Source organism: Nocardiopsis sp. NPDC050513 (genome assembly GCF_044457925.1).
In the GTDB taxonomy this organism is placed as follows: Bacteria; Actinomycetota; Actinomycetes; order Streptosporangiales; family Streptosporangiaceae; genus Nocardiopsis.
Map to the genome: position 1 here is coordinate 115343 of NZ_JBITHK010000006.1, position 57671 is coordinate 173013.

General features: G+C 72.8%; 45 protein-coding genes and 1 riboswitch (2 of these 46 running past the window's edge). Of the genes, 21 read left to right on the plus strand and 24 right to left on the minus strand.

The window, feature by feature from the left end:
* On the minus strand, positions 1-1494 hold the 5' portion of the coding sequence (locus ACIBFB_RS12810; protein ID WP_397229452.1) for a LuxR C-terminal-related transcriptional regulator. Its footprint begins 1350 nt before the window's first position; 1494 of the gene's 2844 nt are visible here — the first part of the coding sequence; the start codon lies at positions 1492-1494; the stop codon falls past the left edge of the window.
* Between the two features lie 383 nt (positions 1495-1877).
* On the opposite strand from ACIBFB_RS12810, the gene ACIBFB_RS12815 reads away from it, so the two are divergent.
* Positions 1878-3050: a glutamate--cysteine ligase gene (locus ACIBFB_RS12815; RefSeq protein WP_397229454.1), complete on the plus strand. Its 1173-nt coding sequence runs from the start codon at positions 1878-1880 to the stop codon at positions 3048-3050.
* Between the two features lie 96 nt (positions 3051-3146).
* Here ACIBFB_RS12815 and ACIBFB_RS12820 read toward each other — a convergent pair whose 3' ends face one another.
* Both ACIBFB_RS12820 and ACIBFB_RS12825 read right to left on the minus strand, forming a co-directional pair.
* Positions 3147-4139 (minus strand): carbohydrate kinase, encoded by a 993-nt coding sequence (locus tag ACIBFB_RS12820; RefSeq protein WP_397229456.1) that lies wholly within the window; start codon positions 4137-4139, stop codon positions 3147-3149.
* On the minus strand, positions 4136-5416 hold the full coding sequence (locus tag ACIBFB_RS12825) for an AGE family epimerase/isomerase (protein ID WP_397229458.1): 1281 nt from the start codon (positions 5414-5416) through the stop codon (positions 4136-4138). The genes ACIBFB_RS12820 and ACIBFB_RS12825 overlap by 4 nt, the downstream gene beginning before the upstream one ends.
* Positions 5417-5687: 271 nt before the next feature.
* Between ACIBFB_RS12825 and ACIBFB_RS12830 the strand changes: the two genes are divergently transcribed.
* Positions 5688-7682, plus strand: coding sequence for a cation:proton antiporter (locus ACIBFB_RS12830; RefSeq protein WP_397229460.1), 1995 nt, complete (start codon positions 5688-5690; stop codon positions 7680-7682).
* A 30-nt stretch (positions 7683-7712) separates the two neighbouring features.
* On the opposite strand, the gene ACIBFB_RS12835 is transcribed toward ACIBFB_RS12830, so the two are convergent.
* The 5 genes from ACIBFB_RS12835 to putP all read right to left on the minus strand — a co-directional run bounded on the left by ACIBFB_RS12835 (position 7713) and on the right by putP (position 13485).
* Positions 7713-8528 carry an alpha/beta fold hydrolase gene (locus tag ACIBFB_RS12835; RefSeq protein ID WP_397229462.1) on the minus strand — a complete coding sequence of 272 codons (816 nt, stop codon included), beginning with the start codon at positions 8526-8528 and terminating at the stop codon, positions 7713-7715.
* An 81-nt stretch (positions 8529-8609) separates the two neighbouring features.
* Positions 8610-9956: an acyltransferase family protein gene (locus tag ACIBFB_RS12840; protein ID WP_397229464.1), complete on the minus strand. Its 1347-nt coding sequence runs from the start codon at positions 9954-9956 to the stop codon at positions 8610-8612.
* Between the two features lie 303 nt (positions 9957-10259).
* Positions 10260-11099 carry an ammonia-dependent NAD(+) synthetase gene (gene nadE / locus ACIBFB_RS12845; protein WP_397229467.1) on the minus strand — a complete coding sequence of 280 codons (840 nt, stop codon included), beginning with the start codon at positions 11097-11099 and terminating at the stop codon, positions 10260-10262.
* A 105-nt stretch (positions 11100-11204) separates the two neighbouring features.
* A complete protein-coding gene (locus ACIBFB_RS12850) occupies positions 11205-11789 on the minus strand; it encodes a putative glycolipid-binding domain-containing protein (protein WP_397229469.1) in 585 nt (194 codons plus the stop codon).
* Between the two features lie 124 nt (positions 11790-11913).
* Complete coding sequence (gene putP / locus ACIBFB_RS12855; protein ID WP_397229471.1) at positions 11914-13485, minus strand: sodium/proline symporter PutP; 1572 nt, start codon at positions 13483-13485, stop codon at positions 11914-11916.
* Positions 13486-13873: 388 nt separating this feature from the next.
* Here putP and ACIBFB_RS12860 point away from each other — a divergent pair, with 388 nt between their 5' ends.
* Both ACIBFB_RS12860 and fxsT read left to right on the plus strand, forming a co-directional pair.
* A complete protein-coding gene (locus ACIBFB_RS12860; protein ID WP_397229473.1) occupies positions 13874-15760 on the plus strand; it encodes a serine protease in 1887 nt (628 codons plus the stop codon).
* Between the two features lie 274 nt (positions 15761-16034).
* Complete coding sequence (gene fxsT, locus ACIBFB_RS12865; protein ID WP_397229952.1) at positions 16035-19778, plus strand: FxSxx-COOH system tetratricopeptide repeat protein; 3744 nt, start codon at positions 16035-16037, stop codon at positions 19776-19778.
* 49 nt (positions 19779-19827) lie between these two features.
* Here the strand turns inward: fxsT and ACIBFB_RS12870 are convergent, their stop codons facing one another.
* A complete protein-coding gene (locus tag ACIBFB_RS12870) occupies positions 19828-20046 on the minus strand; it encodes a DUF397 domain-containing protein (RefSeq protein ID WP_397229475.1) in 219 nt (72 codons plus the stop codon).
* A 117-nt stretch (positions 20047-20163) separates the two neighbouring features.
* On the opposite strand from ACIBFB_RS12870, the gene ACIBFB_RS12875 reads away from it, so the two are divergent.
* Positions 20164-20508: a CU044_2847 family protein gene (locus ACIBFB_RS12875; RefSeq protein ID WP_397229477.1), complete on the plus strand. Its 345-nt coding sequence runs from the start codon at positions 20164-20166 to the stop codon at positions 20506-20508.
* Between the two features lie 186 nt (positions 20509-20694).
* On the opposite strand, the gene ACIBFB_RS12880 is transcribed toward ACIBFB_RS12875, so the two are convergent.
* From ACIBFB_RS12880 to ACIBFB_RS12900, 5 genes are all read right to left on the minus strand, one after another.
* Positions 20695-21777, minus strand: coding sequence for a ribonucleotide-diphosphate reductase subunit beta (locus ACIBFB_RS12880; protein ID WP_397229479.1), 1083 nt, complete (start codon positions 21775-21777; stop codon positions 20695-20697).
* A gap of 135 nt (positions 21778-21912) precedes the next feature.
* On the minus strand, positions 21913-24465 hold the full coding sequence (locus tag ACIBFB_RS12885) for a ribonucleoside-diphosphate reductase subunit alpha (protein WP_397229481.1): 2553 nt from the start codon (positions 24463-24465) through the stop codon (positions 21913-21915).
* Positions 24466-24618: 153 nt separating this feature from the next.
* Positions 24619-24812: riboswitch (cobalamin riboswitch) on the minus strand.
* A 303-nt stretch (positions 24813-25115) separates the two neighbouring features.
* Positions 25116-25688, minus strand: coding sequence for a hypothetical protein (locus tag ACIBFB_RS12890; protein ID WP_397229483.1), 573 nt, complete (start codon positions 25686-25688; stop codon positions 25116-25118).
* A gap of 27 nt (positions 25689-25715) precedes the next feature.
* Positions 25716-27452 carry an NYN domain-containing protein gene (locus tag ACIBFB_RS12895; protein ID WP_397229485.1) on the minus strand — a complete coding sequence of 579 codons (1737 nt, stop codon included), beginning with the start codon at positions 27450-27452 and terminating at the stop codon, positions 25716-25718.
* A gap of 198 nt (positions 27453-27650) precedes the next feature.
* The gene (locus tag ACIBFB_RS12900; RefSeq protein ID WP_397229487.1) at positions 27651-30548 is read right to left on the minus strand and encodes a sigma-70 family RNA polymerase sigma factor; all 2898 of its coding nucleotides are present in this window, start codon (positions 30546-30548) and stop codon (positions 27651-27653) included.
* A 202-nt stretch (positions 30549-30750) separates the two neighbouring features.
* On the opposite strand from ACIBFB_RS12900, the gene ACIBFB_RS12905 reads away from it, so the two are divergent.
* Entirely contained in the window at positions 30751-31494 is a 744-nt protein-coding gene (locus ACIBFB_RS12905) for a hypothetical protein (RefSeq protein ID WP_397229489.1), read from the plus strand.
* 258 nt (positions 31495-31752) lie between these two features.
* Here the strand turns inward: ACIBFB_RS12905 and ACIBFB_RS12910 are convergent, their stop codons facing one another.
* Complete coding sequence (locus ACIBFB_RS12910; protein ID WP_397229491.1) at positions 31753-32358, minus strand: hypothetical protein; 606 nt, start codon at positions 32356-32358, stop codon at positions 31753-31755.
* A 673-nt stretch (positions 32359-33031) separates the two neighbouring features.
* On the opposite strand from ACIBFB_RS12910, the gene ACIBFB_RS12915 reads away from it, so the two are divergent.
* The gene (locus tag ACIBFB_RS12915) at positions 33032-33292 is read left to right on the plus strand and encodes a hypothetical protein (RefSeq protein WP_397229492.1); all 261 of its coding nucleotides are present in this window, start codon (positions 33032-33034) and stop codon (positions 33290-33292) included.
* A 79-nt stretch (positions 33293-33371) separates the two neighbouring features.
* Here ACIBFB_RS12915 and ACIBFB_RS12920 read toward each other — a convergent pair whose 3' ends face one another.
* The 5 genes from ACIBFB_RS12920 to ACIBFB_RS12940 all read right to left on the minus strand — a co-directional run bounded on the left by ACIBFB_RS12920 (position 33372) and on the right by ACIBFB_RS12940 (position 37399).
* On the minus strand, positions 33372-34274 hold the full coding sequence (locus ACIBFB_RS12920; RefSeq protein WP_397229494.1) for an ATPase: 903 nt from the start codon (positions 34272-34274) through the stop codon (positions 33372-33374).
* A gap of 12 nt (positions 34275-34286) precedes the next feature.
* A complete protein-coding gene (eccD, locus tag ACIBFB_RS12925) occupies positions 34287-35612 on the minus strand; it encodes a type VII secretion integral membrane protein EccD (RefSeq protein WP_397229496.1) in 1326 nt (441 codons plus the stop codon).
* Between the two features lie 67 nt (positions 35613-35679).
* Positions 35680-36657 carry a TNT domain-containing protein gene (locus ACIBFB_RS12930; RefSeq protein ID WP_397229498.1) on the minus strand — a complete coding sequence of 326 codons (978 nt, stop codon included), beginning with the start codon at positions 36655-36657 and terminating at the stop codon, positions 35680-35682.
* 78 nt (positions 36658-36735) lie between these two features.
* Entirely contained in the window at positions 36736-37035 is a 300-nt protein-coding gene (locus tag ACIBFB_RS12935) for a pore-forming ESAT-6 family protein (RefSeq protein ID WP_397229500.1), read from the minus strand.
* A 34-nt stretch (positions 37036-37069) separates the two neighbouring features.
* Positions 37070-37399, minus strand: a complete 330-nt coding sequence (locus ACIBFB_RS12940) for a hypothetical protein (RefSeq protein WP_397229502.1) — start codon at positions 37397-37399, stop codon at positions 37070-37072.
* 545 nt (positions 37400-37944) lie between these two features.
* Here ACIBFB_RS12940 and ACIBFB_RS12945 point away from each other — a divergent pair.
* Positions 37945-39381, plus strand: a complete 1437-nt coding sequence (locus ACIBFB_RS12945) for a DUF6177 family protein (RefSeq protein ID WP_397229504.1) — start codon at positions 37945-37947, stop codon at positions 39379-39381.
* Between the two features lie 142 nt (positions 39382-39523).
* A complete protein-coding gene (eccCa, locus tag ACIBFB_RS12950; protein WP_397229506.1) occupies positions 39524-43525 on the plus strand; it encodes a type VII secretion protein EccCa in 4002 nt (1333 codons plus the stop codon).
* Between the two features lie 19 nt (positions 43526-43544).
* Here the strand turns inward: eccCa and ACIBFB_RS12955 are convergent, their stop codons facing one another.
* The 3 genes from ACIBFB_RS12955 to cutA form a co-directional block, all read right to left on the minus strand.
* Positions 43545-44198 (minus strand): GNAT family N-acetyltransferase, encoded by a 654-nt coding sequence (locus ACIBFB_RS12955; protein ID WP_397229508.1) that lies wholly within the window; start codon positions 44196-44198, stop codon positions 43545-43547.
* Between the two features lie 104 nt (positions 44199-44302).
* Positions 44303-44896: a hypothetical protein gene (locus tag ACIBFB_RS12960; RefSeq protein WP_397229510.1), complete on the minus strand. Its 594-nt coding sequence runs from the start codon at positions 44894-44896 to the stop codon at positions 44303-44305.
* On the minus strand, positions 44893-45240 hold the full coding sequence (gene cutA / locus ACIBFB_RS12965; protein WP_397229954.1) for a divalent-cation tolerance protein CutA: 348 nt from the start codon (positions 45238-45240) through the stop codon (positions 44893-44895). Before cutA ends, ACIBFB_RS12960 begins: the two co-directional genes overlap by 4 nt.
* 61 nt (positions 45241-45301) lie before the next feature.
* On the opposite strand from cutA, the gene pyrE reads away from it, so the two are divergent.
* On the plus strand, positions 45302-45835 hold the full coding sequence (gene pyrE / locus ACIBFB_RS12970) for an orotate phosphoribosyltransferase (RefSeq protein WP_397229512.1): 534 nt from the start codon (positions 45302-45304) through the stop codon (positions 45833-45835).
* An 84-nt stretch (positions 45836-45919) separates the two neighbouring features.
* Here the strand turns inward: pyrE and ACIBFB_RS12975 are convergent, their stop codons facing one another.
* Complete coding sequence (locus ACIBFB_RS12975) at positions 45920-46297, minus strand: RodZ domain-containing protein (RefSeq protein ID WP_397229956.1); 378 nt, start codon at positions 46295-46297, stop codon at positions 45920-45922.
* 421 nt (positions 46298-46718) lie between these two features.
* Between ACIBFB_RS12975 and fbaA the strand changes: the two genes are divergently transcribed.
* From fbaA to ACIBFB_RS13030, 11 genes are all read left to right on the plus strand, one after another.
* Positions 46719-47741, plus strand: a complete 1023-nt coding sequence (gene fbaA, locus ACIBFB_RS12980; RefSeq protein ID WP_397229514.1) for a class II fructose-bisphosphate aldolase — start codon at positions 46719-46721, stop codon at positions 47739-47741.
* 262 nt (positions 47742-48003) lie between these two features.
* Positions 48004-48402, plus strand: a complete 399-nt coding sequence (locus tag ACIBFB_RS12985) for a hypothetical protein (protein WP_397229516.1) — start codon at positions 48004-48006, stop codon at positions 48400-48402.
* A 64-nt stretch (positions 48403-48466) separates the two neighbouring features.
* Positions 48467-49228, plus strand: a complete 762-nt coding sequence (locus tag ACIBFB_RS12990) for an ABC transporter ATP-binding protein (RefSeq protein ID WP_397229518.1) — start codon at positions 48467-48469, stop codon at positions 49226-49228.
* Positions 49225-50532, plus strand: a complete 1308-nt coding sequence (locus ACIBFB_RS12995; protein ID WP_397229520.1) for an ABC transporter permease — start codon at positions 49225-49227, stop codon at positions 50530-50532. The genes ACIBFB_RS12990 and ACIBFB_RS12995 overlap by 4 nt, the downstream gene beginning before the upstream one ends.
* Positions 50520-51179: a hypothetical protein gene (locus ACIBFB_RS13000; protein WP_397229522.1), complete on the plus strand. Its 660-nt coding sequence runs from the start codon at positions 50520-50522 to the stop codon at positions 51177-51179. Before ACIBFB_RS12995 ends, ACIBFB_RS13000 begins: the two co-directional genes overlap by 13 nt.
* Before the next feature lie 73 nt (positions 51180-51252).
* A complete protein-coding gene (locus ACIBFB_RS13005) occupies positions 51253-51669 on the plus strand; it encodes a DUF3151 domain-containing protein (protein ID WP_397229524.1) in 417 nt (138 codons plus the stop codon).
* Between the two features lie 195 nt (positions 51670-51864).
* Entirely contained in the window at positions 51865-53148 is a 1284-nt protein-coding gene (locus ACIBFB_RS13010) for an adenylosuccinate synthase (RefSeq protein WP_397229526.1), read from the plus strand.
* Between the two features lie 48 nt (positions 53149-53196).
* Positions 53197-54447, plus strand: coding sequence for a phosphoribosylamine--glycine ligase (gene purD / locus ACIBFB_RS13015; protein WP_397229528.1), 1251 nt, complete (start codon positions 53197-53199; stop codon positions 54445-54447).
* 11 nt (positions 54448-54458) lie between these two features.
* Positions 54459-55364, plus strand: coding sequence for a phosphoribosylaminoimidazolesuccinocarboxamide synthase (locus ACIBFB_RS13020; protein WP_397229530.1), 906 nt, complete (start codon positions 54459-54461; stop codon positions 55362-55364).
* 373 nt (positions 55365-55737) lie between these two features.
* Positions 55738-57033: a UDP-N-acetylglucosamine 1-carboxyvinyltransferase gene (murA, locus tag ACIBFB_RS13025; RefSeq protein ID WP_397229532.1), complete on the plus strand. Its 1296-nt coding sequence runs from the start codon at positions 55738-55740 to the stop codon at positions 57031-57033.
* A gap of 266 nt (positions 57034-57299) precedes the next feature.
* Positions 57300-57671, plus strand: partial view of a transcriptional regulator gene (locus tag ACIBFB_RS13030; RefSeq protein WP_262391751.1) — the 5' portion only. It continues 879 nt past the right edge of the window; only the first 372 of its 1251 coding nucleotides appear in the window; its start codon is at positions 57300-57302; the stop codon falls past the right edge of the window.

Consider the following 57671-nt stretch of genomic DNA (forward strand, 5'->3'; position numbering starts at 1 on the left):
GCGCTCGGCGACCTCGATGGCGTTGCCGCCGCGCATGGACAGCTGCGCCTCGACGAGGCCGATGACCGCGCGGCGCCGGTCGGAGACGGCGAGCGGACGGGCCCGGTCGAGCAGGCGCGCCGCCCGTTCGGTGCCGCCGCACGCGTAGGCCTGGTAGGCGGCGGTGGCCAGTCGGCAGGCGCGGACGTCGGGGTCCGGGGAGAGGTCGGCGGCGTGCTCGTGGGCGAGGGAGGCGGCGTGCGGTCCCTCCAGTCGGCGGGCCCGGCGCGCCGCGGCCTCGACGGCGTCGGCGAGAGCGGCGTCGGGGGCGCTGGCGCCGGCGGCGGTGTGGCGGGCGAACTCGGCCGGAGCGTGCTCGGGGTCCACGGCCCCGGCGAGGGCCGCGTGGACCGCGCGCAGGCGTCCGGCGGGGGCGTCCTGGGCGATCGCCTCGCGGAGGAGCGGGTCGGGGAAGACGACGATTCCGCCGTCCACACGGACCAGGCCGAGTTCCTCGGCGGGTTCGAGGTCCCCCACGGTCAGGGCGGGGTCGCCGCCGGCCCCGGTCAGCACGGTCACGCCGGGGTCGGTGGCGAGCGCCGCGACGAGGAGGAGGTGGCGGACGGGCGCGGGAAGCGCGTGGTAGGCGGTGAGCAGGGCCGAGCGCAGCCGCTCGGGCAGCCGCAGGGGGTCGGGCAGGGGCGCCTCGCCGCGGATCTGGTCCTCGGAGAGGGCGTGGAGGTGGCTGAGGACCACCGCGGGGTTGCCGTGCGCGGATCGGACGAGGGCGGCGCGCACGGCCGACGCGGGGGTGACGGGGGCGCGGTCGGTGAGGATGTCGTGGATCGCGCGCTCGGTCAGGGGCGGCAGGACGAGTTCGGTGACGCCCGGGACCAGGGGGCCGGCCGCGGGCTCGGCGCCCCGCGTCGTGCCGTGGTCGTCGCGCGCGGTGAACACGGCCGCGACGGGAAGGTCGGACAGGCGGCGGGCGACGAAGGCCAGGGCCTCCAGGGAGGGCGCGTCGAGGTGGTCGGCGTCGTCGGCGCAGAGCAGGACCGGCCGCCGTTCTGAGGCGAGGCGGAGGAGGTCGAGGACGGCCGTGTAGAGGGCGAAGCGGTCGGCGTCGGCGAGGGCGCCGCGGGTGAGGGCGGCGCGGAGGAGGTCGCGGCGGTGGTCGGGGAGGCGGTCGGTCTCGGACTCGACGGGGCGCAGGAGCCGGTGGAGTCCGGCGAGGGGGATGCCGGTCTCGGAGGGAACCCCGGCCGCGTGGAGGACGGTGAGGTCACCTGCGGTCCCGCGTACACCGTCGAGGAGCGCGGTCCTGCCGCGGCCCGGCCCTCCCGAGAGGAGGACAGCGGAGCCGCCGCCGGACCGCGCGCCGTCGAGTACGTCCGCGAGGATCCGTCGCTCTGCGTCCCGGCCCCGGAGGCGCTGGTCCTGGGGGCCCGTGTTCCTGCCAGCCACACGCTGACCTTCGCACACGGAGACCCCGTTACGGCAGGTGCGGGCGGGCATACTGGTCGATCCACCGATACCTGGACGGAGTCGCACGCAACGGATGCGAGACACGTCCGGACGGCCGGGAGGGGGGCGTGCGCGAGGGGGCGTCCGAAGCGTGAAGAGGGTGTCCACCTGGGGATCCAGCGGCCATCGAGAGTGGCGCGCGTCACCCTTCCACGTGTCGACGGCCTCACACCGGCCACCCCGGCGGCCATCATGCGGTTATCAAGCCGTAATGCCCCCGCAATCCTGATCCGCGATACCGACAATTCGGGCATAACGGCCCTCGGATACCTTTTTGTCCTCCCAAGGACACTGTCGCAGGCGACCTTCACGGGATATCCAGTGCGAGACGCCCCCGGGGTCGGGGGACGGGACACCAGAAGGGACCGACGTCCATGGAGAACCGCTTCCCGGCCGCGCGCGGCACGCGGGACCGCACACCGCTCGGCACCCGGGTCGAGAACCGGGCGGACCCGCCCACGTTCGGTGTCGAGGAGGAGTTCTTCATCGTCGATCCCCGCAGCCGCCGCATCCTCTCGCGCGCGCCCGAGGTGCTGTCCAACGCCCGCCATCTGGGCGGACACCTGTGCGCCGAGTTCACCCGCGCCCAGGTGGAGACCAACAGCCCGGTGTGCGGCACATCCGAGGACGCCGCGCGCTTCCTGCGCTCCGCACGGCTCGAACTGGTACGGGCCGCCGCGGGGGCCGGGCTGGCCGTCGTCGCCTCGGGCACCCCGGTCCTGGGCGACCCGGCCTCGGCCAGGGTCAGCGACGGGACGCGCTACGCGGACATCGCCACCCACTTCGGCGCGCTGCGCGAGGCCCACGTGGTGTGCGGCTGCCACGTCCACGTCGGCATCCCCGACCGGGAGACCGCCGTCGAGGTCGCCGGTCACCTGCGCCGATGGCTGCCGTTCCTGGTCGCGCTGTCGGCCAACTCGCCCTTCCAGGAGGGGCGGGACACCGGGTACGCCAGCTGGCGCACCATCACGTGGAACCGGCTGCCGTCGGCCGGGCCGCCGCCGCTGTTCCGCTCCTTAGCCGAGCACGAACGCGCCGTCGGAGCGCTCGCCGGGAGCGGGGCGATCCTGGACCGGCACATGGTCTACTGGGACATCCGCCTCTCCGACCACCTGCCGACCCTGGAGATCCGGGTGGGCGACGTCGCGGCCACGGCCGACGAGGCACTGCTGTTCGCGGCGCTCACGCGAGGACTGGTCACCCGGGCGCTCTCCGACGTGCGGCACGGGGTGCCCGCTCCGGAGATCGACGCCCCCGCGCTGCGCGCGGCCATCTGGCGGGCCGCCCGCGACGGACTGGAGGGCCGCGTCCCCGACCCGCTGACCGGGGAACCGCTGCCGGGCGCACTGGCGCTCGACCGGATCCTCGGGGCGGCGCTGCCGGGACTGGAGACGAACGGCGACGCCGCGCTGGTGGTCGGGCTGCTCGACCGGGTACGCGCCGCCGGGTCCGGGGCGTCCCGCCAGCGGGCGTTCCTGGACCGACGAGGACGCATCACGGACGTCGTGGACCACCTGGCGGCCCAGACCAGGGAAGGCCTGCCGTAGCTCGGAGGTGACCCGCGCCATGGTCCTGTGACCGCCGCGAGGGGTACCGCCGCCACGGGCGGGCACGGTGTCCACGGGCGGCCCCGGGAGGGGCCCTCATCCCTGTGCGGTGGCGTCCACCCCCCTCAGGACGGCCGCGAGCTCCTCGGCCGTCGGCGAGTCGGCCCCCTCCCGGGTCACCGTGCACGCGGCGGCCGCGGTCGCGAAGGCCAACAGCTCCCGCAGAGCGTCCTGGCCGAGCTCGGCCAGGCGGGCGCGCGGCCCCGCGCCCAGCCGACCGGCGCGGTCCAGCCAGTGCAGGAGGGCGCCCATGAAGGCGTCCCCCGCCCCGACCGTGTCCGCCACCCGAACCCTCGGCGCGCGGACCGCGACCTCCCCCGTGTGGGACAGGGCGACGGCGCCCTCCGGCCCCAGGGTCACCACGACCAGCGCCGGGCCGAGCGCGGCGATCGCACGGGCCGCCCGCAGCGGAGGCAGGTCGGGGTAGAGGAAGGCGAGGTCCTCGTCGCTGGCCTTGACCACGTGCGCCTGCGCCGCGTGCCGCAGCGCCAGGGCCCGGGCCTCGTCCGGGTCGCCGATGACGCCGGGCCGGATGTTCGGGTCGAGCGAGACGGTGACCTCGTCGCGCCCGTGCTCGCGCCGCAGCATCGCCTCGATCCGCGCGGCGCCCGGTTCCCGGAACAGGGCCAACGACGCGGCGTGCACCGCCCTGACCTCCGGCTCCAACGCTTCGGGCAGCTCGCCGGGACGCCACCGCCAGTCGGCCGCGTCGTCCATCCGGAAGTCGTAGCGCGCGGAACCGTCCGGGCCGACCGTCGCGACGGCCAGCGCGGACGGTTCGTCTGCGGCCACCAGTCCCGCCGGGTCCAGCCCCTCCCCGAGCAGGCGTTCCCGGATGCGGTCACCGAAACCGTCGGCCCCGATCCGCGCGAACAGCCTGGTGGGCGTGCCCAGTCGGGCGGCGGCCACCGCGGTGTTCGCCGGCCCGCCTCCGGGCACGGCGCGCAGGACGTCGGTCCCGTGCGGCGTGGGCAGCAGGTCCATGACGTTCTCCCCGACCACGACCAGCCGCGGGCTCGGGGCGTTCACGGCGTCCCTCCGGTCGGGCGCGCGGCGCGGTTCCCCGCGGCGGCCGCCGCGAGCGAGCCCGCCAGGCCGATCTGGGGCAGGACGGTCGCCTGGTAGGCGTGGTAGACGTCGGGCTTGCCCGGCCACACCGTGCCCGACGGGCGGCTGGCGGGGTCCAGTTCGTGGTGCCAGCTCCCGTGCTCGCGGTCGAGGTGGTGGCGGTCGGCGTAGTCCCACCAGCGGTCGTAGTGGCGGGCGTAGCCGTCGTCGCCGGTCAGCGCGCCGAGCGCCCACGCGGCCATCGTGGCCTCGGCGACCACCCAGTGCATGCGCTCCCGCACGACGGGCGCGTCCGCCCAGTCCAGCGTGTAGACGAAGCCGTCCGCGCCGTCCGCCGCCCACCCCCGCCGGACCGCGTGGTCGAAGAGGCGTGCGGCGTCCGGGCGCAGCCAGTCGGGCACGTCCTCCCCCGCGTCCTTCAGGGCCGGCTCCAGGTGGACCAGCAGCCGCGCCCATTCCAGGAGGTGGCCGGTGGTGCTGCCGAAGGGCCGGAAGGGGTCGTCAGGCCGGTCCCGGTTGTGGTCGGGCAGGGCGCGCCAGGCGGAGGTGAAGTGCTCGGGCAGCCGCCAGTCGTGGTCGGCGGCCACGCCGTGCACGAGCCGCTCGGCGATGGCGAGCGCCCTGAGGGTCCAGCGACGGTCGCCGGTGGCGTCGGCCGCGGCCAGGAACGCCTCCACGCAGTGCATGTTGCTGTTCGCGCCCCGGTAGTCCTCCGCGTCGGTCCACGCACCGTCCCAGCTCTCCCGCACCGCTCGCGCCGGCTCCTCCCAGAAGCGGGCGTCGACCACGCGCAGCGCCTCGTCCAGCAGGTCGCGGGCGCCGGGCCGGTCGGCGAGGGCCGCGCTCGACGCGGCGAGGACCACGAAGGCGTGCGTGTAGGCGGACCTGCGCTGCCCGTCGGCCTCCTGGGAGCGCTCCCGTTGACCTCCGCGGTCCGGAGCCTCCTCGTACCACCCGCCCCGCGCGGCGTCCCGCAGGGGCCCCGCGAGGGCGGCGATCCCGTGGTCGGCCAGACGGTCGGCGCCCCCCTCACCGCGCAGGTGCGCCAGGGCGAACACATGCGTCATGCGCGCGGTGATCCAGGTCGCGGTCGGCCGGTCCTCCTCCACCCGGCCACGGGCGTCCAGCCAGCCGAAGCCGTCGGCCACCGCCGAGCGTCCGGCGAACGCGAGCAGCCGCCGCTCCTCCGCGCGCAGCCAGTCGGGGTGTCCCGGACCGGATCGTTGCGAAGCCGTCAATCCACTGCCTCCTCGGCGTGTCGGTACGCGGTTCACGATAGCCCCGCCGCTCCGTGCGCGGGAAGGACGATCCACGGCCTGTGGACGACCCGGTCCTCCCCTCGGCACGGCGCGGACGCCGCCCGTGTGCGACGGGACCGGCGAGGCCACGGGTGACCGCGGCCTGCCACGTCGATAACCTCCGAGGTGACACCGCCGGACCGCGACCCCGTCGCGCCGCGTCCGGCGACCGCCCGGCACGGGAATCCGGGAACCGCGAAGGAGGCGCCTGATGATGCTCGCTGCGGGGGAGACCCCCGTCTACCTCGGCCCGATCGTCGCCCTGCTCGTGGCGGCGGGCCTGATCGGAGCGCTCTTCGTCCGTCTCAGGGTCGTCCCGATCGTGGGCTTCCTCCTCGCGGGCGTGCTCATCGGCCCCCACCAACTCGGGGTCGTCGCGGACGAGACCCAGGTGGAGGCGGCGGCCGACATCGGCGTCATGCTGCTGCTCTTCACCATCGGCGTGGAGTTCTCCGTCGAACGGCTCGCGCGGATCAAACGGTTCGTCCTGGGCGGCGGCACCCTCCAGGTGCTGCTGACGACGGCGGTCGTGGCCGGGCTCTGCGTCCTGTTCGGCCTGGACTGGCGGATCGGGGTCTTCACCGGCTTCCTGGTCGCGCTGTCCTCCACGGCGATCGTCCTGAAGGTCATCGCCGCCAAGGGCGTCACCCAGCGCCCCGTCGGCCAGGCGTCCGTCGGCACCCTCATCCTCCAGGACCTCGCCATCGTCGTCATGGTCCTGCTCATCCCGATCCTCGGCGGGGAGGCGGGCGGCGCCTGGGGCATCGTCCGGGCCCTCGGCACCGCCGCGCTCGTGCTGACCGCCGTGATCGTGGTCGCGCGCAAGGTCATGCCGCCGCTGCTGGAGCGCATCGCCCGCCTGTGCTCGCCGGAGGTCTTCCTGCTGTCGGTCGTGGCCATCGCCCTCGGCGTGGCCTACCTGACCTCCCTGGCGGGGGTCAGCGACGCCCTGGGCGCCTTCCTCGCGGGCATGGTGCTGAGCGAGTCGCGGCACAGCGCCCACGCCCTGAGCGAGATCATGCCGCTCCAGATGGTCTTCAGCGCCGTCTTCTTCGTCTCCATCGGCATGCTGCTCGACGTCTCCGTCCTGGCCGAGCTGTGGTGGATGGTCCTGCTCGCGGCCGCGGCGGTCGTGGCGGTCAAGGTGGCGACGGCCTTCGCGGCGGTCTCGGCGCTGCGCGTGGGCGCCCGAACGGCGGTCGCGTCGGCGTTCCTGCTCGCGCAGATCGGAGAGTTCTCCTTCGTCCTCCAACAGGCCGGAGCCGAGTACGGCCTGACCCCGGTCGGCATGGGCGCCGAGGGCGGCCAGCTCCTGGTCGCCGTCACCGTCGTCCTCATGACCGCCACGCCCGCGCTGGGAGCGCTCGGCGAGGTGATCGCCCGCCGCCTGCCGGAGGGCGCCGCCGCCCCGGCCGCGGGTGCGACGGCGGCGGCGGCCGACGACACGCGCGACCGCGTCCTGATGGCCGGGTGGGGGCCGGTCGCCCGGAACCTGGGCCACTACCTGAGCGTCAACGGCGTCCCGTCGACCGTGACCACCCTGAGCCCCGACCTGGCGGCCGACGCGGAGAACCTCGGCCACACCGTCGTCCGCGGGGAGGCCACCAAGGCGAGCGTGCTGCACGAGGTCGGCATGGACCGCGTGAAGCTCATCGTCATCGCCGAGAACGAGTCCGAGGAGGCCACGCACATCGCGCACGTCCTCAACGGGCTCGCGCCGGGGGTGCCGATCGTGGTGCGTCCGACCGACACCACGGACGTCGTGGGACTGTACGACGCGTCCGTCGACAGGATCGTGGACACCCACCGTGCGGTGACCGAACCGCTGGGCGGAACCGTCCTCGACCTCCTCGGCATCGACCACACCCACCGGGGCCACCCCGACCCGACCGTGGTCACCCGGTTCGTCGCCGACCCTGACGCCGCCTGCGCGCACATGGAGGAGCTTCCGCCCGTCCTGCCCAAGAGCCCCGGCTGCACCGAGTGTCTGCGCAAGGGGCGGCGCGACTGGGTCCATCTGCGGATCTGCGCCCAGTGCGGCTTCGTGGGGTGCTGCGACGACTCGCCCGGCCGCCACGCCAGCGGGCACGCGGACAGGTTCGGCCACCCCGTGCTGTTCTCCGCCGAACCGGGCGACGGCTGGGCCTGGTGCGTCCTGGACGAACAGCTGGTCCACAGCGCCGAGACGCCCGCCGGGGCGTCCTGATCCGCGCCGGGAGACCCGGCCCCGGTCCGGTCAGGCCGGGGCCGCCCCCACCCGGTCGGCCGTGCGGCACGTCCACCGGATGTGCTCGGCGACCGTGCGCGGGTCGTCGGCCATGGGGATGTGCCCGCTGCCGATCAACGACACCATGCGCGCGTGCGGCACGAGCCGACGGGCGGACGCGGCGCTCGACGGGAGCAGTGTCCGGTCCCGGTCGCCCCAGGCGATGGTGACCGGGCAGTCCAGGGGCCGCGGCGCGAACGCGTACTCCGCGACGCTCGGCATCATCCGCACGAAGGAGGACCCCGGCTCCAGGGCGTCGACGCCGAACCGCACCGGCCTCGACTCCGCCGCGGCGGGGTTCCCCCGCAGTACGGCACGGGCGAGCGCGCGTGCGGGCGCGCTGTCCGCGATCCGCTCCTTGAGGGGGCCCGGCGCCCTGGCTCCCAGGCGGGCGGCGGCCACGACCGCGCGGATCCCGAGGCGGGCGAGGGCGTCGGAGAACCCGACGGGGGAGAACACGGTCACCGAACCGGCCGCGCCGCGCACGCCCAGTTCCAGGGCGACCGAGCCGCCCAGGGAGTTGCCCGCGAGGTGGGGTCGCACCAGACCGTGCAGCTCGCAGAACTCCTGGAGCGCGTCGGTCAGCGCCCGCACGTCGTAGGGCTCGTCGGGCGCGGGCGCCGGAGACGCCCCGAATCCGGGCAGGTCGACGCAGTCCACCTGGTACTCCCGGGTGAGCCCGGCCGTCACGGCGCGCCAGCACTGCCGCCGGTCCCCCAGTCCGTGCAGCAGGACCAACGGGCGCCCGGAGCCGCGCCGCTCGAACGCGATGCGTGTGGGATCCATGGACACCGGTCTACTCCTCCGGCCCGCTCCGGGCCACACGACGTGCCCGTGACGCCCGACCGTTCGGACACCGTACGTCCCTCAGGCGCGGCGCGGCCCGCGGGTCAGCAGCAGGCCCGCCACCACGGCCAGCAGGCCGAGCACGGGCCCCCGACCGGCGCCGAGCCCCACCGCCACGAGCGTGCCCAGCCCGCCGCCGACCAGCACGGCCGCGCACAGGACACGCATCGGTCCCGCGACCCCGCGCAGCCGCGCCGGGGGCGTCTCGAACCGCACCGCCCAGGACGCGAGCACGGCGGTCAGGGGAAGCAGCGCCGCCGTGCCGGCCAGACCGCACACCAGCCACGGGGCCGTCATCGGGTCGGGGGTGTCGACTCCGAGGCCGTAGACCTGGACGGCGGCGACCAGGCTGACCGGGACCATGTGCCACAGGTACACGGTCATCAGCGTCGGGCAGACCGCGTCCAGCACCCGCGCGGGCCCGGGGCGGTCAGCCCAGGAGGCGATCCTCCGGCGGAGCAGGACCGCCACGCCGACCTGCGCCGCGCCCAGCGCCGCCAGGACCAGGGTCGGGGGACCGGCGTTGGAGGCCTCCATGGCGAACACTCCGGTCATGTTCGGCGAGTACGCGCCGGTCAGCATCAGCGCGGCGACCGCGACCGCGCCTCCGGCGGCCAGCGCCGCTCCCCGGCGCGGGCGCAGAGCCCCGGCCCCGTAGAGCAGGCCGAGCTGGTGCACGCCCAGCCACACGAAGACCACGTTCGCGTAGCAGACCGCGTCCACCCCCGTCGCGAAACGGACGGCGTCGACGAGGGCGGCCCCGGCGAACAGCGCCGCCGCCACCCTCCAGCCGAACCGGTCCTGTGCCGGGAGGAGGACCGGCGTCGCCACGACCACCAGGACGTACACCGCCAGGAACCACAGCACGATCCCCGCGGCGTCGGCCGCCACCGACACCGGCTGCTCCGGAACCCCGCCCAGGGCCAGCAGGCGGGTCGCGACGATCCAGACGGCGGCGAGCGGGACGACCGGCCAGGCGAGCCTGCGCAGGCGGCGCGCCACCCACGTCGTGGCGGCGACGCCGCCCGCCGCGGCCGACCGCCGGCTGATGAGGTTGGCCGCGCCGCCGACGAAGAAGATCAGCGGCATGACCTGGGAGACCCATGTCATGGCCGAGGCGCCCGGCACGGCGAGGACGCTGCCCATGGTCAGGCTCTGCGGGCCTCCGGTGAGCACCGGGTACCACCAGTGCTGGAGGACGACCAGCACGATGACGAGGAGGCGCAGGGCGTCGAGGAAACGGTCGCGGCCGGGCCGGGGTCCGGGGGCGCTCGCGGCGCCTGGTCGGACGCCGTGCCCGGGCGCGGGACGCGGCGCTGGCAGGACCGACGGCCCGCCTCCGGCACCGGTTCGGAGGGTCGTGGTCATCGGTCGCTCCCGGGTCGTCTCCGCCACGGGAGCGTTCGGGCGCCGCGCGGCGGAGGAGGTGTCGTGCCGACCGGGATCAGGGGGCGACGACGCGTGGTCCGACGGGCCCCGGCCGGGGCGGAGGCGTCCGCGCGCCCGCCGGTGCGTCGTCGGTACGACCCTAGGAAGACGGCGTGGGCCGCCGCGATGGCTCTGGTGCCACTCTTCGACCGGCGGCTCACCCACCCGCCGACGGTGGTGCGGGCACCACCTCGGCGGGTGGGTGAGCCGGGGGCGGGGGAAGCGGACCCGGACCAGCCGGGCTCAGACCGCGGGGGGAGCCGTGGGCAGGGCGCGCTTGTGCGCGGTGGCGCGGTAGCGGTCGACCAGGGCCGCCTCGACGTGCCCGGGGACCGGCAGGCCCTCCAGGAAGTCGTCGATCCGCTCGTAGGTGAGGCCGAGCGCCTCCTCGTCGGGCTTGCCCGGCGACAGGGTCTCCAGGTCGGCGGTGGGCACCTTGTTCACCAGGTCGTCGGGGGCGCCGAGCGCGGCGGCCACGGCCCGCACCCGGCGCTTGGTCAGCCCGGTCAGCGGGACGAGGTCGACCCCGCCGTCGCCGTACTTGGTGAAGAAGCCGGTGACCGCCTCGGCCGCGTGGTCGGTGCCGACGACGAGGCCGCCGAGCCCGCCCGCGACCGCGTACTGGGCGATCATCCGCTGACGGGCCTTGACGTTGCCGACCACGAAGTCCTCGGAGGCCACGCTCGCGTAGGCCATCCCGGCGACGGTAAGGGAGTCGGCCATCGCGTCGCTGGCCGGACCGACGTCGACGGTGAGGCAGCGGTCGGGGTCGGTGAACTCGACCGAGCGGGCGGCGTCGTCCTCGTCCTTCTGCACCCTGTAGGGCAGGCGCATCGCGACGTACTCGGCGGTGTGCCCGGCGGCGCGGGCGCGGTCCACGGCGAGGCGGCAGAGGCGTCCGGTGGTGAGCGAGTCGACGCCGCCGCTGATGCCCAGCACCAGCGCGACCGCGCCCGTCGTGGTCAGGCGCTCGGAGAGGAAGGCGACGCGTCGTTCGATCTCGGCCTGGACGTCGAAGTGCTCGGGGACGTCGAGGTCGCGAATGATCGCGCGTCTGGCCTGGCTCAGCTCGGTTTCGGTCACGGCGGTCCCCTGTGGGTGAGGTGGGTGTGCCCGCCGATTATCGCCGGTCGGACGTGGCTGGTGCACTCCGGGGTGCGGGCGGGGACCGAGCCGGGGAGGGGCCGCTCAGCTGTCGGGGCCGAGTCGGCGGGCGAACCGCTCGTAGTCCACGACCAGGCCGTCGGCGTCCACGGACAGCCGGTACTCGCCGCGCAGCGGGTCGCGGTAGGTGTAGCGCTCCAGGCCGCCCTCGGAGGGGTGGCGCGTGTACCGCTGACGGACACGGCGGACCCGCAGACAGGGGATGTCGATCCAGGCCACCGCGATGTCGCGGTACTCCCCCGGGTTCAGGCCCAGACGCCGGATCGGGAGGGTGTTGGTGAGGGGGGTCGCGGCGACGTCCGCGTCCAGGCAGCCCATGAGCTCGGGTCTGGGTCTGCCCTCGCCGTCGGTCCAGTTGCCGCCGTGCGCGGTCAGCGTGACCGACTCCGTGCCCCGTGCGGAGACGACCTCGACGCGCACCTCGCGTGTCGTCCAGGCCAGGTCGGTCCGGACGGTGAAGCGGGTGAGGAACCGCTCGTCGCCCTCCACGACGACCTCTCCGGCCTCCAACCGGTACCCGTCGGGCTCGGGAAGGAGGGTGCCGAGGCCGAGGCCCTCGGGGACGTCGGTCCGGGACCACGCGGCGGGGTGTTGTGTCAGTGACGACATGTCACCGTTCTACCGTTCCGTACGGTTGGTACGCCAGAGCGGGACGGGCCCGTACCGGCGCGCGGTACGGGCCCGTGCCAGGGGCGGCTCGGGGCGTGTGCCCCGGGCGCCGTGGCGGGTGCGCTCAGGCGCCCTTCACCGTGGCCGCGCCGTCGGCGCCCTTGACCTCGGCCTCCATGCGCTCGAAGTCCTGCGCCATGGCGCCGGTGACCCGGCCGAGGCCGTTGAAGAGGAAGATCGCGCCGAAGCTGAGCGCGACCGCCGGAACCATCGCGTACAGCCCGGTGTTCAGGAAGGAGGTGTCCACGATGTCCCAGACGATCGCGGTGGCGCCGCCGACGACCATGCCGCCGAGCGCGCCCGCCCAGGTCATGCGCCGCCAGAACACCGCGAGCAGCAGGACCGGACCGAACCCGGCGCCGAAGCCCGCCCAGGCGTAGCCGACCAGGTCCATGACCGAGCTGTCGCCCCAGAGGGCGATGCCCGCCGCGGCGAGGGCGACCGCGACGACGGTGCCGCGGCTGATCCACAGCAGCAGGCGCGGGTCGGCGTCGCGGGAGACGAAGCCCCGGTAGACGTCCTCGGTGAGCGCGGAGGCCGCGACCAGGAGCTGGGAGTCGGCGGTGCTCATGACGGCGGCGAGGATCGCGGCGAGGAGGACGCCCGCGACCAGCGGGTGGGTCAGTGCCTCGATGAGCTGCGGGAAGACCTGCTCGGGGTTCTCCAGCGGGGTCTCGAAGTAGGCGATGCCCACGAAGCCGACCACGAGGGCGAGCGCCATGGCGGTGACGGCCCAGCTGACGCTGACGATCCCGGCGTGGCGGATGTCCTTGACGGAGCGGATGCCCATGAAGCGGGCGAGGATGTGCGGCTGGCCGAAGTAGCCGAGGCCCCAGGCCAGACCGGAGACGATGACGACCCAGCCGAGGGTGTCGGTGCTCTCCCAGGCGAGCGTCTCCGCGTTGAACGAGGTGCCGCCGACGACCGACATCAGGCCGTCGCTCTGCGCGGCCACACCGGAGGTCAGGCCGCCGAAACCGCCGAGGGCCACGATCGCCATGACCGGCACGACGAGCAGGGCGAGCCACATCATGACGGCCTGCACGACGTCGGTGTAGGAGACCGCGAGGAAGCCGCCGAGCACGGTGTACAGGACGACGATGCCGACGCCGATGGCGATCGCGGGCGCGGGGTCGAGTCCGAAGACCTGGTCGAACAGGGCCGACATGGCGACCAGGCCGGAGGCGACGTAGAAGAAGTAGAAGACCACGATCAGCACCGCCGACACGCCCCGCAGGAGCCGGGTCGGGTCGTTGAAGCGGTTCTCCAGGAAGGAGGACAGCGTCAGCGAGTCGGACTCGCCGCCGGTCCGGGCGTCGGTCACGCGCTCGGTGTACACGCGCAGGCGGGGCGCGAGCAGGATCCAGCTTCCCGCGAAACCGCAGGCCAGGCCGACCGCGATCCAGGCCTCGCCCAGGCCGGAGATGTAGATGGCGCCGGGCAGGCCGAGCAGCAGCCAGCCGCTGAAGTCGCTGGCGTTGGCGCTGAGGCCCGCGACCCAACTGTTGAGCTGCCGACCACCGAGCACGAAGTCGGACTGCGAGACAGTACGCCGGTAGACCCAGAGACCGATGCCGACCATCACGGCGAGGTACACCGCGAAGGTCAAGACCGAACCGAGCATGGAGCCGTCCATGACCGTCCCCTCCCTTCTCTGACGCGCGCGGTCGTGACCCTTACGCGCTTCTTACGAACTATGTGGGTGATCATGACCCCGTGTTCGCCGAGTCACAACGCCCGTTGGTGGAACATCACCTCTTTGATACCTGGCCGAGTCTTCGACCAGGCATGATTGTTCCCCCGACCACGCGGGCGGCCGATCGTTTGTCCGATCGGACATAACTGACAGCCCGTGATGGGATCTTTGCCGTTCACCCGACCCCGCACGTGTCGTCACGCGTCCCGCACGTCGGCACGGCCCCTCTCTCCCGACCGCTCCCCGCCCTCCCCCGGACACCGCGGTTCGCACCGGTCCGAAGGGGAACTGTCTTGAGCACGACAGATGCGAGAGAGGTTCCCGGATCGTGCCCACCCCCCACCCCCCGAGCGGTCTGCAGCCCAACGAGCCGCCCTGGCAGATGCGGATGCTCAACGACGCGGACGAGGTCGTCGGCGGCGCCGTCCTGGTGTCGCCGGACCTGCTCGTGACGTGCGCCCACGTCCTCGACGCCGCGCTCGGCCGGTCCGGGGACCCGCCGGAGCACCCCGGGCCGGGGACCGCCGTCCGGCTGATGTCGTTCGACGACCGGGTGTGGAGCGCCGACGTCCTGCCCGAGCTGTGGTCGGCCGGTCACGGCAGCCGCGACCTGGCCGTCCTCCGGCTGCCGGGCCCGGGCCTGCCCGACACGGACTTCCCCAAGATGAGCGGGTGCGCGAACGTCTCCCCGGGTCAGGTCCTGTACGTGGTCGGGTACCCCGCGGGGATGCGGTCGCTCCAGGCGTCCGTGGTCTACCGGGGCAGGGGCGGCCCCACTGAGTCCACCCACCAGGTCGAGACGCCCGAGTCGAGGCCGGCGCAGATCACCGGCGGGTTCAGCGGCTGCGCCGTGCGCACGGCCACCGGCGAACTCGTGGGGATCATGCAGAAGAACCACCACTACCTGTGGAACGACCCCGACCAGCCGTCGGGCATCGCCTTCCTGTTACCGGTCGAGGAGTTCGTCGGCGAGCGGGACGGCCAGGAGCGCGTGTCCGTGCGGCGCCTGGCGGACGAGTCGCTCTGCGGCAGGGAGGCCTACGCCCGCCTCCACGACCTGCTGGACTCCGTGTCCGTGGAGGAGGTCCCGCCCGAGGCCCTGCTGAACCCCCACGAACTGCGCAAGGTCAGACGGCGGGCGTCGGGCACGACCGCCTGGCAGGTGCTCACCGCGCTGTGGGACCTGGTCCCGCCGGTCGGCGAACCGCCGCCCCGGATCGCCTGGGTGCACCACGTGTACCAGGAGATCAGCGTCCGGCGGCCGCTCCCCCCGATGGTCTGGCCGTGGATCAGGCAGGAGGCGTACCCGCTGGGGCGCGACTGGGAGGAGATCCTGTCCCGGCACCGGGACCGACGGCTGCTCAGCCCCAGGAGGCCGGACGCGTTCGCCGGCGCGGCGGAGCCGGACACGGTGGTGCTCTTCGACCTGGAGCCTGTGACCGGGGGCTACCGGCTCTCCCACAAGATCGCCCACATGGACGAGGAGGGATACCGGCTCCTGCCCCAGGGCACGAAGGTCGTCCGCGAGGGCGACATCCTCGACGAGATCGGCGACCTCATGGGCGACGCGGCCATGAGGAGGCTGGTCACCCCGGACGAGGAGTCGTTGCGGCTGCGCGTCCTGCTCCCCAAGGACCTCCTGCACCTGAACCTGGGACAGGCCACCACGCACCGCGCGTTGCTGGAGTATCCGCCGCGGCTCGGCGCGATGTACGAGATCGTCTACCACGTCAGGGAGCGGGTACAGTCCGCGTCCTTCATGGAGGCGCTTCCCGGCAAGTGGCGCCGCAACTGCGAGCAGCAGAAGACGGACACGCTGGTGAGAGATCGAAACACCCTTCTCACCTGGGACTTCCCGGTGAGCGAGGTCGTGCACCTCCTGAATGACGGGGACGTCACCCTCTGCATCGCCGAGTCGGACAACGAGGACATCCGGCACATCTACGACTCCGCGCTCCACCAGGGGATCCCGACCGTCATCCGCGGCCCGAGGCAGGCGATCCGAGAGCTCGCCAAGGAGCTCCTCGACCGCGACCCCGGTTCGCGCGTACCGGTCTCCGGCCTCGCCCGACACCTGCGCGACCGCGCCATGAGGGACGCGCAGAACCGGGGGATCGCCCTCATCCACGACGTCTACGGGGACGATCTCCCGCGCCGGGCCCTGCGGGAGCACAATCACCCGACCCAACCAGACAAACCAGACAGAGATCTATAAAGAATGCGAAAAGTCATTTAAGTCAACATATCTCACACTCTTCACTTTTTAGGCCATACAAAAAGGCGCTCCGGCTGTGGCGTGGAGCTGCGATTATCCACGGAACGAGGCCAAACGGGGCTCCGCGTATCGCACAAGGCCAACCATCGTGGCAGGATTATGGGAGGAGACTTCCAGGAGGAGTTCGACGTTGTCGGACACATATCAGAGCGCACTCGAAAATCTGGCGGGCGGGCCCTCCCGCCTGGTCGTTCTCGTTGACTCCTCCCCCCTCATGGCCCTGCACCAGGACGCTGTCGCCGAGCTGGTCGAGCACGCCGGGCGGGCCGGCACGCCGGTCGTGCGGTTCCACGCCGGGCACGCCGCGCACGCGCGGGGCGGGCACGGCCCCCCGTGGCCGCTCACCGACCCGTTCCCCGACGGGGTCGACACCGCCGTGATCGTCACCGACGCCCAGGACCGGGGATGGCGGCAGCGGCGGTTCCGCGGGTGGGTGGCCTCGGTCGCCACCCGGCTGCCGACCGCCCTCCTCCACCTCCTCGACCGCTCCGTCTGGTCCCGGGGGCCGCTCGCGCCCCGGCCGTTGCGCCTGACCGGGGCGGTCCCCTCCGCGCCCGGCGACTGGACCCCCGTAACCGCCGCGGACGACGCCGCGGACACCGCCCTGCCGGAGGACGCCGCGCTCCTGCCGGTGCTGGCCTTCGGTCCCCGCTCCCTGACCGAGTGGACCGCCGTGGTGAACGGGACCGACAGGATCTGGGAGGCGGACGTCGGCGTCCTCCCGTCCGACGGCGCGCGTCCCCCGGAGACGGTTCCCTGGGACCCCGACCCGGTGTCGCGCTTCCTCGCGCAGGCCTCGCGCGGCGCACGCGACCTCGCCGTGCGCCTCACCCAGGCGCCCGTCAACCTGCCGGTCGCCGAACTGCTCCAACGGAACCTTCCGCACGCGCCGCGCGACGCCCGTACGGCCGTCACCGAGATCGCCGAGGTGTTCGGCGGCGACCTGATGGACCCCTCCCGTCCGCTGGGCGACCTGAACGACCCCGCCGTCCCCGCCCTGGACTTCCTCCCCGGAGTGCGCAGGAACCTCCTCGGCCGGTTCGGCGACCTCAGCGTGATGCGCTCGGTGTTCCACTCGATGTCCATCGAGTTCAAGGACTCCGCCCGCGTCTTCCAGTGGCTGTCCAGGATCGAGACCGGCGCGCCCCGGGTCACCTCCCTCGACGGCGAGGAGGGGCTGGCCAGGGCCCTCCTGCCCGCTCTGTCGGAGATGCCGGGCGAGTACCGGAGGTTCGCCGGACACCTGCGCGCCGCGCTCGACGGCACGTCCGGCCACGACCCGGCCCACGGGACGGGCCCGGGTGCCGCTCCCGACCCGGCCGCAGTCCCGAGCACGCCCACCACGCCCCGAGAGGAACCGGGTCCGACCGTGACCGACACCCACATCTTCGACACGGAACCCACTCCGTCGGAGCCCCTGGACCCGCGGCGCCCCCAGGGGAGGCGGCCCAGGGCGCGGCGACTCGCCAAACTCGGCGGCGTGCCCCCGCACAACCTCAACTTCACCGGCCGCTCGGAGATCCTCGGGCGGATCCGCGACCTGTTGTCCGAATCCTCCGGCAGCGTGTACCTGTTGGCGGGTGGCGGCGGCATCGGCAAGACCCAGATCGCGATCGAGTACACGCACCGCTACCGGGACGGCTACGACCTCATCTGGTGGATCCCGGCCAACAGCGTCACCGACATCCACCAGTCCTACGTCAGCCTCGCCCGACACCTCGGCCTGGCCGAGGAGGGCGGCAATCTGGAGATGACGGCCCAGCGGGTCCGCGACGCGCTGGAGACCGCTCCCGAGATCGGCCACTGGCTGCTCGTCCTCGACGACGTGGGCGACCTGAACTCCCTGGACACCGCCGAACTGCCCACCAACGGGCCCGGCGACATCATCATCACCTCCCGCGACCAGAGCTGGATCCCGAGCGGCCGCAGCGAGGGTTCGGTCGTCCCCACCCTCAAACCGGAGGAGAGTGTGGCGCTCCTCCGCAAGATCTGCCCCCACGGCCTGGAGGACGACGGGGACGCCCTCCGCATCGCCGACCGCCTGGAGCACGTGCCCCTCGCACTGGCGCAGGTCGGCGCCTACCTGCGCGACTCGTTGATGAGCGTCGAGGACTTCCTCCACCTCATCCAGGACAAGTTCGACGAACTCGTCACCCATGTGGAGTCGGACGACCTGTACCCGCTCCCGCTCGCCGCGGCGTGGAACATGCAGCTCGACGACCTACGGCGCGGCACCGGATCGGACCGGGCCGTCAAGCAGATGGTCCGCGAGTTCATCCAGCTGTGCTCCTTCTTCGGTCCCCGCCCGTTGGCGCGCACCCTGTTCCACCGGGCCCGGGGACTCAGCTCCAACCCCCAGTTGGCGCAGATCCTGGGCAACGAGATGGCTCTGTCCAAGGTGCTGCGCTACGTGAGCAGGCACAGTCTCGCCGAGTTCGACCGGACCAACCACACCTTCCAGATGCACGTCACCTTCCAGACGGTCGTCCAGCGGACGGTGAGCGACGAGGAGAGCGTGCGCTACCGGGACCTGGCCCACCGCCTCCTGGCCCAGAGCGACCCGCTCGGCCCCGAACTCCCGCAGAACTGGTCCGAGTACCAGCTGTTGTACACGCACGTGCGGGCGTCGGAGGCCTGGCGCAGCCACGACCCCCAGGTCCGCGGACTCGTCCACAACGTGATCACCTACCTGGTGGAGACCGGGGACGAGCGGGCCGCGCTGAACCTGGCGGACCGCGCCATCGAGTCCTGGTACGACGACACCGGACAGCGCTTCCAGGTGCAGCTGCTGCGCACGATGATCCTCCGCATCCAGGGTGAGAACCGGACCGCGCTCGCCGAGGCGGACCGGATGTACGCCGAGCAGACGGAACTGGAGGGCCCCGAGAGCGAGGAGGCCCTCGACGCCCACCGGGCCCGGGCCATCGCCCTCAGCAACCTCGGCCACTACGACCGGGCCCTGGGCATGTTCGAGGACATCCACCGCGTCAGGACCGCCCGGTTCACCGAGGACGACGAGAAGACCCTGGTCATCGCGCACGACATCGGCGTGACCCTGCGTCGGCTGGGCCGGTTCCAGGATGCTCTGGACCTGGACCGCCGAACCCTCGACCAACGCGAGTACCTGTTCGGCGAGAACGGCATCCCGTCCCTGCGCACCCGCCTGTCCACCGGCCTGAGCCTCATGGCCCTCGGCTATCTGGAGGAGGCCCGGGACGTCCTGGAGGACTGCCAGCGGCGGTTCGAGGCCGCCGTGGCGGACGCCAGTACCCACACCGTGGACATCCCGACCTCGCTCTCGGTGCTCTACCGCAGGCTCGGCAACCACGAGTCGGCGCTGGAGCTGTCCACGAAGGAACGTGAGTCCGCCATCCAGCGCTATCGGCCGCACAGCCGCCCGACGCTGCACATCAACAGCATCCACATGGTGAATCTGGCCTTCGCCGGCCGGGTGGACGCGGGGGTGAAGCTGGCCAAGGACCTTCTCGCACACGTGGACGACGAGTTTCCCGAGCACCACCTCTTCCCCTGGGCCTCCAGGGCCAACGCCGCGATCGTGTTCCGTGTCGCGGGAGAGTACGAGCGGGCGTACGAACTCGACACGACCGCCAGGCAGAGGGTCCAGCAGCACTTCCCGGACGCGCGGATCACCCTGGCGGCGGTCGAGGTCAACCTCGGCAACGACCTGTTCGCGCTGGGACGGCTCAAGGAGGCCCGGGCCCAGGACGCGAGCAGCGTCGAGCTGTGCGTCGAGGCCCTGGGCGAGCACCATCTCTTCCTGACCACCGCCCGACGCAATCTGCTGATCAGCCGCCGAGCGCTGGGGGAGGACGTTCAGGAGGAGTGGGAGGCGCTACGCGACCAGTACGCCGCGCGGTTCGGACTGGACCACCGCTTCGTGGCCACGATGGCGGACTTCGCCCGGCTGGACACCGACATCCTCTCGATGAGGGACTGAGCCGCGGTTCGGCCCGACGACGGTCCCGGCCGAGCCGGGCCGGCCGGCCTCAGGGCAGGGACGAGAGCAGGGACAGCCATTCCCGGTCGGGGAAGTCCAGGATGTGCCCGTCCGGCCGGAGTGAGTCGCGCAGCAGCACACGGCCGGACCGCTCACACGAGGCCTCACAGCATCGGTCATTGTTGGTGGACCACGACGACGTACGCCATCCGGCGCCGTCCCGGCCGTCCCGCCAGGTGGCACGCTCGCTGTCTCGCCCGGTCCTCACTGGTTCGTCCCACCGTTTCCTCCGCTCGGACGCCCGCGGAATCTCGCCCATTCCGGACATGTCCCACGATTTTACTTTCCGCTCCGGCTCACCGGAATACCACTACCCCCTCGAAGAATGCGTGAGGTCAGCGTGAACAAAGTGATCGATTTCGTCACCGACGACGGCACCGTGATCAGCGTCGAATCCGCGCCCGTCCGCCGCGAGGGCGCGTCCAACGTCGCGCGGGACGCCATGAAGATGCTCGGCGACAAACAGCTCGACTCGGTCCTGCTGCGGATCAGGAAAGTCGGCGAGGCCGTGTCCGCGCAGTTGACGGAACTCGCCTCGTCCCAGTTCGCCCCCACGGAAACGGAGGTGGAATTCGGCGTGAACGTGAGTGCCGAAGCCGACGCCGTGGTCGTCAAGGGCGGCGGCGAGGCCACCTTCAACGTCAGGATGACCTGGTCGAACACCGGCTGAGCCCCCGGGGGCCGGAGCCCCCGCCGTCCGCCCCCACGCGAAAGGGCGTCCCCGCCTCCGCGGAGGCAGGGACGCCCTCGTGTCCGCCCGAGGGGCGGCGGGAGTTCCGGGACGACTCCCCAGGATCTCCCGACGCGGCCCCCGCGATCCTCCGCCGACGGATCACGGGGGCCGGGTCCGCACGGGTCAGTCCCAGTCCAGGCCGCCGCCGGTCTGGTACTCGATGACCCGGGTCTCGAAGAAGTTCTTCTCCTTCTGGAGGTCCATCATCTCCGACATCCAGGGGAACGGGTTCTCCGTCTCGCCGAAGATCGGCGCCAGACCGATCTGCTCGGCGCGGCGGTCGGTGATGAAGTGCATGTACTTCTCACACAGCTCGGCGTTGAGGCCCAGCACGCCGCGCGGCATGGTCTCGCGACCGTAGGCGACCTCCAGTTCACAGGCCTCGGTGAGCATCGTGCGCACCTCGGCCTGGAACTCCTCGGTCCACAGATGCGGGTTCTCGATCTTGATCTGGTTGATCACGTCGATGCCGAAGTTCAGGTGGATCGACTCGTCGCGCAGGATGTACTGGTACTGCTCGGCGATGCCGACCATCTTGTTGCGGCGGCCCAGCGAGAGGATCTGCGCGAAACCCGTGTAGAACCACATGCCCTCGAAGATCACGTAGAACGCGACCAGGTCGCGCAGGAACGCCTGGTCCGCCTCGGGCGTGCCGGTGCGGAAGTCCGGGTCCTCCAGGTTCTGCGTGTACTTGAGCGCCCACGCGTCCTTGGCCGTGATCGACGGGATCTCCCGGTACATGTTGAAGAGCTCGCCCTCGTCCAGGCCCAGGCTCTCGCAGATGTACTGGAAGGTGTGCGTGTGCACGGCCTCCTCGAAGGCCTGGCGCAGCAGGTACTGGCGGCACTCCGGGTTGGTCAGCTGGCGGTACACGGCCAGGACGATGTTGTTGGCGACCAGCGACTCGGCGGTGGCGAAGAAGCCGAGGTTGCGCTTGAGCATCAGGCGCTCGTCCTCGGTCAGCCCGTCCTTGGACTTCCACAGCGCGATGTCGGCCTGCATCGCGACCTCGGTGGGCATCCAGTGGTTGTTGCAGCCCGCCAGGTACTTGTCCCACGCCCACGTGTACTTGAGCGGGAGCAGCTGGTTGACGTCGGCGCGGGCGTTGATCATCGCCTTGTCGTCGACGTTGACGCGCGCGGCGTCACGCTCGATCTCCCCGAGGCCGCTGGTGGCGCTGGCGCTGTGGTCGGGTGCTGTGGTCATACTGCGGTCGCTTTCCGTTCTCCGGCCGGGCCGGACGTGGGTGATGCGTGGTGTCTGGGTCCGGGGGCCCGGCGCGGGGCCGCCCGCGACGTGCGCGGACGGCCCCGCCGCGCGGAGTTCCCGGACGGGCGGGCCCTACTGGCAGGCCTCGCACTCGGGGTCCTCGATGGAGCACGCCTGGCCCTCCACGATCTCGAACTCGTCCGCACCGGCGGTCGGCACGGCGCTCGGAGCGGGGCTCGGGCTCGGGCTGGCCGCCGGGGCCGGGCTCGGGGACGGGGCCGCGACCGGCGCGGAGCCGGAGGACACGGCGTTGAGTCGGCCGTCCGTGCCCTTCAGGGTGCTCTTCTCCACGTGGGTGGCGCTCTGCGACCGCAGGTAGTACGTGGTCTTCAGGCCGGAGCGCCATGCCCGGCGGTACAGGGTGTCGAGCTTGCGGCCGCTCGGAGCGGCCATGTACAGGTTCAACGACTGGGCCTGGTCGATCCACTTCTGCCGGCGCGAACCGGCGTCGACGAGCCAGTTCGGGTCGAGCTCGAACGCCGTCGCGTACAGCGCCTTCAGGTCGTCCGGAACGCGGTCGATGTCGCCCAGGCTGCCGTCGTGCAGCTTCAGGGCGGAGACCATGTCGTCGTCCCACAGGCCGCGCTCCTTGAGGTCGCGCACCAGGTACGGGTTGACGACGGTGAAGTCGCCGGACATGTTCGACTTGACGAACAGGTTCCGGTAGACCGGCTCGATCGACTGGCTCACGCCGGTGATGTTGGCGATGGTCGCCGTCGGGGCGATCGCCATCACGTTGGAGTTGCGCATGCCGGTGGTGCGGACGCGCTCGCGCAGCGAGTCCCAGTCCAGGGTCTCGCCCCGGTCCACGTCGAGGTCCCCGCCGCGCGCCTCGGCGAGCAGCCGCAGCGAGTCGATCGGCAGGACGCCCTTGCTCCACAGGGACCCGTCGAAGGTCTCGTAGGAACCGCGCTCGGCCGCCAGCTCCATGGACGCCTCGATGGCGTAGTAGCTGATCAGCTCCATGCTCTCGTCGGCGAAGTCGACCGCGCCCTCGGAGGCGAACGGGGTGCGCAGCTTGAACAGCGCGTCCTGGAAGCCCATGAGGCCCAGACCCACGGGGCGGTGGCGCATGTTCGCGCGGCGCGCCTCGGGGATCGTGTAGAAGTTCACGTCGATGACGTTGTCGAGCATCCGCACGGCGGTGCGCACGGTGCGGCGCAGGCGCTCGGCGTCCAGGCCGTTGGGGCCGGTGTGCTGGGCCAGGTTGACCGAGCCCAGGTTGCAGACGGCGACCTCGTCGGCGCTGGTGTTCAGCGTGATCTCGGTGCACAGGTTGGAGGAGTGCACGACGCCCGAGTGCTGCTGCGGCGAACGCAGGTTGCACGGGTCCTTGAACGTGATCCACGGGTGACCGGTCTCGAACAGCATGGTGAGCATGCGGCGCCACAGGTCCACCGCCTGGACCTGCTTGAAGACCTTGATCCGGCCCGCCGCGGCCTCGGCCTCGTAGTGGGCGTAGGTCTTCGCGAACTCGGTCCCGTACTTGTCGTGCAGGTCGGTGACCTCGTCCGGGGAGAACAGCGTCCAGGTGCCGCCCTGCTCGACACGCTGCATGAACAGGTCCGGAACCCAGTTCGCGGTGTTCATGTCGTGGGTGCGGCGGCGCTCGTCGCCGGTGTTCTTGCGGAGGTCGAGGAACTCCTCGATATCGATGTGCCAGGTCTCCAGGTACGCGCAGACCGCGCCCTTGCGCTTGCCGCCCTGGTTGACCGCGACGGCGGTGTCGTTGGCGATCTTCAGGAACGGGACGACGCCCTGGCTCTTGCCGTTGGTACCGCGGATGTGCGAGCCCAGGCCGCGCACCGGCGTCCAGTCGTTGCCCAGCCCGCCGGAGTACTTCGACAGCATCGCGTTGTTGCTGATGCCGTGGAAGATCGACTGGAGGTCGTCGCCGACGGTGGTCAGGAAGCAGGAGGACAGCTGCGCGCGGACCGTGCCCGAGTTGAACAGCGTGGGGGTGGAGGCCATGAAGTCGAACGAGGACAGCAGCTCGTAGAACTCGATCGCGCGGGCGTCCCGGTCGTCCTCGTTGAGGGCCAGGCCCATGGCCACGCGCATGAAGAACGCCTGCGGCAGCTCGTAGCGGACCTCGTCGCTGTGCAGGAAGTAGCGGTCGTAGAGGGTCTGGATGCCGAGGAAGGTGAAGTCCTCGTCCCGCTCGGGGCGCAGGGCGGCGCCCAGGCGCTCCAGGTCGAACGTGGCCAGCGCCGGGTCGAGCTGGCCGAGGTCGATGCCGCGGCCGACGTAGGCGGCCAGGTAGGCCGGGTAGCGGTCGGCCATCTCGGACTGGCTGGCGGCCTGGGGGAAGCCGGCGATGAAGGTGAGGGCCTCGCGGCGGAGCGTGTCCAGCAGCAGGCGGGCGGCCACGTAGGAGTAGTCGGGGTCGACCTCCACGAAGCTGCGGGCGGCCATGACCAGGGCCAACTCCACCTCGGCGTCCGAGATGCCGGGGTAGAAGCCGCGGCGCGCCTCGGTGAGGACCTTGTCCGCCGAAACACCGGTGAGCCGCGCGCAGGCCTCGGTCACGACGTGCTCGATCCGGTCGACGGCGGCGGGGGGCGCACCGTCGTGGGTCGGCTCGGGCCGAACGGATGCGGGCACGGCCTCGACGTCAAGGGTCATACAGCGGCTCCAACCTCGGTAGAAGAGTCCCGGCGGGGAGGGACACGAGAAACACGGCCACGGCACACCGGTGGGCCGACACGCTCAGTGCGCGTGGTCATCGTGACCGGTGGGTCCCGGTGGCCCGCTCTCGAAGCCCCGTCGTCGGCGCACGGTCCGGTGCGCGCCGGTGGCAGGTCCCCGGGCTCGCGGTCGGTCTCCTGAGCGTCGCTCCCCGGGGGTCTCTCGGGGGATCCCAGTACGTGTGCGGAGTCCGATCCCACTCGCCGCTGCGGGCAGTCCCGGATGCGCACCGGGTTCCCTCTTGCCTCACCCTGTCGGGGTGAACCACCAGCGGGACAGATACTACATCTTGGGGATGGGACGTTGGAACACCGCAAGATGATGGCGTGTCATAGATTTTTCCACGGAGGAGACCGCGGCGGAGGGCACACCGGCGGCGTGGTATAGGGCGCGCGAACATGCCCGCTTCGTGGGGTTTTGACCGTCGATTCGGAGGAGTGCGCGACCGCGACCCGACACAGCCTAGGGGCCCGCGGGCGGTGTGACGCACCAGGCGCGTCAGAAAGCTCACGACACGCTCCGAGGGTCGTCTCCGGAGCGCCGGAGGACCGCCCGCGCGCGGCACGGCGTGCTGGTCGGCGCGGGGGTCAGTCGGTGTCCAGCAGGCCGTCCAGGTCGTCCTCTCCCAGCCCCAGGTCAGTGCGGACGCGGAACCGCATCCGCAGGAGCTCGTCGAGGAGGTCGCGCACGTACGGCGAGGCCGCGGCGCCCAGGTGGGCGCGGATCCCGACGGTCGCCCAGCGCTCGGCGCCCGTCAGGTCGTCGTGCGCGTAGAGCACCTCGGCGACGTGGACGTAGGTGGGCAGGCCGAGCACCCCCTCGCTCTCCAGCCGCTTGAGCTGCGCGTAGGCGCGGTCGGTCTCGTCCAGCTGCAGCAGGGCGCCCGCGCTCAGGGCACGCGCGTCGATCACCGTCGGACCGCCGTCGTCGATCGCCCGCTGGTAGGCCGCGCACGCGTGCTCGTACTCCTGGGCGATCTCCCACTGCTCCCCCGCACGCACGAACAGCTCCGCGCGGGTGATCTCGCTCCCTGCGTCGACCCGGTTGGCCAGGTCCTGCAACTGGGCGGCGACGGGGCCGTGCTCACCCGACCGGACGGCGTGGAACTCCATACGGTCGAGATCGGCCGTCGTCACGTGGGTCAACCGCATCGCCCCCATCCCCTAACTCGCGCTCCCGGGCGCCAGTCAGGGTCTGGCGCGCTCCAGTGCCTGCCAGAACCCCTGGCGCAGTCCGTCCCGGACTTCGTCCCTCAGCAGGTGGTCGATCGGCAGCGAGGAGCCCTGGAGCAGACGCGCCTCCAGGTCGGAGGGCATCCGGGGCCTCCGGGCGAGAACCGCCTCGACCCACAGGGCGGGCGCCTCGCGCGCGATCGACTCCGCGAAGTCGTTCCCTTCTCTGTGTGCGACATGCACCGCATCGTCAACGGTATGCGCGGCGGCGCGTGTCTGCTGGGGATATCCAGGACTGGGACTGGATTCCTGGTGTCCCCGTTGGCCGAAGCGGCCATCGTGCTCGGGACCAGTACGCGGCGGACCCCCGTATCCGGGAGCCGCCCCGCCGCGGCGTGCGGCGTCAGTTTCCGTACTGGTCCCATAGGTAGGGTTTGCGTCGCTCGCACCCCCGAAACCCGGCGTGTCGCCCGGCCCGAAACGCGGGTCCGCCTGGGGTGGCGGCCCGCTTCTCTGCGGCGGTGGGTGCCCCTGGGGGGTGTCGGAGGCGAACGAACGCTGGGGGCCGGTCCCCGAGGCGAAGGACCGCTGCGGGCCCGTGCCCGCGGCGAATGACGGCTGCTGTCCGGTGCCGCCCGCGAAGGACTGCTGCGGCCCCGTCCCGTTGGTGAACGCGGGCTGGGCTCCGGTCACCGGGTGCTGGTGGGCGCCCGGCCCGACCTGTCCCGGGGCCGCTCTACCGGGCAGGCCGTACCCGTTCTGCTCGGCGCCGTGCACGGCCTGGTCGCCGCCGGAGTAGGCGGTCTGGCCGTTCTGTCCGCCCCGCGCGTGTCCCCCCGGGGCCGTCGGCGACGCGCTCGGGAAGGCGCCGTTGCCGCTCATCGGCACCTGGGCGCCGGAGGGGAACCCGTTGGCGTCGATGGGACCGGGCGACGGGGTGTCCGCGGAGGGTCCGGCGAGGTGGTCGCCGCGCTGCTGTGCGAGCGAGCGCCGCATCGCGCGCAGCTGATCCATGGCACTGCCCTGCGGAGCGGGCTGGGGTCCGGTGCTCGCGAAGATCGCGTCGAGGCCGCCGCCCGCGCTCCCCGCCGGCTCGACCCTGCCGCCGCCGGGGTGGGCCTCGACCGGATGGCGCGGTGTGTCGGGAGCGGAGCGGGCACGGCCGTTGGAGAACGGCGTCGTGGTCTTGGCCGCGTTCTCCTGCGTGGAACCACCGCTGGTGAGCAGGTTGACGTACGGGCGGAGATGACCGGCGCCGATCTCGATGAGGTCGTCGCACTCCCGGCGCAGGGTCCGGGAGATGGTCCAGTTGCCCTCGACCGAGATGTGCACGACGGTGACCCGCACGCCGAGGTCCTGAACGTCCGCCACGACCGACGCCATGTCCTCGTCACCGCTGACCAGGACGGCGTCGCACAGGACACCGGTGCGCGCGAGGGTGGTGAGGTCGCGCTGGACGTAGCTCTCCACGCCCTCGCGGCGGCCGGGTCGTATCCGGGCCGCGCGGAACTTGATGCCGGGGATGTCGGCGATCCCGTCCTGTTCCTGGGTGCGCCGGTCGTCGGCGACGGCCTCGTACCAGTAGCAGCGCAGGAGCGGCAGGCCGGTGCGGTCCCGCGCGACCTCGTTGAGGAACTGGACGAGACCGGAGTAGTCCCAGGAGACGGAGTCCCGGTTGCGGGTTCCGTGTACGGCCATCGCGCCGTCCGCGAGAAGGTATCCCGCGTCGACGAACAACGCGCAGCGGTCCACGTGACACCGCCCCCTTCCCTGTTGACTCTGGGGCCATATCCATGACCGGGCCACAGCCTAGCCAAGTCTGTCTCGTTTTGCGTGCCAGCCGTGAACACCCACGGTTACGGTCACGCTACGCACAGGCGGAATTCCACGGTGACTCGCCCCTTTCACGCCCCACACAGCGTGACCGGGAAGTCATACCGAGTCGGGACTTCAGGTCCGCATGGGCGCGGTCAGAGCGATCGTTCCCACCATCACGGCATCCTGGTGGGACCGGATTCGGATGTCCGATTCCCGTCCCAGTACTGCGTCGAATCGGACGACGTCCGTCCCGAACGCGACGGGGTCCCCGACGGCTCCGCGCGCGGAACCGACGAAGCTGTTGGCCGCGCCCGCGCGTCCGCCCCGCGGCGTGAGAACGGCTCCGTCCACCGCCACCGAGTCGCCGTCCAGGCCCGCGTCACCCTCCCAGGCGACGACGTCGACGGTGGAGGGCACCGCGGCCGGCAGCAGTCCGGACACGGGGAAGCCGACCGCTCCGCCCTGGAAGACCAGGTCGGTGTGGTCGAGGACCATCGCCTGGTTGTACGAGCCCACGCGGGGGTCCTCCACCACCACCACCAGGCTCCACCCGGCGTAGACGCCGCGGCCCTCGGCCGCGGGGACGTCGGCGACCCACCACTCGCCGCCGCCCTGGGCGCGCACGAGGTCGGTGACGTCGGCGAACGCGTGGTAGGCGGGGTATCCGGGCAACTCGACGACGTGGGTCTCGTCCGCCTCGACGGTCCGGTACTCGTCCGTGGCGGGACCCTTGATCCGCGCGGTGGGCGCGTCCTGGCGTCCGCCCGCGGAGAAGTACAGGCCCGCCCAGCGCACGGTGCCGCCCTCGGGCAGTTCCCAGGTCGCGGAGCTGGAGGAGGCGGTGCCGGGGTTCCAGTCCCGATCGAGCGGCGCCATCTCCCAGTGGTCGTTGTCGGGCAGGTACCCCTCCCGTGCCCGTGCCTGGGCGCAGAGCCCCTCCTCCCCGGGTTCGTCCTCCTCGGGCGTGGACCCGGGTTCCGGCCCTACCGAAACCTCGCGGGTACCCGGAACGTCGGGGCCCGAGGGGCGCACCGGAGGCTCGGGAGCGCCGGGCGCCGAGGGCGAACCGGGGCCCCCAGGGCGACCGGGAGAACGCCACGGAGCCGGGCCCTCGGCGTCGACTCCGGCGACCGCGGACCCGATCTCACCCTCGGTGACGTCCGAACCCTCCGTGTTCTCTCCGCTCCCACCGGCACCATCGCTGACACCGTTCTCGATCGGCCCCTCCAGTCCCAGACCAGAGCCGCCGTCCCCCGGTGCCCGGCGAGAATCGGCGCCGGTCTCCGGATCAGCGGCCTCCCACCACTCCTCGCCCAGGAGCTCGTGCTCATGGTCGTGCCAGGGGCCGTGCGGATGCACGGGCCAGGGCCACGGGATCCCGGGGGGATCCGGCTCGACGCAGGTCATCAGGGCGTTGCCGACGGTCTCGGTCCGGACGCGGCCCGCCGTCGCGAAGCGCGCCGCCACACCCTCGGCGGTCACGCCGCGCTCCCCCGTCGCGGTGACGGAGACGTCGCCCGTCGACAGGGAGACCGCGGCGGGGATCCCCGTCCCGGCGTCCCCGGCCACCCGCACGTCGAAGAACTGGGTTCCGTTCTGGCCCGCGTCCATGCCCGGGTGCACGCACCGGCCTCCGCCGCTGCTCACCGCGCAGCTCCAGTCCCCGTGGCTGACGGCGCCGGGGACCGCGTTGCCCGCGCCGCCGGAGGAGACCATCTCGACCCCGGGAGGCAGCGTGATGAGGGCGACCACCTCGTCCACGGTGTCCGCGCCGATGTTGCGCACGTCCATGACCATGATTCCGCCGCTGCCCGGGACCAGCGCCCCGACCGGGTCGATGCCGGCCGCGAACAACGGTTCGGGAGCGTCCTCCGCGGGGACCTCGGCCTCCGGGACGTCGGCGGGCGGCACGACCTCCGGTTCCGGCTCGGGTTCCGGTTCCGGCTCGGGTTCCGGCTCGGGTTCGGGTTCGGGCTCCCCGGACGGCGAGGGTGCGGTGACCGGCGTGTCCGGGGACGGCGGGGGATCCTGCGCGGGGGGATCGTCCGCGGGAACGGGCTGCGCGGGCCGGGCGGCAGGCGCGGCGGTCGGCGGGTCGGGCAGCGGTTCCTGGCCGCCCACCAGGGCGAGGGCGACCGCGACCGCGACGCCGGTCGTGGCGGCGGCTCCGGCCGTCGCCTGCTGCTGGCCGCGCGACATCCGGCCCCACCAGGCGCCGGTGGCGGTCCCGCCCGGAAGGGAGGCGAGGTAGCCCGCGGCGCCGGCCCCGGCGACCAGCGGCAGGACGGTCCCGCGCAGCCCGACGTTGACGTCCATGAGCTCCGCGTACACCTCGCGGCAGTCCGCGCATCCGTCCAGGTGCGCGCCGACCTTGGCGGTGTCCCGCTTGGCCAGGCCGCCCCGGACGTAGGCGCCGAGCAGGCCGAGGGCGGGACGGCACGGCTCGGCGGCGCCCCCGCCCGCCAGATGCATCTGGAGGTAGGCCTGCCGCAGGCCCTCACGGGCGCGGTAGGCGAGGGCCGCGACGCCGTTGGCGTTCATCCCGAGGACGGGCGCGGCCTCGGAGGGTTTGACCCCCTCGATCTCCGTGTGCCACAGCACCGCCTGCCAGCGTTCGGGGAGGGAGAGGAAGGCGCGGGCGATCAGTGAGCGTTCGAGGCCCGCGAGCGCCGGGTCGACGAAGGGCTCGCCCGGATCGAGGCTCTCCATGTCGTCCGTGACGACCTGGCGCTTCTCCCCGCGACCGCGGTCGTAGGCGGCGTTGCGGACGGCGGTCAGCAGGTAGGGGCGGAAGGAGTCCGTCGGCCCCCGGCCGCGCTGGATCACGCTGAGCACCTTGGTGAACGCCTCGGCGACGGCGTCCTCCACCTCGGCCTCGCCGCGCAGGAGCTGACGGGCGAGACCGCGCGCGGCGGAGGCGTGGCGTTCGTAGAGAACGCCGTAGGCGGCGGTGTCACCGCCGCGCACCCGCCTGATGAACTCAGCGTCACCATTGAGCACCTCTGTGTCATGGCTGTCGGCGTCGGTCACCCGGCGTCCTTTCTCAACGATCCCCGCCAGCTGGGAGTAACGCCGGATCGGCGTCGTGTTCGCAGGTCCCCGAAAAAATATCCCGCATCGGCGTCATAGCCGCCACCGATCTCCGTAATCCGAGGCAGAGGCGGACGGACGGGCCCGGGGCACGGGCCTCGACCGGCCGCCGGAGGAACGGACGACAGGGGGGAGCGGTGCCATGGGTGACGACGCGGCGGGAGCCGGGGCATGCGACCACAGGGTCCGCGCCCGGGAACTGCGCGCCCTGTGGGCGGCGCGGAGCCGGGAGACGGGGTGGGACACGGCTGAGGACTGGTGGACCCCGGCGGTCGACGCGGTGTGCGCGTCCTTCGCCACCGGGTCCGGTCTGGCGGACGCCTCCGGCCGTCTGGGAGCGGCGCGGGCACGGGCGGGCGTCGGGGTCGGGCAGAGCCTGGCGGACCTGGCGGCGTTCACGGAGGCGGTCGGATGGGGCGAACCACCGCTGCGCCTGGTCAGGGCGATGGCCGAGGGGTGGGCCGACGGAGGTCGGTCGGTCGACACCTGCCAGGACGCACTGACCGGGCTGGCGACCCTGGTCTACCTGAGGGCCCGGTTGGGCGAGCTGTACCCGATCGGCGACGACGCACCTCCCGTCGTGGAGCACCGGTTGGTCGTGGTGACGCTGGACCCGGCGATGGATCCGTGGCGGCGCGCCGCCCGGCTGATCGTGCTCGGCTACGAGCTGCGCCGGTTCTTCACCCGCGGGGAGTCGGTGTGCCTGCTCAACCGGACCCGGATCGCGGTGGTCGCGCACGAGTCGGAGGACCTCGACGCACGGCTGGCCGAGTTGCGCCGGGGATCGGGTTGGGGCCACGGGGCCGGTGTGTGGGCGGTTCCGCTCCCTCCCACCCTCAAGGAGGCCGTCACCCTGGTCGACGGTCTGGCGGGGTCGGGGCCGTGACCGCATGACGCCGCCCGTGCCGCGCGGTCCGCCATGAGAGAGGCGCGACCCGGTGCGAGGCGGTCGGCCGACCGCCGTGCCCCACTGAGGGGAGGGGCATGGCGTGTCGGCCGGCCGGACGGGACACGGGTCCTCTGGCTCCTTCGGGGGCGACCCGAAGACCCGTCCGGTGAGGGGAGCGCCGCCATGCGGCGCCCCCGGAGGCGCGTCCGCAAGGGGAGGCGGGCGCGCCTCCCCCAGCGTCACCCGATCACGGGATCAACCGAGGTTGACCCTGCCGCCGGTCATCGCGAAGACGGCACGTCGCAGGCGCGCGACCGGGACGGGCTTGATCGCTCCGATGCGCGCCTCGTAACCGCCGGGCACCGGTGTGTGGGCGCCGTCGAGGAACCCGGTCACCGAGGGTTCGGGAACGGGCAGGTCGCCCGACACGGATGCGACGGCGGGCGGAGCCTCCTCCCCGGGCGCACGTGCCCACGAAGACGGGGAGGGCTCGGCCTCCGTGGACGCGGCGGCCACGGGCGGGGCCGGAACCGGCTCGGGCGGAGCGGTGGCCGCGGCCTCGGGCGCGTCCGGAACCCTCTTCGTGCGAGCCCTGCGCTCGGAGCCGCGAACGAGGAAGACGTCCGTCTCCTCCGCGTCGGGGTTCGGCTGGTCCTCCACACCGGGCACGCCGACGACCTGGGGACGCGGGGCGCCCACCTGCCGGGGCTCTCTCGTGGTCGGAGCGGCGTGCTGGTTCGAGGTCCACGGTGTAGGTCGCGGCACGTCCGAGGGCGACGCCGTGCCGAACCACGCCTTGGCGGGGGACGCGTAGCCGCCCGATCCCCCGGTGCCGGAACCAGGCGCCGCCTCGGGCTCCACCGGACCCTGCTGACCCGTGCCGGTCGCCGGGCCGCGGGCGGGGGGTGCCGAGGCGGACCACAGGGACGCGGGAGTGGAACCCGGTTCCGTGTGCGTGGGCGTACCGGGGGCGGAGGCGCCCGGCCCGTCCGTGGGCACCGCCCCCTGCTGGGAGGCACCCGATCCCCCGGTTCCGGGCCCAGGTGTCCCCGCGCCCGGGATTCCCGAATCCGGAGTACCGGGCGCGGGAGTCCCCGCACGCGAAGCCCCGGACCCCGGCGGCTCAGGGGCGGAGTCTTCAGTCACGGGCGTCCCGGGCGCGGGACCCTCCGGGTCAGGACCAGGCGCGGGCGTACCGGACACCGGGGGCGTCCCCTGCCGGTACGTCCCGGCCGTGAAACCCTGCTGCGGTCCACTGCCGTCCCCGGAAACCGGAGCACCCCGCGGCGGAGTCCCCGCACCCGAAGCCCCGGACCCCGGCGACCCGGGTACGGACACGGGCCTCCCGGGCGCGGGCCTCCCGGGCGCGGGACCCTCCGCGTGCGGGGCGCCCGACACCCCGGGCCGCTGCCCGTGCGCCGCTGGGAACTCTCCGTGCGGAGGCGCGCCGCCGGGAGGAGGAGCCCAGGGCGACACCGGGGCGTCACCGTGCGGGGACCACGGGACGGGCGGCGGCTCCGGCTTGGGCGCGCCCGTGAGAAAGGCCTCGGCCACCGAGTCCTGCGCGACGACGCGCGACGACGGCGGCGTCCCTCCGGCGGGCGCTGGGGGGCGCTGCGGCCCCGAGTGCTCCGAGTCCTGCGCGTGCCCCGACCACGGTGCCTGGTGCGGCCCGGAGTCGGCGAACCACGCCGCCTGGTTCGGGCCCGAGGGAGCCTCCCAGGGCGCCTGGTTGGGGCCGGTCGGCTCGTGCGGCCCCGGCCGTTGGATCGCGTACGGGCTCGGCGGGATGTAGGGCTGCCCGTGGGGACGTGGAGCGTCCTCGGACCCTTCGGGGCGTTCCGGGTCCTCGGGATGCCGCGGATTCCGTCGGTTCACAGCGCCTCTCCCCTCCGCGTGCCCGGACGGTCGCCGTCGACCGCCCGGTTCAGCGCCTCGGCCGCCACGTCCAGAATCGTTCGGTGCGTCGCCTCGGCGATGGCCCGAGTCCGGACCTCGCCCCCCTGGGCCAGGTGCCGGTCCCGCGCCAACCGCACCACACCCGCGCCGCTGTCGGCCACGACCCGAGCCGTGCGCACCGCGTCGAGCCCCGGATCCTCGCCGTGCCGCTCGTCGAACAGGACCACCACCGTCCGCCGCGCCTCGAACTCCCGACCGCCCTGGACGAAAGCGTCGAGGGCACGACCCACGCGTGCCACGGCCGCGCGCGTCGCCCGCACGACCCACACACGAGCGTGCGCCGCCTCGGCCACGGCGTCCACGAACGCCGCGTCCCCCGCACCGGCGACCAGGGTCACCCCGAAGAAGCGGGACAGCGGGAGCAGCCGGGACGCGTAGACCGCCGTGTCGTCGCGTGTCGTCGCGACCGTCCACAGCCCGTCGCCCACCTCCGACAGGCCCTCGCGCGCCGCCTCGAAGGTGGCCTCGTCCACGCCCGGACCCAGGCGGGCGGCGCCGTCCGCGCCCAACCGCACCCCGAGTGACGGCGACCGCCCGGTGGCGTCGACGGCGAGCACGCGGTCGTGTCGGTAGTGGGCGAACGACCGGGCGAGCAGGGCGGTCACCACCGCGGTGTCCGCGCCCGTCCCGAGGTCGTCCACGACGATCCGCCGCCCCGTGGCGGTGGACCGCTGCACCCGCCGTCCGACCTCGACCGCCCGGGCCACCTCGTCCACGGACCGGAACGGGCGCACCGCGGCGCGCCCGACCCGGCGGGGCAGGCTGTCACCCGGTACCACGCGACCGCCGACCCCGGCGGTCGTCTGCGAAACGCTCATCGTCCCTCCAGGTCAGAACGTGGCGAGGAGCCGCTCGTAGGTGCCGAAGGCGCCGATCGCCAACGGGATGAGGACGACGACCGCGATCGCCTCGAACCGACTGGTGACCCCCCGCAGGCGCGCCCGAACGTGCTCGGGCTGCTCGACGGACAGGACCGCGGCGGGGATCGCCGCCACCGCGACCGCCACGCCCAGCGCGGGCCACACCCCCCACGGCACGGCCTCGGCCACCGCGAACAGGGCACTCACCAGGACGACCAGGCTCGCCACGATGAGCACGGACTTCTGGGCGACCAGGGGGAACAACCGCGCCCGGCTGGCGACCACCACGGCGAGTACCGCCGACAGGCCCGCCGTCCAGGGGTTGAACTCCGAGGCCAGACCCAGCCCCGCGGTGGCGGCGGCGACCGCGACCGCGACGGTCGCGATGACCAGACTCCGGTGCGCGCCCGCCACGGAGGTGAGCACGTCGGCCCGGGTCACCGCGTCGCCCGAGCTGCGGTTGTCGTCCAGCACGGCCAGCCCCGAGAACATCAGCGCCAACCGCAGCAGTGTGCTCAGCAGCACCACGCAGGCCACGGCCATGACCACGGCGACCTGGTGGTTCGGAAGACCGAGAGCGGCCCCCGCCGACCACACCGCGGCCAGCGCCAGGCCGACGCCGCCGCCGGTCAGCCCGCCCCGCCCCAGCCCTGAGGTCAGGCCGAGCAGCAGCACCAGTCCGGCCGCCAGGGCGGCGATCCCGCCCCAGCGCACCCAGTGGGGCCAGCCGAACAGGTCACTGGCCAACCACAGGGCCAATCCGCCCATCGCCGTGCCGCTCATCGCCAGTGCGGTGCCCAGGGGCTCGCGCCACGTCGGCCCGATCGCGGCGCCCACGGCCAGGAGCAGTGCGGCGGCCGCGCCGAGGGCGCCGATCGCCGCCCCGCCGGGCACGAGCCCCTGCACGATCCACCCCGTGCTCAGGGTGAGGACGACCAACGCGAGCGTGGACGTCCACCGGGCCGCGGTCGGGTTCCACCGGCCCTGGTGGCCGTCCAGCGCCATGGACACCGCCTCGGGCACCTCGTGCACCACGGGTGCCGGCACCGGCTCCTCCGCGCTGACCAGCCGCAGCACCGCGCCGTCGGTGATCCGCCGTTCCGCGAGGGTGGTCTCGCCCGCCAGGACCGCGCCCGAGGCGGTGACCAGGTGCCGCGACCGGGCGGGGTTGCTCACCTCGTCGCCGAGGAGGTCGAGCACCTCGGGCATGAGTGCGCCGATGGGCTCCGACGCGGGCAGGACGGCGTCGACCCGGCGCTCCTCACCGACGAGCGTCACCCGGCTCCAAGCGGTCATGGCCTTCCAATCGTGCTGCGTGGCTGGCGGGGGTCACGCCAGGTTCGGATCCGCCCCCGTGCGGTGGTCAGGCGGGAACGCCGCTCACGGCGACGCGTTCAAGGTAGCCATTGCCGATCAGCCAGCGCACGGTGGGCACCGGCGGGACCTCCGCGAACCCCGCCGTGTCGAGGCTGAAGCGGACGCCGCCGCCCGGGCCGGCGCCGTCGGGAGCCGCGGTACTGGCACCCACCTGGAAGGGGTGGATGACCCGGTAGCGGTGGTAGAGGTCCTCCCCGTCAGGGGACCTGCGGGCGTGTTCGGGCAGACCGCGGGCGGAGAAGGGGGTGCCGTCGGGGTAGAGGAACCGGCCGCTCTCCTGGCCGAAGGCGTCGACGACGTCGCCGACCTCCAGGGTGTGCCGGTAGGAGTCGCCGCTGCGGTCCTCCAGGTTCTCCCGCACCCGCGTGGTCAGCTCCGCCGCGGCCTCGGCGACGGTCTCCTCCTGGGCGGCGGTCAACGGGGCGGGTTCCGCCTCGGTGGTGGCCAACTCCTGGAACAGCCAGCGGGCCGCCTCGTCCTCGGTGGTGAAACGCATCCCGGTCCGGCCCTGGTCGAAGGCGATGACCGAGGAGTCGAAGTAGCCCTCGGCGTCCTCGGTGACCAGGTAGTAGCTGTCGACGGTCCCCGGCGCGGGCCGCTCGTCGCCGGGCAGGACGTACAGGGTGTCGGGGACGCCCGCCGCGACCAGTTCGCCGCGGGCCGCCTCCAGCGTGATCTCGGCGCCGACCCAGTCCCCCGGGAACTGCGGGACGTTGTCGCTCGCCGGACCGGAGGAGGCCTGTTCCTGTTCGATCCGCTGGTCGCTCAGGGTGGTGGTGACGAACGACCATCCGACCGTGGCCCCGCAGACCACGGCGGCGAGACAGACGCTGATCACCACCTTGCCCAGGTTCTCGTCGAGGCGGCGCCGGGTGCGCTGGCCGCCGAACAGCACGGCCTCGCGCAGGCGTTGCCGACGGACCGCGATGGACTCAAGAAGCTGGCTGTCGTAGTCGCGGGCCAACAGCACTCCTCAGTTCTGGTCATGGGCGGCTCCCCGGGGAGGGGGCGGCCTGGTCGTCGCCTGTCCCGCCGGGTTCGGTCAGATGTTGGCGACCGCGGCTCCGGCGCGGCTCAGCGTCTCCTGGGCGGTGGCGTCGTTGGACTCCAGGGTCTCGCGCACGAGGCGAATGATCTCACGAACCTCGTTCGCCGCCGCGTTCCACTTCTGTTCCTTGCCGTGGTACTCCTCGGAGACGCCGTCGGCCTCGAAGTCGCCCATCGCCGTGGTGACGTCGCTCTCGTGCTGGCCGATGATCGCCTCGAGGCGGTTCATGATGCCGTTGATGTTGCCTTGGACCTCCGAGGAGGCATCCGTGTTGTAGGCGTTGCGTCCGGACATCTGAGATTCTCCTCCAGGTGGGGGTGGGCGCGGTCTACCTGAACTTCGCGGCGTCGAAATTGGCCGCGGCCATGTTCTGGTTGGCGTCGTCGGCCATGGTCTGGGTGCCGGTCTGGAAGGCCGTCTCCATGCCCGCCTGGCCCTCGTTGATGGAACCGAGCCCGGTGCGCAGGTCGGCGGCGATGGCGTCGGCCCGGTTCTTGAAGGAGTCGAACGCGGCCTTGCCGGGTCCGTCGAACTTGCCGTAGAGGGGCTCGGCCGCCTGGACGAGCTGACCGATCAGGGTGGAGAGTTCGTCACCGCTGCCCGCGGTGTTCTGTCCCAGGGTGACCAGCGTGGTATCGCCTTGGTCCCAGCGTGGCATCCTTCACCTTTCCTCGGGGGCCTCGCGAGGCGGTCGCCTCCAGAAGGGGAGACGCGCGTGGAGTCGCCGTGGTTCCGCGTTCCCGGAACCGCCGCCCCGATCGGTAGGGGGACTTCGAATAATACAAGCGTCCAACGACGGAGAATGGGCGAGGATGGCCACCTGTGGACAACCTCGGAATGGCTTCCCACGCCGTCCGTGACACGGGGCGGGAAGACCGTGTGCACCGCGCGGACTCGGCCGGGCGGAAGCACCCGCCCCTCTTTGCGTCTTCTGTCACACGGAAAACCCCAGAAACACCTCCCCCATGCGAAGGTCGGCGAACGCGAAGATCCGTCCGGCCGGAACCGTCGGCGCCGCGGCGGGATCCACGGAAGTGCCGTCGAATACCATCGGGACCGGTCACACCGAATTGCACCGGTCGGATAAGCACGGCGCGCACCGGGAATGATGATCTCGCCCCCGCCGCCCCCACGGCCACCGCCGCGGTCCTCACCGCACCGGAGACCACCCGCCCGGCGCCGCCCCGCACGTGAGGAGACTCCTTGAGCCACGACGTGGTCGCCCTGCTGTCCCAGCCGCCCGACCGGCGGTCCCTGACCAGGGCCATGGTCGAGGCCGGGCCCGCCCTGAGGGTCCGGCTCGTGGCCGAGGGCGCGCTGGTCGAGCTGCGCGACGACGACGGCCGGACCGTGGCCGCCCTCCGGGCCGCCCAGCGCCTGCAGATCTCCGCCGAGGCCGACCGCCTGCTGGCCGACGGCGTCAGCGACGACCTGCCCGCCGAGCCGTACTGGGTGGAGGCGCACGGAGCCGAGGTCCGGGACGCCGACACCGCGGGCATGGTCCGCCGCTTCGCCCGGTACCTGGCCGACGAGCACGACGGTGTGCTGTGGGAGCCCGAGCGCCGCCTCGACCGGAGCCACCCGCACCTCAGCGGCACCACCGACCACCCCGCGGTCACCGCGGTCCCGGGCGAGTGCTTCGTCGTGCTCCAGGACCGCCCCCTGGTGCCGCTCTCGCCCTGGCTCCTGGACGCCGTGGCCCGGTACGGACGGGAGGGGCGCCGCCTGCAGCTCGTCACGCCCTCCACCAGCCGGCTGACGTACGCGCTGCGCTCCCTGGTCGGCAAGCCCGGTTGCCGGTGGGTCGTCCAGGCGCCGGACGGAGCCTACTTCGACGGCTTCTCCGGGGTCCCCCTGGTGTGGGACGCCGACTCCGGGTTCGGCGTGGACCCGGACGCCTCCGCCGAGGACGGACCGCACGAGGCGTTCCGCGGATCGGCGCGGGATCTGGGCGCTCAGCTGCTCGTCGAGGCCAACGTGGAGCACCCGGCCACCGACGACCTCCTCCTGGGCGGCGCCGCGGAACTCCTCGCCGAGACCCTGGGCGGCGCCCTCCCCTCCCTGTGGGGCACCAGCGAACCGCTGGCGCAGGCCTGGGACCGCGGCGCCCTGACCGCGACGTGCCGCAGGCGCGTGCCCGCCCAGACGCTCATCGCGTTCTCCGGTCCGCCGGAGAGCGTGCGGGAGGAGGGAGTCCGTCCGTTCGCCGGCACCCAGCGGGTGGGGCGGACCGCGAACGGCGTGCGGGAGAACATCACCTTCGCGGTGGGGCACGAGCCCGGCGAGGAGCCCGACACGGCGGCCCTGACCACGGTCGTCAAGGAACTCGCCGCACGCGACGTGCTCCAGAACGCGACCGTGCGCCGGTTGGGCGGCCGGTCCGACCTGACCTATCCGGCACGGTGGTCGGGGGTGCCGGTTCCCGTGGGCGTGGCGCTCGGCACGGAGGCGGTCTCCACGATCGGGACGGACCGCGCCCTGTCCGCTCCCGTGCGCTCGGTCCCGTTCGGCCCGCCCATGACCCCGGCCGTCTGGTACCGGATCGGGGACGGCACGGAGACGAACGCCTGGGAGCGCTTCCGGAGCCTCATGAGGCACCTGCACCCCGAGGGTTCGCCGGACTCCTCCGGAACGTCCTGACGGAACCGACTTCGATAGGGTTCTCCGCATCCCGTGAGACCGCCGCGACGCCCCCCGCGGACGCCGCTCCCCACACGTCAGGGCACGTCTCCCCCCGGCCAGACATGCCCGATCCCCGCCGCCCGAGCCGAGAGGAACGCCGATGAGCCTCCGCGTCGTGCACCGGCCGACACGGACCGTCCACCCCACTCCGGTTCAGGAACCCCACGAGGTGGAGGCGCCGCCCACGCTCCCCGACGGGAAGGCGCAGGGCAACCCGCTCATGTCCATCCTGCCGATGGTGGGCATGATGGCGTCGCTGACGATCATGATGGTCATGCGCAACCCGGCGTTCATGGCGCTCGGCGCCGTACTCCTGTGCGTGGCCCTCCTCGGCGCGCTCGCCATGCTGTTCTCCCGACGCGGCCAGGTCGGCCGACAGCGTCGCAACCAGCGCGAGCTCTACCTCCAGTACCTGGAGGAACTCCGCGAGGAACTGAGCGGCTGGGAGCAGCGCACCCGCGCCCACGCCAGGCTGCTCGACCCCCCTCCCGAAGCGCTCTACGACGTCGTCCGCGACCCCACGCGCCTGTGGGAACGCCGCCGGCGCCACCGCGACTTCCTGCGGGTGCGGATCGGCACCGGTCTGACCGAGGGCCGCCACCTGCGACTGGCCGAGCAGGGCACCGCCCTCACCCCCACCGACCCGTTCATGCTCTCCGAGGCCCAGGCCGCGATCCGCCGGTTCGAGACGATCCCGGAGATGCCGCTCACCCTGCCTTTGGACATGGCCGGGAACGTCAGCGTCATCGGCGGGCGCGAGGACGTGATGCGCCTCGTCCGCTCCCTGGCCGCCCAGTTCGGCGCCTTCCACGCGCCCGAGGACGCGGGGCTGGCCGTCTCCTATCCCGCCGAGCGCGCCGACGACTGGACCTGGCTCCCCTGGCTGCCGCAGGTCCTGGACCCGCAGCGGCGGGAGGGCGGGGCCGCGGTCCGCCTCATCGCGCCCGACCCCGGCAAACTGGGCGGGCTCCTCGCCGACGAACTGCGCTCGCGCACCGACTTCGCGTCGGAGGTACGCCGCGGGATGGGCAAGCGCGAGGCGTACCGGATGCTCCGCCGCCTGCTCGTCGTCCACGACACCCACGGCGGGGTCGCCGCCGAACTCGTGCGGCCCGACCACACGATGGACCCGGCCGACCTGGGCGTGACCGTGCTGCACCTGGTGTCACGGCAGATCGACGAGCCCAGCGACGTCAACGTGCGCGTCACCGTGACCGGCGACCAGGTGCGGGTCGAGGAGCTGCGCGGCGCCGACCCCGTGACCGTGTCCGGCACCGTGGACGACGTCACCGCCGCGACGCTCTCCGGCCTCGTCCGCATGCTCGCGCCGTTGCGGCTCTCCCCGGAGTCGGTCGAGGAGAGCGCGCAGGAGGGCGGAAACGTCGACTTCCCCGCCCTGATGGGGGTGCGGGACCCGGGCACGATGGACGTGCAGCGCCTGTGGTCGCCGCGCAGCGAGCGCGCGTTCCTGCGGGTGCCGATCGGTGTGGACGACATGGGGCAGCCGGTCGTGCTCGACCTCAAGGAGTCGGCCCAGCTGGGCATGGGTCCGCACGGGCTGTGCGTCGGCGCGACCGGCTCGGGCAAGAGCGAGATGCTGCGCACGCTCGTCCTGGCCCTGGCCGCCTCCCATCCTCCCGAGCGTGTGAGCATGGTGCTGGTCGACTACAAGGGCGGCGCCACCTTCGCCCCCTTCGAGGAGATGCCGCACGTCGCCGGGGTGATCACCAACCTGGAGGACGACGCCGCGCTGATCGAGCGCGTCCACGCGAGCCTGTCGGGCGAGGTCCAGCGCCGCCAGCAGGTCCTGCGCGACGCCGGGAACGTGGCCAACATCGGCGACTACCAGTTCCGGCGCCAGCACGACCCCAGCCTGCCGCCGCTGCCGCACCTGCTCGTCATCATCGACGAGTTCGGCGAGCTCCTCACCGCCCGGCCCGACTTCATCGAGCTGTTCCTGTCGATCGGCCGGATCGGCCGCAGCATCGGCGTGCACCTGCTTCTGTCCAGCCAGCGCATCGAGGGCGGCAAGCTGCGCGGCCTGGACACCTACCTGTCCTACCGCCTGGGCCTGCGGACCTTCTCCGAGGAGGAGAGCCGTACCGTCCTCAACACCCCCGACGCCTTCCACCTGCCGTCCCTGCCCGGTTTCGGCTACCTCAAGGTGGACACCAGCGTCTACCAGCGGTTCAAGGCGGGCTACGTGTCGGGGCCCTACCGCGGGCCGGTGGCCGAGGAGGAGGACACCGACGCGGCCCCGTCGGTGCGCCCGTACACCGCCTACAACGAGCAGGACGACGCCTCGGCGGTGCGGGCGGACGCCCCGGCCTCGGACGAGTCGCCGATGCCCTCCCGCACGGTCGGACCGACGCTGTTGGACGTCATGGTCGGCCAGTTCTCGCGGCACGGCGAGCGGACCCGCGAGATCTGGCTGCCGCCGCTGCCGTCCGTGACCACTCTGGACGCGGTGGCCGGCGAGCCGGAGGAGACGGGGGACGGGCTGCGGCTGCCTGGAGAGCGGAGGCACCTGAGCGTCCCGGTCGGGCTGTTGGACGACGCGACCAAGCAGTGGCAGGGCGTGTGGGAACTGGACCTGACCGCCTCCGGCGGACACGTGGCGGTCATCGGCGGTCCGCAGAGCGGCAAGACCACCCTGTTGCGCACGATGGTGCTGTCGTTGGCCCTCACGCACACGCCGCAGCAGGTCGCCGTGTACGGGCTGGACCTGGTCGGCGGCGGGTTGCAGTCCCTGACCGGGCTGCCGCACGTGGGCGGCGTGGCCGTGCGCACCGACTCCGAGCGGGTGCGGCGCACCGTGGAGGAACTGCGCGGGATGCTGGAGCACCGGCAGGTGGTGTTCCGGGAGCGGGGCATCGACTCGGTGCGGCAGCTGCGGCGGAAGCACGCCCGGGGAGAGGTGCCCGAACTGGCCAGCGCCGACGTGGTGCTGTGCGTGGACGGGTTCGGGGCCATCCGCAAGGACTTCGAGGACATCGACCCGATGGTCAACGACCTGCTGCAGCGCGGCGGCGGATACGGCATCCACGTGGTGGCGGGGATGCTGCGCTGGAACGACGTGCGGATCGCCGCGCAGTCGAACTTCGGGCAGAAGGTGGAGCTGCGCCTGAACGACCCGTCGGAGTCGACGATCGACCGCAAGCTGGCGGAGACGATCGGCGCCAGGGCGTCCGGCCGGGTCCTGACCGACACCGAGTTGTTCGGGCAGGTGGCGCTGCCGAGGTTCGACGGCGCGACCGGCGACGAGGGGCTCGGTGAGGTCGTGGAGGCCGCCGTGCGCTCGGTGAACCGCGCCTGGCGCGGTAAGCGCGCGCCGGAGGTGCGCGTCCTGCCGCACGAGCTGCCCGCCCGCACGCTGCCCACCCGGGACTCCGAGCCGAAGAAGGTGCCGGTCGGGGTGGACGAGCGGGCCCTGGAGCCGGTGCTGCTCGACCTGTTCGACGGCGACCAGAACCTGCTGGTCCTCGGGGACGGCGGGTGCGGCAAGACCAACCTGCTGCGCTTGGTCGCCGAGGGGCTGGTCGAGCGGTACAGCTCGGACGAGGTGGTGTTCGCGGTGATGGACCCGCGGCGCACCCTGCGCGACGTGGTCCCCGAGGAGTACATGGGCGGGTACGCGAGCAGCCCGCGGGTGTGCGCGGGACTGGCGGGCGGCGTCGCCAAGGAGCTGGAGGGCCGCCTGCCCGAGGACGGGGACCTCGACGCCCTGGAACCGGGGTCGATCAAGGGTCCGCGGATCGTGGTGGTCGCGGACGACTACGACGTGCTGACGACGGCGGGTCAGAAGCCGCTGGCGCCGTTCGTGCCGTTCGTGTCGAACGGGCGCGACATCGGGCTGCACTTCGTGGTGGCGCGCCGCGTGGCCGGTGCCGGCCGAGGGTTGTTCGACCCGCTGGTGCAGGCGATGCGGGAGATCGGCACCGGCGCCCTGGTGATGTCGGGCGACCGCAGCGAAGGGCAGCTTCTGCCGAGGCTGTACGCCTCGCCGCAGCCTCCCGGTCGCGGCACGTGGGTGGCGCGGGGCGGTTCGGCGCGGCTGGTGCAGACCGCGCTGAGAGCCCCGGGCGGCTCCCGGCGGGGGTGACACCGGTCCGGCGCCCCCATCAGTCGACGGCGTCGAGCCCGAGGAACGGCAGGCACGGCTCCAGTCCCTCCACGGTGACCGGAACCGTGCGGTGCCGCTCCCAGTCGTCCCTGGTCAGCCGGTACCGGTGGTCCGTCACCGCCACGCCGCGCACCTCCACCAGCGAGGTGCCGTTCGGCCGGTAGCCGAGCTTGCGCGACACCCGCTCCGAGGCCGCGTTGCCCTCCAACACCGACGTCTCCGCGGCGACCGCGCCCAGCCCCGCGAACGCCAGGTGCAGGACGGCCGCGCGCATCTCGGTGCCGATCCCCCGGCCCTGGTGGCGGCGGCCCAACCACGACCCCGTGCTCACCTGGCGGGTGACCGGGAAGTCCCGCCCGCTCACGTCCTGCACCCCGACCACGGCGCCCTCGTACACCACGACGAGGTTCAGGCTCCACGCACGCGGGGTCATGCCGGCTATCCGCCCCAGGTTGTACCGCACGACCCTGAGCGCCACCTCGTCGGGCGTCCCGTCCGTCCACGGTTCGGTGAAGGGCATCGCGTCAGGCTCGTGGATCCCGCCCGCCGCGGTCTCGGCGAGTCGGCCGAGGTCCTCGGTGCCGGGCAGCCGCAGTTCGAGCCGCGGGGTGGTCAGGCGCAGTCCCATGGGTGGGAAGTAGGTGCTGAGCATGCCTGGCATTCTTCGCGCCGGAGCGCCCTCGTGTCACCCGGTTTTCCGTACCCCGCCAGGCCGTTCGTGCCGCGTCCGGACCCGCCGCCGGGACCGGAACCGTCTCAGCCGGTGCCCCGCAGCTCCGCCAGCAGCTCCCGCAGGACGGCCCCGGCCTCCCCCGGCACGGTCTCGCGCACCGTCCACCCGCGCATCCCGGCGAGGCGGGCGACGTGCGCGCGGGCCGGGTCGGTGAGCAGGTAGCCGCACGGGGCGTCCGGCCAGTCGGCGACCATCGGCAGGTGCTCCGTCCGGTAGGCGGGCGGCTCGTCCTCCCGGAAGCCGGTGTCCGCCGGATCCCCCTCCGGGCTCTGGGCCCGCTCCAGTTCGGCCCGGGTGGGGCTGCCGGGCTGGGGCAGGAAGGCGTCCACGAGGACGTACCCGAACACCGGCCGGTGCGCCGCGCGCTGTGCCGCGCCCACCGCTCCGACGAGCGGGCCCGCGTCTCCCTCGGCGACCAGGGCGACCGGGCTCGCGGTGTCCGCCAGGCGGTTGATCTCCAGGCTGGCGCGGGCGACGTAGCGGCCCGCGTGCGGCGGGTCACGGTCGTCCCCGATCGCGGGCCGGACGGGTGTGACGCCGCGGTCGGCCAGGGCGTCCGCCAGACCGGGGAGCCGCGAGGGGCGGCCGAGCGGCGGGGGGAGGAGGACGGCGATCACGCGGTGCCGCCGCCCCGCGTCTCCCCGGCCACCCACTCCAGGTACGCGGCGTGGCCCCCGGTGACCGGGACGGCGACGACCTCGGGGACGTCGTAGGGGTGGATGTCCACGACGTGCGCGGTGAGCGCGTCCACCCGGTCGGCGGACGTCTTGGCGACCACCAGCCACTCCTCGTCGGCGCGGACCTCGCCGTCCCACCGGTAGAAGCTCGTGACCGGCCCGCTGACCTGCGCGCAGGCGGCCAGGCGGTGCTCGATCAGCGACCGCGCCACCCGCTCAGCCCCCTCTCGGCCGCCGACGGTGGTCTCCACCCGGACGGTGCCCTCGGGTCCCGGCACGGTCACCCCTCCCGACCTGGGCGGGCGCGTCCACGCGCCGCCGCCCGGTGTTCTAGGCTCACTGATCATGAGCGAACGTGATGAACTCCTGCGTCAGATCAACGATAAGGCGGTCGTCCGCGGGAAGGTGACCCTGTCCTCCGGGATGGAGGCCGACTACTACGTCGACCTGCGCCGGGTGACCCTGGACGCGGAGGCCGCGCCGCTGGTCGGCTCGGTGATGTTGGACAACGTCGCGGACCTGGAGTTCGACGCCGTGGGTGGACTGACCCTGGGCGCCGACCCGGTGGCCACCGCGATGCTGCACGCCGCCCACGCGCGCGGCCGCACGCTGGACGCCTTCGTGGTGCGCAAGGCGGGCAAGGCGCACGGTCTGCAGCGCCGGATCGAGGGCCCCGACGTGAAGGGTCGGCGCGTCCTCGCCCTGGAGGACACCTCGACCACGGGCGGCTCCGTGCTGACGGCGGTGGAGGCGCTCCGCGAGGCGGGCGCCGAGGTGGTCGCGGTGGCGTTGATCATGGACCGCGGCGCGCGCGAGCGCGTGGCCGGGGAGGGCCTGGAGTACCGGGCGGTGTTCGAGGCGTCCGAACTGGACATCTGAGGCCGGGCGCGGCGCGGGACGTCGCGGCGGCGGGACCGACGGCCCCGCCGCCGGTGCGTTCGCGGGGCGTGGTCCGACGCGGGTCTACCCGTCGATGGTGAAGCTGTAGTCCTCGCTGCGGTCGGAGATGTCGCGCTGGCTGCCGTTGACGAAGACCTCCACCGCCGCGGGGTCGCCGATGGTGACCTCCAGCGGCGCCTGGGCGAAGGTGATCGATCCGCCCTGCCTTATCACCTGGTCGTGCAGCACGTCACCGCCCGGGACCCGGACGAAGACGTTGCTGGACTCGCCGATGACGCGCACGTAGAGCACGCCCATGTTCTCCGGCTCCTCCACGTCGGCGGAGGCTTCTGACGCGTTGGCGCTCACGCTGGTGCCGTCGCTCGGCAGCGACCGGTAGAGGAAGTAGCCGCCGAGGGCCACCAGAGCGGCCAGGAGCAGGACGGCCCCGACGATGGCCATCACCTGGCCAACGCCGCGCGGATCGTTCCTGTGCCTTCCCACGGCGTTGAATGTAGCGTGTATCACGACAAAAAGCGACAGCGGAGGCCCGAATACCTCACGGGCCCACCAACCCGGGCACTTCCGCGTGCGCGCCGCGTGCCCTCCCGCGCCCCTGCCTGACCGGTTCGCGGCGACCCGTGAAGCCCCGCGCCCACGACCTGCACGGACGCGCCCAACCTCGGCCAATTTGGTCTAGACCTTTCCAAGAGCCACGTGCGTTCGGGATACTTGGACGACACCTGGTGGACACGCCCGGACGCGGCCCTCCCCTTGGGCCGCCCCCCGACGGCCGGCCTCCACCGGGGCAACGCACGTGGGGGTGCCGCCGGGCGAAGGACCGGCGGCCGCTCGCTCCAGGCCGATTCCAGGGAGAGTAAGCATGCCCATCGCCAGCCCCGAGGTCTACACCGAGATGCTGAGCCGCGCGAAGTCCCAGGGCTTCGCGTACCCGGCGATCAACGTGACCTCGAGCCAGACGCTCCACGCCGCCCTGCGGGGCTTCGCCGAGGCGGAGACCGACGGCATCGTCCAGATCTCCACCGGCGGCGCCGAGTTCCTGTCCGGGGCCACGGTCAAGGACATGGTCACCGGCTCGGTCGCCTTCGCCGAGTTCGCCCGCGTGGTCGCCGACAAGTACCCGGTGAACGTCGCCCTCCACACCGACCACTGCCCCGAGAACAAGCTCGACGGCTTCGTCCGCCCGCTGCTGGAGATCTCCAGGGAGCGTGTGGCCAACGGCCAGGACCCGCTGTTCCAGTCCCACATGTGGGACGGCTCGGCCGTCGACCTGGAGGAGAACCTCCGGATCGCCGAGGAGCTGCTGGCCGCCTCCAAGGCCGCCCGCACCATCCTGGAGATCGAGGTCGGCGTGGTCGGCGGCGAGGAGGACGGCATCGTCGGCGAGATCAACGAGAAGCTGTACACGACCCCCGACGACGCCCTGCGCACCGCCGAGGCCCTGGGCCTGGGCGAGAAGGGCTACTACCTGACCGCCCTGACCTTCGGCAACGTGCACGGCTCCTACAAGCCGGGCTTCGTGAAGCTGCGCCCGGGGGTCCTCAAGGAGGCCCAGGAGGCGGTGGGTCAGAAGTACGGCCAGGCCAAGCCGTTCGACTTCGTCTTCCACGGCGGGTCCGGCTCCACCCTGGAGGAGATCCACGAGGCGATCGAGTACGGCGTGGTGAAGATGAACATCGACACCGACACCCAGTACGCGTACACCCGCCCCGTGGTCGACCACGTCATGCGCAACTACGAGGGCGTGCTCAAGATCGACGGTGAGATCGGCGACAAGAAGGCCTACGACCCGCGCTCCTACGGCAAGGCCGCCGAGGCGGGCATGGCCGCGCGCGTCGTGGAGGCGGCCCAGCAGCTGAAGTCCGCGGGCAACAAGATGAAGTAGTGGCGGACGGCGCCCGCGCGGAGCGGGGGCGGTGCGCGACGGGGGCGTCCGGGTGCGGGAACGCACACGGGCGCCCCTTCTGGTTTTCCACAGGCTTATCCACAGACCCGCGTCCACATTCGCGCAGAACCGGACGAACATTACCCAACAAACCGTGATTAATCGCCCAACGGAAATGAAGGTTATCCACACCCCCGTTTCAGCGGGGCGCGCCCGGGAATTCTCCTCAACGCCTCGACCCCTCGGCGAAGAATGAGGAAAAGTGAAGACCAGGAACAGCATCGCGCGTACCGTGGCGGCTGGCGTTCTGACGGCGGGGACCGTGCTCGTCGGCGCGACGGCGTGGGCCGGGACCGACACCGCGACCGGGCACGCGGCGGCCCCCTGCGGCCTCGGCGCCAGCGCCCCGAGCCAGTACGGGAACACGGTGGCCGGAACCGGATCACGCACCGAGTGCGGCGGGAAGGTGGCGCTCACCGTCCAGGTCCGCAAGCACCGCCCCGCGTGGCCCGATCTGACCGTGGCCGAAACCACCAGGACCGATTTCACGTCCGGAAATCTCACGGCGCGCGGCGGCTGCGAGGGAAATGGCACGTACTTCACCGAGACCCGCAGCTCGACCGGAAACAAACTCGCCTCCGGGCGCGTCAATCGGTGCTGAGGGGACCGACCGAAATCCCCCGCTGACCACCACGCGAGTTCGACGAGTGGAAACGGACGAGCCCATGCGCGTCACCGCAGAGGACCTGGAATTCGGGTACCGGCGCGGGAGAAGGGTCCTGAACGGCCTCTCCTGGACCGTCGAGCCCGGTGTCACCGGCCTGATCGGGCCCAACGGATCGGGGAAGACGACCCTGTTCTCGCTCCTGGTGACGCTGCTGCCGGTCGGGGGCGGACGGCTGCTCGTCGGCGACCACGACCTCTCCACGGCGGGAGGGCGGTCCGGAGCACGGAGGGCGCTGGGGTTCGTCCCCCAGCGCTTCTCCCTCGCCGGAGAACTGACCGTGGCGGACACGGTCGCCTACGCGGCCTGGGCGCACGGGGTGGCTCGGCGCGAGTGCGGGACGGCGGCGCGGCGGGCCCTGGACCTGGTCGACCTCACCGACCTCGCCGGACACCGCACCCGTGCGCTGTCCGGCGGCCAGCGCCAGCGGGTCGGCATCGCCGCCGCGCTCGCCCACGGCCCCCGGATCCTCGTCCTGGACGAGCCCACGGCGGGCCTCGACCCCGGGCAGCGGCTCCGCGTGCGCGAGGTGGTCGCCCGGCTCGGTCGGGACCGGACCGTGTTAGTCGCCACGCACCTCCTCGAGGACGTCGCCCACGTGTGCTCCCGCGTCGGCGTCCTGGCGGGCGGCCGGATCGAGTTCCACGGCACGTTCGCCCAACTGGAGGAGCTGATCGCGGGCGGCTCCGGAGGGAGCCCCCACGGCTCCGGGTTCGAGCGGGCCTACGACCGGCTGATCGCACGGGTCGGGGAGCGCCCATGACACCCGCCGCGACCCGCACCTCACCGCTCTTCTGGCCGCTTCCCCCGGTGTTCGTCCTGGTTCCGGCCGGGACCATCCTCCTGCTCACACTCGGCTCGACGTGGGGCCACCTGTCCTGGCGGGCGCTCGACTGGGTCCACCTGTCCTCCGAGGTCGGCGCGCGGGCACGCGTCCCAGTCGTGGTGGCCGCGGGCGCCGCCGCCCTGGCCGCCGCCCGGTTCACCCGACCCGGCCTCGTGTTCGCCCAGCGCTGGCAGCCGCGGGTGGAGCGGGACGTCCCGTGGCGGCACTGCGCGGTGGTCACCGGCTGGTGCCTGGCCGCCTACCTCGCCGGGCTGGCCCCGCTCGCCCTCGCCGTCGCCGGGCGGGGCGCCGGGGCCCCGGACGTGTCCGCCGTCGCGGGCGCCCTGGTCGGGTTCGCGGCCCTGACCGTGTTCGGGTACCTGTGCGGCGTCGCGCTGCGCGGTCCGCTCGCCGTCACCGTGGCGGCCGGCCTGGTGTTCCTCCTCACCGGCCTCCCCCTGGCGGCCGACGCCTGGAGCGCGCTGGCACTCCAACTCCCCGTCTCCCCCTCCCTGGGGCGGCGGGAGAGCGCGGAACTGGGCCTCTACCGGCTGGGGTACTTCCTGCTCCTGATCGTCGCGCTCTCCTGGACGGTCGCGTGGCTGCTGCGGACGCCGCGACGCGTCTCGCCGACGCACGGACTGGCCGTGGCGGCCGTCGCGGTCGCGCTCGTCCTGCCCCATCTGCGCCCGTTCCCACTGCTGGCCTACGCCGGGGACGGCGCCGAGGTCTGCGACGTACACGACGGTGTGCGCTACTGCGTCCACGAGGGACACCGGGACGAACTCGCCACGATCGTCGGCCTCGCCGCTCCGGTGTTCGGCGCCTACGGTCCGCCGGACACCGCGCCCGCCCAGGTGCGCGATCTCAGCCTGGCGGGGGACGACGGCGAGGTGCGCCGCCAGGCCGAGCGCGGCGTGCTCTGGCTGCGCGTGTACCCGGGATGGGACCCGCACCAGGAGGTTCCGGCGACCGCGGCGGACTGGCTCGTGCCCGACGTGTTCCGGTGCGGTTCCGAAGGGTTGGCCAGCCTGGAGCCGGACGCGGAGCCGTCGGCGCGCCGGGCCGCGGTCCTGGAGGGCCTGCGGACCTGGCTGGTCTCCCGGGCCCACGGTGGCCCGCCGGGTGCCGGACCCTTCGCCGGGGCCTCCCCCGAGCAGGTCCGGGCCTGGATCCGGCGCGACGCGGATCGGCTCGCGGCGTGCGAGGTGGCTCCGGAGGATCTGCCATGGCGAACGTGATCGCGCGGCCCTCCCTGCTGCCGATGGCGGGGGCCCTGGTCGCCGCCGCGGTCGCGGCGCTGCTCGGACTGGCGGCGGCAGGGGTCGTGGTGCCGGTCGCCGTCGTCGGCTGGCCGAACGAGGAGCAGCGCGTCCCCGTCGCGGAACTGCTGTGCGTGTGCGCGGCCTCGGTCGGCGCGTGGTCCAACCGGCCCCGGCTGTGGGTCTGGGAGCGGCTGGGCGGAGCGCGCACCCGGCTGCGGGCGGCGGCGGTGGCGGCCCTCGGCGTGTCCCTGCCCGCCCTCACGGTCCTGGCCGTCCTGCCCGCCGCCGGCCAGGCGGAGCACCGCTGGCTGATGGTCACCAACGTGCTCCTCTCCGCCTCCGTCGTCTACCTGCTCGCCCCCGTCCTCGGTCCGGTCGTCTCCGGGCTGGCCGTCCTGGCCGGTGTGTTCGCGGGCGCCGTGGCCTGCAACGCCGTGCGGGGGCTCCACCGGGCGGTCCCGTACGCGTACGCGGGGAGCGACGGGTGGACCGTTCCGGACCTGCTGCCGCCCGGCGCGGTGCCCGCCCTGGCCGCCGCGGCCGCCCTGACCGCGGTGGGCGTCCACGCGGCGACCCGTGGCACCACCGCGCGCGTGCACCTGAGCGCGGAGGCCGAGCGGTGAGGGGCGTCCGGAGGCGGTGGGACACGGGTTCCCTGGCCACGAGCCGCGCCGGAGGCGGTGGCAGGATGGGCGCATGAGTCTGCACCAGAACCTGCTGGGCGAACCGCCCGCCACCCGCCTGCCCGACGACCCCGAGGCCCGTGAGGCGCTGGCCGCGTCCGAGGACCCCACCCCGGTCGCGGGCCGGTTCCCCTCCTACTCCGCCGCCTGGGCGCGCCTCGCGGAGAACGCCCTCGCCCAGGGCCAGCCGGTGACCGCCTACGCCTACGCCCGCACGGGCTACCACCGGGGGCTGGACCAGCTGCGCCGGGCGGGCTGGAAGGGCCACGGGCCGATCCCGTGGGACCACGAGCCGAACCGGGGCTTCCTGCGCGCGTTGCACGCGCTGGGCGCCGCCGCCGGGGAGATCGGTGAGACCGAGGAGGCCGAGCGGTGCTCGTCCTTCCTGCGGGAATCCAGCGCCGAGGCCGCCGACGCGCTCACCGCCTGAACCGGCGTGTCCACAGGGTGTGGACGGGGCACACCCGCCTCGTCCACACCCTGTGGACAACACCACCCCGAGCACGGAACCACTGGTCGTGTACCCTCAATACGCAACGGCCCCTGTCGCTGCCTTGCGCCAGGGGTTCATCCATGTCCGGGGCGGGAAAGCCTCGGTCAGGCGTCGAGCGAAGAGGTTGAGACAATGCCGGCGATCACGCTCGTGGGGGCCCAGTGGGGCGACGAGGGCAAGGGCAAGGCGACCGACCTTGTCGGTGACCGCGTGGACTACGTGGTCCGCTACCAGGGTGGCAACAACGCCGGGCACACGGTGGTCATCGGCGACCAGAAGTACGCCCTCCACCTGCTGCCGTCCGGCATCCTCTCCCCGAACGTGGTGCCGGTCATCGCCAACGGCGTCGTCATCGACCCGGGCGTCCTCCTGGAGGAGCTGGAGGGCCTCAACGCGCGCGGCGTGGACACGTCCCGCCTGCTCATCTCCTCCAACGCGCACCTGATCATGCCCTACCACCGGGCCCTCGACAAGGTCAGCGAGCGCTTCCTCGGCAAGTCCCGCATCGGCACCACCGGCCGCGGCATCGGCCCCACCTACGCCGACAAGGTCTCCCGGCAGGGCGTCCGCGTGCAGGACATGTTCGACCCCAAGATCCTGCGCAAGAAGATCGAGCTGTCCCTCAACGACAAGAACCAGCTCCTCACCAAGGTGTTCAACCGGCGCGGCCTGGAGGTCGAGCCGATCGTCGAGGAGTACCTGGGCTACGCGGAGCGCCTGCGCCCCTTCGTCGCCGACACCTCGCTCATCCTCAACCGCGCGCTGGACGAGGGCAAGACGGTCTACCTGGAGGGCTCCCAGGGCACCCTGCTCGACATCGACCACGGCACCTACCCGTTCGTGACCTCGTCCTCCCCGACGGCGGGCGGCGCGGCGGCGGGCGCGGGCATCGGCCCCACCCGCATCACCAAGGTGGTCGGCATCCTCAAGGCCTACACCACCCGTGTCGGCTCCGGCCCCTTCCCCACCGAGCTCCACGACGAGCAGGGCCAGTGGCTGCGCACCCAGGGCGGCGAGTACGGCGTCACCACCGGCCGCGACCGCCGCTGCGGCTGGTTCGACGCCCCGATCGCGCGCTACGCCACGCGGGTCAACGGCATCACCGACTTCTTCCTCACCAAGCTCGACGTGCTCACCGGCCTCGACCGCATCCCGGTCTGCGTCGCCTACGACGTCGAGGGCGTCCGCCACGACGAGATCCCGATGACGCAGACCGACTTCCACCACGCCGTCCCGGTGTACGAGTACCTCGACGGCTGGGACGAGGACATCACCGGCGCTCGGCGATTCGAGGATCTGCCCAAGAACGCCCAGCGGTACGTGCGTACCCTTGAGGAGATGGCCGGAGCGCCCATCTCCGCCATCGGTGTCGGCCCGGGCCGCGACGAGACGCTGGAGCTGCGCTCCCTCGTCTGATCCGGCGCCGCACAGTCAGTCCGCCTTCAACCCGAAGAGGCCCGTGTAGTGAAAGCCCTCGTTCTCGGCGGCGGAGGCCGCGAGCACGCACTCGTCCGCGCTCTGTCCCTTGATCCGGGTGTCACCAGTATCCACTGCGCTCCGGGCAACCCCGGTATCTCGGACCTGGCAGAGAACCACGTCATCAACGTGACCGACGGTCTGGCCGTGACGGAGCTGGCCGCGCGCATCCGCGCGGAGCTGGTCGTCATCGGACCGGAGGCGCCCCTGGTGGCGGGGGTGGCGGACGCCCTGCGCGACCGCGGCATCCCCGTGTTCGGGCCCGACCAGGCGGCCGCCCGCCTGGAGGGCTCCAAGGCCTTCGCCAAGGAGGTCATGGAGGCTGCGGGCGTACCGACGGCCCGGGCGCGGGTGTGCCGGAACGCGAGCCAGGCGTCGGAGGCCCTCGACGAGTTCGGCGCCCCCTACGTCGTGAAGAACGACGGCCTGGCCGCGGGCAAGGGCGTCGTCGTCACCGAGGACCGCGCCGCCGCCGAGAGACACGCGCGCGAGTGCGGCCGCGTGGTCATCGAGGAGTTCCTCGACGGCCCCGAGGTGTCCCTCTTCGTGCTCAGCGACGGCGCGCACGCCCTGCCGCTGCTGCCCGCCCAGGACTTCAAGCGCGCCTACGACGGCGACGAGGGCCCCAACACCGGCGGCATGGGCGCCTACGCCCCGGTCCCCTGGGCCCCGACCGGGCTGGTGGACGAGGTCATGGAGTCGGTCGTGCGGCCGACCCTCATGGAGATGAACCGGCGGGGCACGCGCTACCAGGGCCTGCTGTACGTGGGACTCGCGCTGACCTCGCGCGGCCCGCGCGTGGTGGAGTTCAACGCGCGCTTCGGCGACCCGGAGACCCAGGTCGTCCTGGACCGGCTGGCGACGCCGATCGGCGCGGTCCTCCAGGCGACCGACACCGGGGGGCTGGGCTCCATCGGCTCCCTCCAGTGGAAGCCGGGAGCCGCCGTCACCGTGGTCGTGGCCGCCGAGAACTACCCCGGCGACCCGGTCAGGGGCGACCTCATCGGCGGCCTCGACGCCGCGGACGCGCTGGACGGCGCCTACGTCCTGCACGCGGGCACCGACTGGGACGGCGCGCGCGACGTCAAGTCCAACGGCGGGCGCGTGCTCAACGTCGTCGGCACCGGCGCCGACCTGCGGCAGGCCCGTGAGAGAGCGTACGAGGCGGTGAGCCGGATCGAGCTGCGCGGTTCGTTCCACCGGACCGACATCGCCGAGCGCGCCGCGGCGCAGCTGTAGGGGGCGCCACGATGAGCGGCTTCGTCGTCCAGCCCCCGCACACCGAGGTGGAGGGGCTGACCCACCTGCACACCGGCAAGGTCCGCGACCTGTACGCGACCGCCGACGGCCGACTCGTGATGGTCGCCAGCGACCGCGTCTCGGCCTACGACTGGGTCCTGCCCACCGACATCCCCGGCAAGGGACGCCTGCTCACACAGCTGTCGCTGTGGTGGTTCGACCGGCTCGCGGACCTGGTGCCGAACCACGTCGTCTCCGACGTGCCCCCGGAGGGCGCTCCCGCCTCCTGGGCCGGGCGCACGCTCGTGTGCCAGCGCCTGGACATGGTGCCGGTCGAGTGCGTGGCACGCGGCTACCTGACGGGATCCGGCCTGGTCGAGTACCGCGCGGGCGGCACGGTCTGCGGCGTCCCCCTGCCCGAGGGGCTGACCGACGGCTCCGAGCTCGCGGAACCGATCTTCACCCCGGCCACCAAGGCGGAGGTCGGCGACCACGACGAGAACGTCTCCTTCGAGGTCGTCGCCGAGCGGCACGGGGCGGAGCTCGCCGCCGAGCTGCGCGACCTCACCCTGGCCGTGTACGGCAGGGGGCGGGAGATCGCGCGCGGTCGGGGCGTCCTCCTCGCCGACACCAAGTTCGAGTTCGGCCGCGACGCCGACGGCCGCCTGGTCCTGGCCGACGAGGTCTTCACCCCGGATTCCTCCCGGTACTGGCCCGCCGACGCGTGGGAGCCGGGCGGACCGCAGCCCTCCTTCGACAAGCAGGTGCTGCGGGACTGGCTGACGTCGCCCGCCTCCGGGTGGGACCGGGCAGCGGACACCCCTCCGCCGGAACTGCCCGCCGAGGTCGTGGAGCGGACCCTGGGCCGCTACGTCGAGATCTTCGAGAGACTCACCGGCACGAAGCCCGAGCTGTGACGTGCGGCGCGTGCGTGATTCCGCGCACGGGCCCGCGTTCCCGCCGTCGGAGCACGTATGGTGGTGGGGTCGAGTCGGGCTCCGGAGCGTGGCCCGGCGCGCGACCCCCAGCCCGGTCTTCCCCGACAGACTCATGCCACTTTGGACGTTTGTCGGGACTCCATCCGTGATCTGCGGGTATACCACGTTCTGGGCCGGTACACGCGAGTGGGTGCTATAGAGTCGTCGCGAACCACCGGTTCACTGGCCACGCAGGTCACGCGCAAGATGGTCGCAACGTTCCAGGGGTAACCCGCGTCCAAACCGCATACAGGCGATGCCCGTCGAGGGTGACCCCTTTTTTCACATCTGCCTCACAAAGGAGCACAAGAGCATGGGCCAGGAGGTTCGTTACCGCGTCCGCGGCGGACGCCCCCTCAGCGGAACGGCGTTCATCCAAGGCGCGAAGAACGCCGTCCTGCCGATGATCGGCGCCGCCCTCCTCGCGGCGAAGGGCCGTACGGTGCTGCGCAATGTCCCGGTCATCGAGGACGTCTACCGCGCGCTGGAGCTCGCCGAACACGTGGGCGCCAAGGTCGAGTTCCATGAGGCCGAGCGGACCGTGGTCATCGACGCCTCCACGCTGAACGACCCGGAGCGCGCCGTCCTGCCCGCCGAGATCGCGGCCCGTTTCCGCGGCTCCGTGCTCTTCGTCCCGGCGCTGATGCACCGCACCGGCCGCGCCCGCATCGAGGGCGTCGGCGGGTGCAACCTCGGCAGCCGCAACCTCGACTTCCACTACCGGGGCTTCGCGCGCCTGGGCGCCGAGGTCACCGAGGACCCCGAGCGCAACCACATCAACGTCGAGGCCAGCAACCTCCGCGGTGGCCGCCTCTACCTCGACACCCCCTCGCACACGGGCACCGAGAACCTCATCATGGCCGCCGTGCTGGCTCCCGGCACCACGGTGATCGAGCACGCCGCGCTGGAGCCCGAGGTCCTGGACGTCATCGCGTTCCTGACCGCCATGGGCGCGAGGATCAGCGGTGGCGGCACCGGTCTGATCACCGTCGAGGGCGTCGAGGAGCTCACCGCCGTCGAGCACACGATCATGTCCGACCGCATCGACGCCGGGGTGTTCGCGATGGCCGTCGCCGCCACCGGTGGCGAGGTCAGCCTGGTCGGCGCCCAGCTGGACCACCTGGGCGTGGCCCGCTGGAAACTCGAGCAGATGGGCGTCGGCTTCTCCCAGGAGGGCGCCGTCCTGCACGTCCAGCGGGACCCCTCCGTTCCGCTCCGCCCGATCAACGCGGTCACCTCGCCGTTCCCGGGCTTCGCGACCGACCTCCAGTCGCCGCTGATGGCCCTGGCGACGCTGGCCGAGGGTGAGAGCTACATCCACGAGGCCATCTACGACGGCCGCTTCGCCCTGGCTGACGAGCTCAACAAGATGGGCGCCAAGATCGAGGTGGAGGGCACCCGCGCGATCGTGCACGGGCACACCAACCTGCGCGGGGCCGAGGTGATCGCCCACGACCTCCGTACCGGCGCGGCCCTGGTCCTCGCCGGACTGGTCGCCGAAGGTGAGACAATCGTGGCGCCTGGTTATCTGGTGGACCGCGGTCACTCCCAGTTCGCGACGCGGCTTGCCGCGCTCGGCGGCGACGTGGAGCGCGTCACCGCCTCGTAGGAGTCGAAGGCGCAGTTCAAGCCGGGGTGGGGGGTCGCCCCCCCACCCGGGCTTTCGGCGTTGATATGGAAAACGATCTTCTTTGGCCCCGCACAATGGGTACGATCTCGGCAATCATGCCGTGACAGAGATCGGGTCGGGAAACCAGTGGGCGCACATAGTGAAGAGCGTGGAATGGTAGCGGGGAGCAGCCCGAGGTGAGTGCCCAGCGTACTGGCGATTTGACGATCGGCGTCATAGGGCCCCATGAGGTGGTCGAACGGGTCATGCTCATGGGACCGGGGTCCACGGGGCCCCTCAACGCCAGACTCATCGCCGCCGCGTACCGAGATGAGCAAGAGGCGACGGACAAGGTCGTCAGGCTGGGTTCGGCGATCGACGCCTACCTGTTCGCCAGCCCTGTCCCCTACGAGTTCGCGCGCAAGGCCGGGGTCCTGACGATGCCCGCCACCTTCGTGCCGCTCGGCGGGGCGAGCCTGCACGAGGCCCTGCTCCGAGCGACCCTCGACGACCGCTTCGACCCGACCAGAGCCAGCCTGGACGTGCTCAGCCGCGCCGACGTCGTGGAGGCCTACTCCGAGGTCGACCTGCCCGTGGACGGGATCCACGTGCACGAGGAGCTGACGAACACCGCGCAG

Bases quoted from the DNA above. Each gene is read 5' to 3' on its own strand.
- ACIBFB_RS12815 (WP_397229454.1), top strand. From the start codon at position 1,878: ATGGAGAACCGCTTCCCGGCCGCGCGCGGCACGCGGGACCGCACACCG.
- ACIBFB_RS12830 (WP_397229460.1), top strand. From the start codon at position 5,688: ATGATGCTCGCTGCGGGGGAGACCCCCGTCTACCTCGGCCCGATCGTC.
- ACIBFB_RS12835 (WP_397229462.1), bottom strand. From the start codon at position 8,528: ATGGATCCCACACGCATCGCGTTCGAGCGGCGCGGCTCCGGGCGCCCG.
- ACIBFB_RS12840 (WP_397229464.1), bottom strand. From the start codon at position 9,956: ATGACCACGACCCTCCGAACCGGTGCCGGAGGCGGGCCGTCGGTCCTG.
- ACIBFB_RS12850 (WP_397229469.1), bottom strand. From the start codon at position 11,789: ATGTCGTCACTGACACAACACCCCGCCGCGTGGTCCCGGACCGACGTC.
- putP (WP_397229471.1), bottom strand. From the start codon at position 13,485: ATGGACGGCTCCATGCTCGGTTCGGTCTTGACCTTCGCGGTGTACCTC.
- fxsT (WP_397229952.1), top strand. From the start codon at position 16,035: ATGGCCCTGCACCAGGACGCTGTCGCCGAGCTGGTCGAGCACGCCGGG.
- ACIBFB_RS12875 (WP_397229477.1), top strand. From the start codon at position 20,164: ATGCGTGAGGTCAGCGTGAACAAAGTGATCGATTTCGTCACCGACGAC.
- ACIBFB_RS12880 (WP_397229479.1), bottom strand. From the start codon at position 21,777: ATGACCACAGCACCCGACCACAGCGCCAGCGCCACCAGCGGCCTCGGG.
- ACIBFB_RS12885 (WP_397229481.1), bottom strand. From the start codon at position 24,465: ATGACCCTTGACGTCGAGGCCGTGCCCGCATCCGTTCGGCCCGAGCCG.
- ACIBFB_RS12890 (WP_397229483.1), bottom strand. From the start codon at position 25,688: ATGGGGGCGATGCGGTTGACCCACGTGACGACGGCCGATCTCGACCGT.
- ACIBFB_RS12905 (WP_397229489.1), top strand. From the start codon at position 30,751: ATGGGTGACGACGCGGCGGGAGCCGGGGCATGCGACCACAGGGTCCGC.
- ACIBFB_RS12920 (WP_397229494.1), bottom strand. From the start codon at position 34,274: ATGAGCGTTTCGCAGACGACCGCCGGGGTCGGCGGTCGCGTGGTACCG.
- eccD (WP_397229496.1), bottom strand. From the start codon at position 35,612: ATGACCGCTTGGAGCCGGGTGACGCTCGTCGGTGAGGAGCGCCGGGTC.
- ACIBFB_RS12935 (WP_397229500.1), bottom strand. From the start codon at position 37,035: ATGTCCGGACGCAACGCCTACAACACGGATGCCTCCTCGGAGGTCCAA.
- ACIBFB_RS12940 (WP_397229502.1), bottom strand. From the start codon at position 37,399: ATGCCACGCTGGGACCAAGGCGATACCACGCTGGTCACCCTGGGACAG.
- eccCa (WP_397229506.1), top strand. From the start codon at position 39,524: ATGAGCCTCCGCGTCGTGCACCGGCCGACACGGACCGTCCACCCCACT.
- ACIBFB_RS12955 (WP_397229508.1), bottom strand. From the start codon at position 44,198: ATGCTCAGCACCTACTTCCCACCCATGGGACTGCGCCTGACCACCCCG.
- pyrE (WP_397229512.1), top strand. From the start codon at position 45,302: ATGAGCGAACGTGATGAACTCCTGCGTCAGATCAACGATAAGGCGGTC.
- ACIBFB_RS12975 (WP_397229956.1), bottom strand. From the start codon at position 46,297: ATGGCCATCGTCGGGGCCGTCCTGCTCCTGGCCGCTCTGGTGGCCCTC.
- fbaA (WP_397229514.1), top strand. From the start codon at position 46,719: ATGCCCATCGCCAGCCCCGAGGTCTACACCGAGATGCTGAGCCGCGCG.
- ACIBFB_RS12990 (WP_397229518.1), top strand. From the start codon at position 48,467: ATGCGCGTCACCGCAGAGGACCTGGAATTCGGGTACCGGCGCGGGAGA.
- ACIBFB_RS12995 (WP_397229520.1), top strand. From the start codon at position 49,225: ATGACACCCGCCGCGACCCGCACCTCACCGCTCTTCTGGCCGCTTCCC.
- ACIBFB_RS13000 (WP_397229522.1), top strand. From the start codon at position 50,520: ATGGCGAACGTGATCGCGCGGCCCTCCCTGCTGCCGATGGCGGGGGCC.
- ACIBFB_RS13005 (WP_397229524.1), top strand. From the start codon at position 51,253: ATGAGTCTGCACCAGAACCTGCTGGGCGAACCGCCCGCCACCCGCCTG.
- ACIBFB_RS13010 (WP_397229526.1), top strand. From the start codon at position 51,865: ATGCCGGCGATCACGCTCGTGGGGGCCCAGTGGGGCGACGAGGGCAAG.
- ACIBFB_RS13020 (WP_397229530.1), top strand. From the start codon at position 54,459: ATGAGCGGCTTCGTCGTCCAGCCCCCGCACACCGAGGTGGAGGGGCTG.
- murA (WP_397229532.1), top strand. From the start codon at position 55,738: ATGGGCCAGGAGGTTCGTTACCGCGTCCGCGGCGGACGCCCCCTCAGC.